The sequence below is a fragment of the Ectothiorhodospira mobilis genome (assembly GCF_016584115.1).
Lineage (GTDB): Bacteria > Pseudomonadota > Gammaproteobacteria > Ectothiorhodospirales > Ectothiorhodospiraceae > Ectothiorhodospira > Ectothiorhodospira mobilis.
On record NZ_NRSK01000017.1, the window covers coordinates 1 to 56,104 of the forward strand.

Sequence of the window (56,104 nt, forward strand, 5' to 3'; positions counted from 1 at the left end):
GCTGCCTGTAGTGCCTCATCGGTACCCCTGAATGGGTTTGGGGTGAGAGCCACCCATTCTACGGCGGCAGCTGACCCACCCTCTATCCGTTCAGGCGTTGCGCTTATTCTGTGAATTCAGGCGATGAGCCCCGCAGCGGCCTCCACCACGCGCGTGGCGTTGTGGTCCCAGGTCAGTTTTTTCTCATGGATGGTGTTTCGGGCCTGGATGCTGAGACGTTCACGCAGCGGGGCGTCATCACATAGCCGTTCCACTGTCTGTTTGAAGGCATCGAGGTTTTCGCTTTCGAAAAGCAGGCCGTTGTGTTCATGGGCCAGGATCTCCCGGATGTTCGCCTTGTCCGGTGCCACGATGGCGCGGCCCAGGGCCAGGTATTCGAACAGTTTGAGGGGGGAGGCGTAGTCCACCACATCCGGCTGCAGGGCGATATCGAAGGCGGCCACGTACCTTGCCACCTGGTCGCGCGGGATGATGCCGGTGATGGTGACCCGATCCTCGACTCGCAAGACCTTGGCACGTTCCAGGATGGATGCACAGGCGGGACCGTCCCCCACGATGAGCAGGTGGCGATGGCCTGGGTCATCCCTCAGCAGGTCCACAACCCGCTCGAGGCCGTGCCACTCGCGCACGAAGCCGGTAAAGCCCAATACCAGCCGATCCGATAGATTCAGAATGGCTTTGGCCTCTTGTGTATCAGGAAAAGATTGGAATTTTTCGGTGTCGATGCCGTTGGGAATCACGCGGATGCGTTCGGGGTCCACGCCCCTGGCGATCATTCGTTCGGCCAGGACCTGCGTCACCGGAAGGGCCAGATGGGCCCGTCTCCAGACATGGTCTTCGCTCCAGCGCGCCAATCGTGGCAGTGCGATCCCGTTGAACCGCTGGCGCTCCTCGAACAGGGGGGCGTTGACCTCCAGCAGCAGCGGAATCTTAAGCAAACGGCTGGCCCAGGCGCCTGCGGGCAGGTAGAGGTTATAACGCTCGTAGATGAAATCGGGACGGTGGCGAAGGCCTTGGATCAGGATCTGCATGAAGGCCACCAGGGCATACGCCAGTTCCAGTGATTCGTAGATGCCTGCCGGGATATGCCTCTTCAATCGGGCGACCATTGGACTGCCCCGCCCGAATTCATGCTCCTCCATCAGGGTCGGCGCCACCATGATGATCTCATGGCCCTGGCGCTTGAGGGCTTGGGTCAATTCTTCCACGTGGACGTACTGCCCATCCTTGGAGGCAATCCGGTGGTGATAGAGGATGCGCATCAATCTGTGGTCTCAACGGAGAGTTTGTGCGTCTCCAGCCACAGGTCCAGCATCATCAGGATCCACACCATCTCCCCGTAGTAGACGGCGTGCTGCTGCCGATGCATCTGGATGAGCCGGTCGATGAAGGCGGGCTGCAGGATTCCCCGGTTCTTGAAGCGCAGCAGCCCGTCGTAGGCCATCTCCTGCAGGGGAGGGTGTTCCTGCATCCACAGGCCGAAGGGCAGACCGAAGCCGTGCTTTTTCTTGTGGATGATGCGCTCGGGCAGGAAGCCGGTCATGGCTTCTTTGTAGAAATGCCGCAGGCGCCCTCTTGAGGCCTTCAGGGCCGAGGGCACGCGGCAGGAGAACGCCACCAGGTCCTCGTCCAGCATGGGATACACCACGTCCACCCCGGCCAGCTGGCACATGCGGCTCACCTTGCGCAGGTCGTTGTCTGCCAGGGTCTGTTGCCAGTCCAGGTACATCATGCGGTTCAGGGGCGATGCCCCGGCGGGGCGATGGTAGAGATCCCGCATGAGGGACCAGGGGGCCTCCGGGTCCACCTGTGCGAGAAAGTCCGGCTCGAACACCGTTTCCGCATCCAGGCGATACAGGTGGTTGTAGGTCTGCAGGCGGTCGGGCAGGGGGATGCGCGCCTGCTCCACGTAGCTGCGGGCCTTGCCCAGCAGCGGCATGTCCCGGGGCAGCCGGGTGAACCACGGTTCCAGCAGGGTCCGGCGCAGGGGGGCGGGCAGGCGTCCCCAGTGTTCGAACACCTGCTGTTTCACGTAACGGGCGTTGCCGGCGAAGAGTTCGTCGCCGCCGTCTCCGGCCAGCATGCGCCGGATGCCGGTATCGGCGGCCATGCGGGCACAGAAGTAGGCCGGCAGGGCGGAGGAGTTGCCAAAGGGCTCATCATAGGCCGCGGCGATCAGGGGAACCGCCGCCACCACGTCCTCCGGGGTGACGTAGTATTCGTGGCTGTGGGTGCCAAAGTGGCGGGCGGCGTCCCGGGCGTAGTCCATCTCGTCATAGCCCGGGGCATGGAAACCGATGCTGAAGGTGTCGGCCTCGCCGGGGCGCAGGGTGGCCAGGTAACCGCTCACGGTGGAACTGTCCAGGCCGCCGCTGAGGAAGGCCCCGGTGCGGGGTTCATCGTTCAGGCGCCGTACGGCCGTCTCCAGCCGCTGGTGGAGCTCCTGGCCCAGGGCCTTGGCATCGGCCCCGGCCGGTTCCTGGAACGGGGGAACCCAGTAGGCCTCCACCCGTGCCGGACCGTCCCCCTCCAGGATCAGGCACTGCCCCCCCTGGAGCTTTTCCAGCCCGGCATAGAGGCTCACCGGGGCCGGGAGCATGTGGAAGAAGAGGTAGTGGAAGAGGCCTTCGGGGGTGACCTGCCGCCCGAGGCCGGGGTGGGCCAGTACGCTGGCGGCCGAGGTGCCGAAGGCCACTGCCCCCGGGAGGCGGGCGAAATAGAGGGGGAACTGGCCGATGCGGTCGATGGCCGCCAGCAGGCGCCGGTGGTCCGGGTCCAGCACGCACAGGGTAAAATCCCCCGCCAGCCGTTCCAGCACCCCCCGGCCGTGACGCCGGTAGCCCTCCCACAGGGCCCGGGCCGGGTCGCCGTCGCGGGCCAGGGCGGCCAGTTCCGCGTCCTGCCAGCGGGGATGTCCGGCCAGGGCGACCACCACGCCCCCGGCCTCTCCCGCCACCCAGCCATCCCGGGCCCGGCAGGCCCCGCCACGGGTTTCACGGTGCTGCGTCGCGGCCCCCGGCCGGGCGGGGAGTTCCCCGGCGCAGGATGGAACGGTGTGTGCGGGCCCGTCCCCGCCCGGGGTAAACCAACCGCAGAGTCCTGCCATATGCCTGTTCGCCCCTGGGGGTGGGGTTATATACTTTATGCCCGATAGGCATCCCTTCAGTGGGTCATCATAATCCCAGCGGTCATCTCCGGGCCAGCCACGCGCCCTTTTCGCGGTGGCCCCGACCGCGAAAAGACACGGGGAACAGAATGTCGAGCATGGAACAGATCAAGGGGGTCCTGGATACCGTCCTGGGCCTGAACGGGCGTTCGGCCGCGTTCGAGGCCTCCACCCCGTTGCTGGGGCATCTTCCCGAGCTGGATTCCATGGCGGTGGTGGGGATCCTCACCGCCCTGGAGGAGCAGTTCGGCATCGCGGTGGATGATGATGAGATCAGCGCGGAGACGTTCGAGACACTGGGTTCACTCACGACCTTTGTCGATCAGAAGCTGGCAGGGGCCTGATCCCGAGGGGGCCGGGAGGACGTGCCGATGGATGTGGGCTTCTTCGAGGGCGGGCGGGGTCCCCTGTTCCGGGTGATCCATCGCCCCCCCGCTGGTGTCCCCGCACGCGGCACCGTCCTGTATGTCCACCCCTTCCTGGAGGAGCACAACAAATCCCGGCGCATGGCGGCCCTGCAGGCCCGCCGTCTGGCGGCCGGGGGGTGGACGGTGGTCCAGCCGGATCTGTATGGATGCGGCGACAGCGACGGGGATTTCGAGCAGGCCCGCTGGGCCGTATGGCTGGAGGACCTGCACACCTGTGTACAGGATCTGCCCCAGGCCGATCAGGAACCCCTGATCCTGTGGGGCCTGAGGGCAGGATGCCTGCTCATCAGTGACCTGCTTTCCTCCCATGCCTGCCTGCCTGCCCTGACGATCCTCTGGCAACCGGTCACCCAGGGGGATGTCCATCTGAATCAGATCCTGCGTCTGCGCGTGGCCTCGGGGATGATGTCGGGGAACCAGGGAGAGACCACCAAGGCCCTGCGTGAACGACTGCGAAATGGTGAGACCCTGGAGGTGGCGGGCTACGCCTTGCATCCGGAATGGGTGGCAGGTCTTTCGGCGGCAACACTGCGGTCCCCTCCCTCGGGTGAGGTGGCCTGGTTCGAAGTATCGGGCACCGCCGATGCGCCGCTTTCACCGTCTGCCCAGCGTCAGGTTCAGACCTGGAGGGCGTCCGGTATGGCCGTACATGCTGAAGTGTTGACGGGCGAGCCCTTCTGGGCGACGCAGGAGATCCGCGAGGTGCCGGAGCTGATTGAGGCCACCACCCGGCGCGTCCAAGAGGTCATCCCCCCATGAGCCCCGATGCCTTTCTTTTTTACGTGGACGAGATGCCCCTGGTGGGTATGATCCACCCGGGTGCGCAGGAAGCCCGTACCGGGGTCTTGATCATCGTGGGTGGCCCCCAGTACCGGGTAGGGAGTCACCGGCAATTTTTGCTGCTGGCCCGGCATCTTTCCGCCCACGGTATCCCCGTGATGCGCTTCGATTACCGGGGGATGGGGGATTCCGGGGGGGAGCCGCGGGATTTCGAGCACATCCATGAGGACATCGCGGCCGCCGTGGATGCCTTCCTGAGCCGGGTTCCCCAGTTGGAGCGGGTGGTCCTCTGGGGCCTGTGCGATGCGGCCTCGGCGGCCCTCCTGTATGCCTGGCGGGATCCCCGGGTGGCCGGGCTGGTGCTGCTCAATCCCTGGGTGCGTACCGAGGCCGGACTGGCCCGGGCCTATCTCAGGGGATACTACCGCCAGCGGCTGCTGAGCCGGGCCTTCTGGGGCGATCTGCTGCGGGGGCGGGTGGATCTGAGGCACTCCCTGGTTTCCCTGGGGGGGATGCTGCGCCGCGCTGTCCTCCGCGGGCGCGCGAAAGGAGGAACCCCGGGGGAGGGCGGGCTCGCCCACGATGCCCCATTGCCCCGGCGTATGGCCGAGGGATGGCGGCGCTTTCCCGGCTCCATCCTGCTGATCCTCAGCGGGGAGGACCTCACCGCCGCCGAGTTCCGGGAATGCGCCACCGGCGATCCCGCCTGGCGTGGCCTGCTGGAGGCATCCCGGGTGACGCTGCGGGAGCTGCCCGGGGCCAACCACACCTTCTCACGGCGGGAATGGCGGGAGCCGGTGGCGCAGTGGACCCGGGAATGGCTCTCCCGGTGGCCGGATGTCCCGCGGCCATGAAACGGCCATGACCAGAGGCTGAAGAGGAAACGGCCCATGTTCAAGGCGTTGGTGTATCGCCTGTCCTCCCCCCTGCACACCCTGGGGCGTCGCAATGGCCTGTGGTATCTCCTTTCCCGGGCCCTGGAACAGGGCAGCTGCGGGCGGGTGCGGCTGATCCGCTATCTCCTGGTGGCCCAGCCCCTGCCGGAGGGACCTCCCGCCCGGGCCTTGCGGGATTCCGGGGTGACAGTGCGCGAGGCCGGTCCCGGGGATCCCCTGCTGCAGCACCTGCCCCATCCGGCGGCCGTGATCCGGGGCCGTTTCGCCCAGGGGGCCCGATGCCTGGCAGTGGTCCGCGGCGCCGACCCCATGGCCTTCCTCTGGTGGACCGAGGGCGTCTACGAAGAGGATGAGGTGCGTTGCCTTTTCGAACCGGCGCCGGAAGGGGAGGCGGTGTGGGACTTCGATGTCTACGTCTTCCCCCGTCATCGCTTCGGCACCGCCTTCGCCCGCCTCTGGGGCGAGGCCGGGGCGCGTCTCCGGGATCGGGGCTACCACACCAGCTGCAGCCGCATCTCCGCCTTCAATGCTGCCTCCATGGCCTCCCACCGGCGTCTGGGGGCCCGCGTCACGGGCATGCGGACCTTTCTCGTCCTGGGACCGTTGCAGGTGAGCTGGGGCCGGGGGCGGCCCGGATTCCATGTCTCCCTGCGGGATGCCTCCCGGCCGCGGGTGCGGGTACCTTCCGGTACCGTCTAGGTGTTGCTATGTTCCAATGGAATACGATCCGGGCCTGCGGGACAGGCGGGGGGCAGCATGCGGGTTCTACAGCGAATGGTTTGGATCACCGCCCTCGTGGCGCTCCTCCCTTCCATGGCCATGGCGGCGGGGTGGTGCGGTGATCCACCGGGACAGAATCTGGATTACCTCAATCCCGAGCACCGCAAGCGCTTAGGTTTGGTGGAGCGCTTCCATTTCACCGAGGAGGTGCGCACCCTCCGACGGGGGTCTAGCGGTTATCTCATTAATGATCTGGAATACGTCCTCAATTATTACCCTAATCACCATGCCGCGCTGGATGCCCTGAGCCGTCTCGCCGTCCGGGAGGGGCGATCCCAACCCCATCGCGCGGAATGGCCCATCGAGTGCCGTTTCCACTGGGCCCGGCAGGTGAACCCGGAGGACGCCATGGTGCCCCTGATCCAGGGGCTGCACGCCTTCCGTACGAAGAAGATGGACGCGGCCCGCAAATACCTGGAGGAGTCCGCCTCCATGGCCCCGGAGAATCCGGAGGTCCACTACAACCTGGGGCTGGTCCTGCTGGATCTGGGGGAATACGAGGCGGCCCGGGAGCATGCCCGGCAGGCCTATGCCCGGGGGTATCCCCTGCCGGGTCTGAGGGATATGCTGCGGCGGAAAGGGTACTCCGTGGATGTCCCTGAAGGAGAGGATGGGTGACGCGAAAGCCGATTTTTCGTGCTCTTTCCGTCGGCCGTGTACCGGTGAACCATGGCGCTGCGTGATCTCGCCCTCTTCGGCATTGTCATGGGGCTGGTGCCCGTCATCCTCATGCGCCCCTGGGTGGGCATCCTGGGCTGGTATTGGGTGGGGCTCATGTCGCCCCATGGGCTGACCTGGGGTTTCATGCGCACCTTTCCCCTGGCCATGGTCATCGGTGGCACCACCCTGGTGGCCGTGTTCCTGGCAAAGGACCGGCGGCCCCTGCCCATGACCCGGGAGATGCTCCTGCTCTGCCTCTTCCTGGCCTGGGTCACCGTGACCAGTGTCTTTGCCGTGAATCCCGACGGGGCCTGGGAGCAGTGGATCAAGCTGGTGAAGATCCTGGCCATCACCTTCGTCGCCCCCATGCTCATCTTCGGCGAGCGGCGGGTGGTCCCGCTGCTGCTGGTGATGACGGGCTCCATCGCCTTCTACGGCTTCAAGGGGGGGATCTTCGCCATCCTCACCGGCGGACAGCACCAGGTGCTGGGTCCACCCCGTTCCTTCCTGGAAGGGAACACCTACATCGGCATGGCCATGGTGATGATCCTGCCCATGATCCTGGCCACCGCGCGCATGTTCCACCATCGCTGGCTGGACTGGGGGATGCCCCGGCTGCAGCGCTGGATGCGGCCCCTGGGGTGGGGGGCCTATGCCACCTTCTGGCTCACCGCCATCGCCATCCTGGCCACCTATTCCCGGGGGGCCTTCCTGGGGATCCTGGCGGTGGCCCCCTTCCTCTTCCTGCGCATGCGCCGCAAAGGACTGCTGGTGGCCATGGCCTTTGTCCTGGTGTCCGTGGTGGGGGTCACCGTGCCGGACAAGCTGATGGACCGCTGGGAGACCATCCGCAATTACCAGGAAGATACCTCGGCCATGCAGCGCATCCAGTCCTGGGGGGTGAACTGGAACATGGCCCTGGAGCGCCCCCTGACGGGGATGGGATTCAATCACGAGGGGATGGGCTACAACTGGTGGATCCAGTATGCCGAGTTCGAGGGGACCTGGCGTTTCGCCCTCTCCCCCCACAGTACCTATTTCCAGCTCATGGGGCAGCACGGTTTCACCGGGCTGGGGATCTATCTGCTCCTGATGGGGGCCATGCTGCTCACCCTGCACCGTATCCAGATGACCGCCCGAAGGCGTACCGGCCAGGCCTGGCTGGAGGAGTATGCCTGGGCCGTCAAGGTGGGGCTTATCGGCTTCCTGGTGGCCGGGGCCTTCCTGGACATGGCCTACTTCGAACTGGTCTATGCCCTCGTCGCCCTCACCGTGATCCTGCGGAGGGAACTGGATGAGGCCGTGGTTTCGGATCGGGTCGAAGCGGTTACCCACTCGAGGGATGCTGAGCAGGTATCCGGGGTTCCCAGGCCCCGGTTCCCGGATTTTGTCGCCGGATCACGGGCAAGTCCGGGCGTGGACCGGGACGGTTGAGCCATGCAGGAGACCGGAGTGGCTCCTCCCCTGCCGGACCGGGAACAGAATCTTTCAGGAGGCTCCCCTGCTGCAGAGATGGAGGCGCTCCTGGCCAAAACCCTGGACGGACTTCGTCTCGCGTTACGCAAGCATCTCAGTGGGGGATCCGGTCTGCAGGATCCTGTGGACGGGGCCCCGACCCCGGCGGATCACTATGGTCAGATCGCCGCGGCCCTGGCGCTGCGTTTGCTGGAGAAGGACGGGGAGCCACCATGGCAGGGGCCGTTCAACGCCTGGCAGGCGCTGCCCCGCAATGCCCTGGGCCATGCCCCTTTCAATCGGTTTTTGCTGGACCTGCTGGACGGGGTATTGCTGGAGGATGGCGCCTCAAAGGCCGATCGGCATCCTGTGGCGCGGGCGCGCCGGCGTTGTCCCTTGGCAAAAGGCTACCCCTCCAACAACTGGACCCTGCTGGCCTGTGCCTGCCAGATCCTGGAGGCCGGGAAGGAGAGCCGGCGGGGCCGGAGGGCACAGGCCCGGTTTGCAAGGATGCTGCAGGGCTGGATGACTCCGGCCGGAGGGTTCATCGACTACCCCGCACATCCCTCCGACCGCACGGGGGGAGCCACCCCCATCGCCTATCACCACAAGGCCTGGTTCCTCACCCGCCTGGTGGCCGTGCACACCGGTAACGAAGCACTCCATGACCTTGCGCATCGCCTGGAGCGGTGGGCCCTGGGACTCTGGGATGGCGGGGGCCATGTGGGCGGTTTCGGGCGTACCACCCATGGCCTGTTCGGGGATGCCTGCATGGCCGGCGCCCTCATCCTCTCGGCCCATCCCCGGAGGGATGAGGGGGATATGCGCCTGCAGCTCCTGTGGGCGTTGCTACAACGCTGGCGTCGCCAGCGCCGGGTGGATGGTTTCCTGGAACTCACTCCCTCGGGGAAGGGATGGGATAATTACATGCACCTGTCCGTTTACAATGCCTGGACGGCCGCCATCCTGGCATGGGCCCGATGGAAGGCATGGCAACAGGGGCCTGATGCCATGCCTGTGATCTCCCCCGTAGATCCTGCAGGGGTGCCAAGGGGGGATGAGGCGGCCGGTCTCATGCGTCTGGGGGATCCCGGGGGGATGCTGGCCTTGTGGTCCTCCCGCGGGCAGCCGCCGCAATCCTTCAGTTCATCCTGGGCCGAGTTGCGCTACGGCGGTGGTCTGCCATTCCATCTGACCTGGCGCGGTACCCCGCTGTGCCCCCCGCCCACACGGGTGGCGGTGGACGTGTTGCTCCGCCAGCCGGCCCTGGCGGGGTGGACGCCGGTCCTGCGCGTGGGCCGGGATCTGTACGCCCTCAACCAATGGACATGCATGGAAAGGCGGGATCGGGAAGACGAGGTGACCTGGGTGCTGCGGGGGCACCCGATGCCGCTGGTTCGACCTCAGCCAGCGGGCTTCGGGGATCGGATCCTCTTCGCCCTGGACTGGCGGCTGCTCCAGGGGAGATGGGGACGGCGGGCGGCCCTGCATCGCCGTCCCCTTGAGGCCGTCGGGGCCGAGATGCATCTTTCCATGGCCGTGCACCGCCCCGTGCTCCGCATGGAGATGATCCTGCACAATCGACTCCACCGGCCGGTGACGTTGCTCAATCCCTGCGGTCACGCCACATTACAGGATCCCCGGCCCGGCCATCGCTGGGGGGCGTGGTCTCTGGAGAACGGGGCGTCCCGGAAAGTGGAGGCCTTGGAGGGTTGGCAGGTCGCCGCCCAGGAGGCCGCGTTGCCCGGAGCCCAGGGCCATTGCCTGGCCCCTCAGGAGATCCCGGCCGGTTCCGCCTTCACCCAGAAGATCGGCCTTGCCTGGCCGCCCGCTCCAGCTCGAGGATGAACAGGCTGGGCTGCAGGTACCAGGTCTGTTCGCAGTGGGGTTTGAGCAGGTCCCGCATGAGCATGAGCCACACCCGCTCGGAACGGATCAGCCCGGAGCGGAGGGTCTCCGGATGGCGCAGGAAATGGCCCAGGAACTCGCGTACCGATCGCCGGTAATAGGCGCTGTAGTCCTGCCCCTTGTCACGGGGGATGTCCTTGTTTTCGTACGGGAGATGGGCGTATTCGGGGTAGGATCGGCGGATGGTCTCGTCATGCAGGGCATTGCCCAGGGAATAGGAGGCATCCAGATTCATCAGGAAGTTGAAGACATCATGATCCAGGTAGGGGCAAAAAACGTGCTCCACGTCTCCCATGATGGAGTAGGGGATCAGGCTGATCCCGCGCCGGGTGCGGTTCCAGAAGATGTACGAGACCAGGGGGTGGCGGGCCTCCATATGTCCTTCCAGTTCCTCGGCGAGTCGCTCGATCGCCAGACCTTCGCGCATGCGCCTGGCCATCTGCGGGCGCAGGGTGGAATGCAGGAACGGCTCGATGGCGTTCTCCCTCAGCAGATGGGTGGCCAGATCCCGGGTGTTGCCCGCCTCGACCAGGGCCAGTTTTTTCTCATTGACCTGGAAGCCGCCGGAAATGACGCTGCCCGCCAGCCCGTCATACAGGGTATGGGTCTTTCCCTTCAGATAGGCGGCCACGGGCAGCAGCCAGGTATGGCCGCTGCCGCAAAAGTGGGTGAGCTCGATGTCCTTGAGATTGGCCTGGAAATAGGAGGCGGGCCGATCGATCTCCACATGTCTCAGTTCCAGCGTATCCGCCAGGATACGGGCGATGCGGATGTCTTCATTGGGGGAGGGGGGCCGGGATCGGACGGTCACGGTCAGGTCCGGCTTGTGGCCCTGTTGCAACAGTTCAAAGAGGATGTGGCGCGAATCCCGCCCCCCGCTGATGGGGACCGTGAACCCGGAGCCATCGGGGGCGCGGCGTTTTATGGCCTGGCGGAATAATGCCGCGTATGCCTCCACCGCTTCATCAAAGGAACCCACCGGATGGGTCGGCATGGGGGCATCCCGCGGGCCGCGATGTAGGTGCAGCTTTCCGTTCTGCCAGCGGAGTTGACTGCCGGGTGGCAGCACATGCACATGTTCGAAGGGGGTGTCTTCCCGGATGAAGAAGCCGAGGCGGAGGAAGACCGCCAGTCCGGGCTCGTTGAGGGTCTTGGGGAAAGGGCCCTCCAGGACATGCAGGATGCTGGGAGAGATGCGGATCTCACCGCCGTGACAGGCATAGAACAGGGGGTAGATCCCGTATCGGTCGTTGCGCACCGTCAGCGTGGTGCCATCCCAGTGCCATTCCACGAAGATCCCGTCCGGGGTCGGGCCGGTACGGTTTTCCAGTTGGTGGCCGAGCTGGCAGGAAGGGATGCCCTCGGTGTGGACCCCGCCCCCATGATACCGGGCGGCAAACCAGGGGCGTTCACGGGCGCTGAGGGTATCCAGTGCGATGTTCTGCATGGGCGGATCTCCCCGGGATCGGTTGGCTGCTGTTGCTGGACTGAGGGGTCATGCCCGGTTGCGGGCGCGCAGGATGCGCCAGAACTGCACCGGAAGGAGGGCGGCGGAAGTGGGATCCTCCCGGAATGCCGATAGCACCCAGGCCCAGTTCACCGACCTGCGCCGCTTGAGCAGGTGCACGACGTTGGCCACCAGGGTGTGACGCGCATCGGCCAGTTGCCCCTGAATGAAGATGCGCTGCTCCGGATTCAGACGGATGGTGGCCAGCACGGTCCGGGCCAGGCGGATATAGCTGGCGGAGAGCCGGATCGAGTCCACGGAACCCCATTGGGAACGGTCGAAGATATTCACCCCTTCGCCCTCGTAGGCATAGATCCGGGGTGAAAAGGCCACGCGCTCCAGATCCTGCCCCAGGGTGAGCTTGAACAGCCGGTCCTGTCCGTTGTAAATGCCCGGGTCGAAACGTACCTGGGGGAATTTCTCGAAACGGTAGGCGAAGGTGGTGGGGCCGATCAGGCTGGTGCGCCTCACCATCAGATCGAAGAAGTCCCCATGATATTCATGGATCCCCCGTTCGGGATCGAGGATGGGATGCCGGGCGGCCTGCAGGTCCAGCCCCTGGTCCGCCTCCCATTCGAAGCGGCTCTTGTCCTGTCCGGTGCGGGTGCTGTTGCCGATGAACAGGTCGTAATCACGTCCCAGGGCGGTGACGGCATCCTCCAGGAAGGGGCCGGTCCACTGGTCGTCGGAGTCCAGGAAGGTGACCCATGGCGTGCCGGCGGGCACGTGGTCCAGGCCGGTGTTGCGCGCCGCTCCGGGACCCGCATTGGGCTGGAGCACCACCTGGATCCGGTCCCCGGCCCGGGACAGCAGGGGGGCCACCTCGGCGGCGGCGGGGACCGGTGAACCGTCGTCCACGATCAGGATCCGGAAGCGGATCTCCCCGGGCTGTTCCAGCACGGAGTGCACGCACTGGCGCAGCAGGCCCGCCCGGCGCTGGTAATAGGGGATGACAATGGCGATCTGCGGGGGCGTCTGGGGCATGATCCGTGCGTTCCTTGATTGATCTACCGCCGCGGAGCGGTCCTCGGGGCATCGCCCCTGGAAGGGATGCTAGCGGAAAAACGGCGGGGTGTCCCCGCAGCCGCCCGGAGTATGCCCATCCCCGGGGATGGGCTACACTCGGATCGAACACAAGGCCCGCCACAGTGGCGGCCTGCGGGAGGATGCCATGGCGGTCGCGATCCGGGGCAGGAGATGCTGAAGCTCATCGGGAAACTGAACGCCCTGCTGGACCCGAGGGACCGTCCCAGGGTCATCCTCCTGATCCTGCTCATGGTGGTGACCGCTTTCATGCAGACGGGGGGCGTGGCCTCCATCATGCCCTTTCTCTCCGTCCTGTCCGATCCCGGCGTCATCCAGCGCAACGAATGGCTCCAGGGGATCTATCAGGCCCTGGGTTTTGAGAACCAGCAGGCGTTTCTCTATTTCCTCGGGGTGGTTTCCTTCGGGGTGTTTGTGACCGGCACCGCCCTGCAGGCCCTTACCTTCTGGGCCATCACCCGCTACTCCCACATGCAGCAGTATGAGCTCTCCCGCCGGCTCATGGCGGACTACCTGCGCCGCCCCTTCAGCTTCTACCTCACGCGCAACTCCGGCGATCTGTCCAAGACCATCCTGAACGAGACCGCGCAGGTGGTGAACGGGGCCCTGATGCCGGCGCTGCGGCTGCTGAGCCACGTGCTGCTGGCCCTGGCCCTGGTGATCCTGCTGGTGGCGGTCCAGCCCTGGCTGGCCCTGACGGTGTCCCTGGTGCTGGGCGGGATCTACGGGGGCATCTATGCCCTTTCCCGGACCTGGCTCGGGCGCATCGGGCAGGAACGGGTGGCGGCCAACCGGGCCCGTTTCACCGCCGCCGCCGAGGCCTTCGCCGGGGCCAAGGAGATCCGCCTGCTGGGGCGCGAGCGGGCCTATCTGCAGCGCTACCGAGAACCCTCCAGGCAGTTCGCCCGGCACCAGGCCAACGCCGCCCTGCTGAACAGCCTGCCCATGTACGCCATCGAGGCGGTGGCCTTCGGCGGGGTTCTGCTGCTGGTGCTGGTCCTCATGGCCGGCGAGGGGGGGCTGGGGGCGGCCCTGCCGCTCATCGGCCTGTACGGCCTGGCGGGGCGGCAGCTGATCCCCGCCTTCCAGAAGATCTTTTCCGGGATGGCGGCCATCCGCTTCAACCTGGCGGCGGTGGATGACGTGCTGGCGGACCTGGGGGACCGGGAGGATTCCCAGCCCTTTACCCGGGAGGTTCCCCGCGAGGCGCGTCTCGTCCCCCACCAGACCATCCTACTGGAGCAGGTCTCCTACACCTATCCGGGTACGGATGAGCCCGCTCTGCGGGATCTCTCCCTGGAGATCCCGGCCCGGACCACCGTGGGCCTGGTGGGGTCCTCCGGGGCAGGCAAGAGCACCCTGGTGGATCTCCTGTTGGGCCTCCTGAAGCCCGACGAGGGCCATATCCGCATCGACGACACCCCCCTGGATGCGACCACGGTGCGCCGCTGGCAGGCAGCGGTGGGGTATGTGCCCCAGCATATCTTCCTGGCGGACCAGAGCGTGGCCGCCAACATCGCCCTGGGCGTGCCGGAATCGGCCATCGATCGGGAGGTCGTCCTGCGGGCGGCGCGCCTGGCCAATCTCCATGAATTCGTGACCCGGGAGCTGCCCCAGGGCTATGACACCCTCATCGGGGAGCGCGGCGTGCGCCTTTCGGGGGGGCAGCGACAGCGCATCGGCATCGCCCGGGCCCTCTACCGCGACCCCGACGTGCTCTTCTTCGACGAGGCCACCAGTGCCCTGGACAACGCCACCGAGCGCGCCGTGATGGAGGCCATCCATAACCTGAGCGGACAAAAGACCATCATCCTGGTGGCTCATCGACTGACCACGGTCAAACCCTGTGATCGGATCTTCGTTCTGCATCATGGGGCGCTTGTGGAGGAGGGGGATTGGGAGGCCCTGAACCTGGCAGGTCGGCAGTTCCAGCGACTGGTGGCTGGGGTGTGAGCAGGAGGGGGCAGCTCAAGCGTTCTTCAACCCCTGGCTATGGCGATTATTGGACATGAGTGATTGATCAATGACCCGCCCGGAAATCACGATCCTGATGTCTGTACATAACGGGCGCCCCTATCTCTCGGAGGCCATCCGGAGCATCCTGGCTCAGACCTTCGATGACTTTGAATTCATTATTGTGGATGACGGTTCCACTGACGGCAGTGGTGAGGATCTGGAGCAATGGGAAAGTCTGGACGCCAGGATTCGACTCATCCGGCAGGAGAATCAGGGTCTTCCGGTGGCTCTCAACCGGGGCTTGCGGGATGCCAGGGGGTGGTTTGTGGCCCGCATGGACGCAGATGACATCAGCCTTCCTGAACGCCTTGAAATGCAATTGAATTTTATGCGCAGGCATCCGGGGACCGGTGTCCTGGGTACTGGGATTGCCAGACTGGACGCCTGGGGCAACCTCTCTACCGAGACCTGGCCGCTGCCTTCCTCTCCAGGCCTGACCTTATGGCGTACCCTCTTTGACAGTGCCCTGGCGCATCCCACCGTCATGTTCCGGCGCGATGTGCTGGAGCGTTTCGGGGGATACGATGAGTCCTTGCGACGGGCGCAGGACTTTGAGCTCTGGATGCGCTTGGCCCTTCATACCCGAATGCAAAGCCTGCCAGAGGTATTGTTGCACCGGCGGGTGAATGGACAAGGAAAGGTGCGGCCACCCCCCGAGGTGGATGCCCTGCTCCTTCAAAGCATGGCCCTCTTCCACAGCAGGGTTTTAGGACGAGCCCCGAATGAGGAGGATGTATCCTTTTGTCGGCGCATCTATGGGCAACCTGCCCAAAGGGAAACGGTACGGGCGCTGCTAACCCGAATCCGCTATCTCAAAGATCTGTATAGAGGGATCCTGGTGCGCAGCGAGGATGCCCGGGCAGATCGCTTGGCGATCAGGGAGGATCTTCACCATAAGATCCTGAAGGTGGCCTATGAGGTCCAGAGGAGTCGACCGTTCCTTGGGCAGAGTCTGAAGGCCTTTTCTCCGGAGCGAGGACGGATCCTTCTCCGGTATCTCAGGATCGGCTTGCACAGGGATTGGAAGAGTGATCAGGTATGAACGATCTGGATGCCCTGAAAATCCTGGTAAGAATTCCCCAACTAATAAAACCTGCTGGGCATCTTCTTCTGTTGAGTCACATGCGAGCGAAGACCAGCCTGCTGTCGCATCTTCTGGGTAGTCATCCCGAGATATCGGGCTACTATGAAATGCATGTCGGATATTACAGCCGCAGGAGCCTGCTTAAAGCCAGACTGCTGTTTCATGAGCTGCATCTGGAGGCGCCTGTCACAAGGCTTTATTTTGATAAGATTCTTCATAATCGCCATGAGCTGGCTCAGCGTGTTCTGAATTCTTCCCGGGTGCGTCCGATCTTTATGCTGCGCTCCCCGGAGGAAACTTTGTCCAGTATCATGCGATTATATAAAGGGCGTACTCATGATGCCCACCTTGGGACAGAGGAGGGGGCTCTCAAATATTACTTGGATCGGATTGATGGCCTCAGACGGATAGCCGATGATTTGCGTAGGGAGGATGTGATCTATATTGATGCGGAAGTGCTTTCCGGGGATATCGAGGGCGTCACTCATTTACTTACTGAAGTGCTTGGTCTCTCCATGGAGATACCCACCGAATACCAAGTCATGAAGCTCTCCGGTCAGGTTGGCCGCGGTGATTCCTCGTCACGCATCCTTGTAGGCAGGGTGCTTCCTGATTCTGATTTTGCCCGTGATATTGATCTTTCGGCTGAGGCCGTCTCTATGGCTACGCAGCATTATGACTCGCTCCGTGAGGCTTTGCTGTCCCAGGCTGCGGTGGTGTTGAGTCGTGATTTTTTTTGAGAATGTGATGCGGGTCTTGCGTCGCAATAAGTTGGCGTATTTTATTTTTGGCTGATTGTTATGATTATTATGGAAGGGTTGGTTATAAAAAGATGAAAATAAAAGAAGCGTTAAGGAAGGGTCTCAATAGTATCGGTTACGATGTGCGGCGTGTTCGAAGTGTCGATATTGATGTAATACATTACCTTCATATCGGTAAATGTGCAGGAACCCAAATTGGGAATATTATCAGGCAGATTAATGAGGGGTGTGGCAGGTCAGTTATAGTTAAAAATGGTCATGATGTCTCTCTCAGGGATATTCCGAAAGGTTCTGACTTTTTCTTTAGTATACGTGATCCTTTGTCGCGTTTTGTGAGTGGGTTTTACTCAAGGAAGAGAAAAGGGCGCCCGAGGATTTACTCGGGTTGGTCTTCATATGAGGAGTTCTCTTTTGGTGAATTTGAAGAAGCGAATGATTTGGCGGAGTCTCTGTTTGAATGTGGTTTGCGTGGGCGACAAGCTGCGGCTGCAATCAAGTCAATGAGGCACACGGCGCAAGATCAGTTTGATTGGTTTTGCTGTTGTGGCTCTTTTTTATTTGTTCGTCCGCCAGTGTGGATTATTCGCCAAGAGTATTTTGAGGGTGATCTTCGTGAATTTCTGTATCGCGCCGGCTTTTCAGGTTTTTCTGATGCGCTAAAAATTGAAAAGGATAGTGTGGGGTCACATGTTAACGACTACAGGGGTGTGCCTCCTCTATCGAAAAAGGCTGAGCAAAATCTTCGGTATTGGTATGCTCAAGATATTCAGTTTTACCAAATGTGTGAGGATTGGATGAGGGAGGCTATGGGGTAAATATTTTTTCGGCATGACGGCGGAGTATGGATTGCACGCGGGTCCTCGTCTATTTGCTTATTTCTGCCGGGCGGGTTAATAGTCAGTGGTGTCGATGCATATGAGTTGATTGACGGAAGGTGGGTAAATGGATAAGACGGTTGTGCTCGGTCTGGGTGGGCAGAAATGTGGCACAACCTGGGTTCACCGGTATATCAGTGCCGATCGTTCTTTTGTTGATGGCCTTGTCAAAGAGTACCATGTATGGGATCGGCGGGAGATCAAGTTGTTTAAGGGGATGCGCCGAAATCTATCCGGCATCCGATGTAGGGAAGATGCCTGGATGTGGGCGTTGGAGAGATTCCCGGGGCTGTATTTTAAGCATTTCTCACGGCTCCTGGAGGATGGTGGTATTGCAGCGGATATTACGCCTTCCTACAGTGGGTTGACTGCTTCTTGCTTGGCGCGAATCAGGGATGAATTTGAATCCAAGGGAGTGAAGGTGAAAGTCATTTTCCTTATGCGGGATCCGGTGCAGCGCTGTATCAGCGCCGTCAAGCATAATCGTGCGCGTGGGGGTAACCGAGAAGGAGTCCCTCGTGCTGTTGGGTTTACGGAAGCGCTTGATGTTTATTATCAATCTGAGCACGCAATGCTTCGTACAAAATACGAAAACACGGTAAATAATATTGATCGCGTGTTTGGTGATGATCAGGTTTTTTTATGGCATTTACGAAGGTCTTTTTACCCGACATGAGGTTGCCAGGCTTTCAGCTTTTCTTGATATACCTGTAAGGTTTGAATATGTCGATGTTCGGGTCAATGTTGCCAGAGTCGAGGGGGAGAGCGATCCGGATGTTGAGAGAAAGATCCGTATTTTCTATTCCAATACATATGGTTTTTGCAGGGATAGGTTTCCGGATTGTGAGCATAGTTGGCATGGGTTCAAGGTGATTCCTTAGTTGGTGGTGATTATTTGCGCAGTAATATGCCGCAAGGGTTGTGTTGAGGGTTTTCTGTAAGGGGGGTATGTGCACCAATTCGATTATCGCAGAGTCCCCGTGCGTCTGCATGATAAAGCATTGACCTTTTTGGGTAAGCCCCGTGGTTTGGGCGAGAATCACTATGTGTTTGAAGTCAAGGGGTGCCGGGTGGCGTATTGTTATATCCGAAAGAATGCCAGTACGGCCTTCAAGCGGTTGATCGTCGACTCTTCTCCCCATCGGGATATCCTGCAAGAGTGCGGTAGTCGGATTCAATTCATGAATCGTTATCATCGGGAAGACCGTATCGAGCGCCTGGAGTCCTGTGATTACCGTATCTTCGTCTATCGCGATGTGCTGCGCCGTGTGGCCAGTCTATTCATTAACAAGTTTGTGCTTGCAGAAGGGGCCGCCGATATCTCCAAAGATGTCGCCCACCGTCTGGATCGGTCTATCAAAACGCTCTCTTTTGCAGATTTTGTGGAAGACTATCTGGGCCAGGCGCGGGATGTGAATGAACTGGACCCCCATGTGTGGGAGCAAATCAGCCATCTGCGGCCGATCCGTTATACCCATGCAATTCCCCTTGAACGACTGGAAGAGGGCATTGCTTCGGTCCTGGGGCGGGAGCGGGCGGCCGAGTACTTCGGGCGCAGGGTAAACGTTGCCGGTGCTGGCAAGGGAATCGATGCTGAGGATGTGGCTTCTTGGGATGCGGCCTCCCTTCGTGTTCGGTGGGAGGCCGATGGCAGCTTGCCCAGCTATGAGCAACTGCTCCGTCCCGATCTCGCATCGCGTCTTCTACGGATCTACCGCAGGGATGAATGGATGATCCGGCAGATACGGCAGCACTGATCCCAGCGCCAGTTCGTTGGTGTAGGGGGTTTAGATGATCGTTCGGGATGGAGGCCGAAATGAAAGAAAACCTGCCGTATTGGTACCGCCCCCCACCTTCGTTGGTTTGGCGGTGGGTTTTGTATGCGCGTGAGCCGGATTTGAGATGCCTGCGCCGGTGGCTGTTCTGGGTCTGGTGGTCCAAACCCCGCACCCCACGACAGCGTCTGGGGGCGATGTGGGATCTAATGTTGCGACCTGTGACCCGCGGCAAGGCGGCTCTCCTCACAGTGAGGACTTATGGGGGACGGGTGCGGCGGATCCACGGCGTCGGGATGCCGCGTCAGATGCTCGATGTCCTGGGCCTGGTGTTTGGTGCCGGGCTGGATCCCATCAGCTATTACCAGTATCAACTCTTCCTGCCATCCCGTCGGGTACGCCGGCGCGACTACCTGGATGTATCGGGCAAGCTGTTGCAGGTGCTGGTCCAGCGTCTCCCCAAGGGTCCCGAAGATGGGATCTTTACGGACAAGGCGGCCTTCGCTGCCTGGTGCCGTGCAAGGGGATTCCCGGTGGTGGGGGACCATGCCTTGGTCGGTCCGGTGACCGCTGATCCTGAGCCCGGGGGCATCCCGTTTCCGGCTGAGGATCTGGTGGTCAAGCCCACCAACTGGCGTGCCGGGGAGGGGGTCTTTTTCTGGCGCTGCAGCCTGCAGGGAAACGAGCCCGTCTGGGAAGATGGCAACGGAGGAAAGCGCCTCGATGCCCGGGCATTGTGGGCGCACCTGCAGCAGTCTGCAGTGGCCATGAGGCGCCCCCTGTTGGTGCAGCCCCGGTTGGTGAATCATCCGGCAATCCGTGAACTGGGCAACGGGTGTCTTTGCTCGGTCCGGGTCATGACTGTGCGGGAGGGAAGGCAACGGCCCCAGGTCATTGCCACCGCTTTGCGCATCCCCATGGGGCAATGCGCCGCGGACAATTTTGATCGGGGGGGGTTGGGTGTGGGGGTGGATCCCCGGACCGGACGATGCGGCCGGGCTGTGCAGAAGACGGGGGAATATCCCTTGCCCCTCTTGGAGTGCAATCCACACACGGGGATCGTTATCGAGGGGCAGGTGCTGCCGCATTGGCGCGCAACCCTGGACCTGGTCCTGACCGCCCACGAACGGGTGCGTTCCGCGCTGCCCATCATCGGCTGGGATGTGGCCATCCTCGCCGATGGGCCCGTGCTCCTCGAGGCCAATCATCTGCCCGGGGAGCATATCGTGCAGATGCCCTCGGGTATCCCGCTGGGTGCCACACCCTATCCCCGTGTGCTCTGCAGGGCCCTGCGCCGGGCCTTTGCCGAATCAGATGATTGAAAGAAGGATCCCTTCGTGCAGAGTAACTACTCAGGCCACCCCCCGCTGATGGGGTAGCGCCCCCACCCCCGGTATGGCTATGCTCCCCTCATGAAGTGGCAACGCCCCACCCAGGAAGAGCTCAACCGCATGACTTCGGAGCAGAAGGATCAGCTGATCATGCAGCTGTTCGATGCCCTGGAGGCACTCACGGCCCGGGTGGCGGAGTTGGAGAAGCAGGTGACCAAGACCAGCCGGAACTCCAGCAAGCCGCCGTCCTCGGATGGTCTGCGCAAGGGTCCGGCGCAGCCGCGGCAGAAAGGCAAGCGGTCCAGTGGCGGACAGAAGGGGCACAAGGGGTCCACCCGGCAGATAGTGGATCAACCGGACCGGGTGGAGGTGCTGCATCCCCAGGGCACCTGCCTCTGTGGCGGCGCCCTGGAAGCCCTGCCGGCTCGGGTGAAGGAACGTCGTCAGCAGATCGAGATTCCAATGCCCCGTCGGGTGGTGACCGAATACCGGCAGATGCAGGTGACCTGTCGCTGTGGCCGGCGCCATGCGGGGACGTTTCCCGCGGGTGTGACGCCCAACGTGAGCCATGGTCCGCGCCTGAAGGCCTATGCCGTGGGTCTGAACCAGGGGCACTTCGTGGCCCTGGAGCGGACCTGCCAGATCCTGAGGGACCAGTACGGCGTGGCGCCTTCGGTGGGCACACTGCAGCACTGGATCCAGGAGATGGCCACGGCCCTGACCCCGGCCTATGAAGCGGCAGGGGAACAGATCCGCCGGGCCGACGTGGCCCACTTCGACGAGAGCGGCCTGCGGGTTCGGGGCCGGCTGCACTGGCTGCACGTGGCCGCCACGACGGAGGCGGTGCACTACACCGTCCATGCCCGGCGCGGGCACGAGGCCATGGAGGCAGCCGGCATCCTGCCGCACTTCCAGGGCATTGCGGTCCATGACCACTGGTCCCCCTATTGGCGCTACACAAAGTGCCAGCATGTCCTATGCAATGCCCATCACCTGCGCGAACTGAACTACAGCGAAGCGCTGACCGGATATGACTGGCCCCGCCAGTTGCGTGAGACCCTGATCTCGGCCCAGCAGGCCGTGGATCAAGCCCGCGCCCAGGGGAAGACCCGTTTGCCACAAGACCAGATCGCCACCTTCCTGCACGCCTATGACCGCCACCTGCACCAGGGACTGAAGGCCCACCCGGTCAAACTCCCAAAACCCGGCAGTCATCGACGAAGCCGACAACACCCCTCCACCAACCTGCTCATGCGACTGCGGGACCACCGCACGGCCATCTGGCGTTTCCTCACAGACTGGCGCGTCCCCTTTAGCAACAACCACGCCGAACGCATGGTCCGGCCCATCAAGGTCAAGCTCAAGGTCATCGGCAGCTTCCGGGCCATGGGCGGAAGCCAGGCCTTCTGCGTCATCCGCTCCGTCTGGGAAACCAGCAAGCTGCAAGGTCAAAACCCCTTCGAGGTACTGCGAATGGCTGGGGCGGGGACTGAGTAGTTACCGTGCAGATTGCCATCCTGTCCCATCTCTTCCCCGTGCAGTCGGAGACCTTTGTGCGCGCGCATGTCCTGGGTATGGCCGCACGTGGCCATGGGGTGCATGTGGTGGCGCGGGAGCCCGGCGGAGACGGGATACCGGAGGTGAAGGGGGAGCGTATGCGGGTGTCCTATGCCGGTCTGCCATCTTTTCGGGGTAGTGGGCTGCTGAATCCTGCCCGCATGATCCTCCGCCATGGTCCCTGGGTGCTCCCGTTTTCCCGGCGGGCCCCCTGGCCTACCCGGCGCATGCTGGAGGCGGTGCGCTATCACGCGGCGGCCCTGGAGGATGGACCCGACGTGGTGCACGTCCATTTTGGCGACCTGGGGGCACGCATGGCTTGCCTTGGCCGTGATCGGGGAATCGCATTCCCGGACGTAGTCACCTGGCATGGGTATGAAGCGACGGCATTGCCTTCCCTACGTGGCCCGGAGATGTTCCGGGTACTCTTTCAGAGCGATTGCCTGCATACGGTGGGCTCCGCCTTCATGCGGCAGCGGCTTCTCGAGTTGGGGGCCAGGCCGGAGGCGATCCGGGTGATCCCCATGGGGGTCGATCTGCAGCGGTTTTCGGGCCCTCGGGAGGGGGCTTCCGGGGCTGCTTCGCTGCGGATCCTCTCGGTGGGGCGGCTTGTGGAGGTGAAAGGGCACCGCGATCTACTGGAGGCCATTGGGCGCCTGGCGGCGGCTGGTCGTCGGGTGGAGCTCGGTCTGGTGGGGGATGGTCCTCTGCGGGAGTCCTTGGAAGCCCAGGCGGCGGCCCTGGGGATCACCGATCGGGTTACCTTTGTTGGCGGTCTGGATCAGGATCGGGTGATCGAGGAGATGCGAAGCGCCGATGTGTTTGCCCTGACAGGTGTGGTGGAGGCCTCGGGGCGGGCGGAAGGGCAGGGCCTGGTCTATGCCGAGGCCCAGGCCATGGGGCTGCCGGTGATCGCCAGTGATGTGGGGGGTGTACGGGACAGTCTGCTGGAAGGGGAGACCGGTTTCCTCTGCCCGCAGCGGGACGTGGAGGCGATTGCCGGCAGGATCGCCTATTTCGATGACCACCGCGAGGAAATCCTCCGCTTCGGTGCCCGCGGTCGTGCCTTCGTGGCTTCCCGCTTTTCCATAGAGGCGATGTTGGATGCCTTTCAGGGGCTCTACGATCAGGTGGTTGCGGCACGGCGGGCCGGGACACCGCTGGTGCCCGGAATGGGGCCCTGATGGGCTGGCTCTATCCGGAAACGGCCCGATTCCCGTCGTCTATCTTCCCTAAAGATCTTCCCTGAAGGGGCTTTCCCATGCCGTCCAGTCCGGAACAACACTGGCAGACCCGTACCCACCAGGCCTTCGTGGACTATTACGCGCGCCAGAGCCTGTCGGCGGCGGCCTTCGATCGCTCGCGGCGCCTGCGGGACAAGCTGCTGCGCTTTGCCCCGGCCCGGGAGGGCCCCCTGCATGTGGCGGATATCGGTTCCAATGCCGGGACCCAGGCCCGGGTCTGGGCGGAGTTGGGACACCGGGTGTACGGGGTGGAGATCAACGCGGATCTGGTGCGCATCGCCCAGGAACGCATGGCCGGGGAGGGGCTGCCGGTGTGGTTTCACCTGGGGTCGGCCACGGCCCTGCCGTTCAGGGACGCCTCCATGGATGTCTGCATCGCGCCGGAACTGCTGGAGCACGTGCCTCCCTGGGAGACCTGTCTGGATGAGTTCGTTCGCGTCCTGCGCCCCGGGGGTGTGCTGTTTCTCAGCACCACCAACCGCCTGTGCCCCGTGCAGGATGAGTTCAACCTGCCCCTGTACAGTTGGTATCCGGCGCCGCTGAAGCGTCGCTTCGAGCATCTGGCGGTGACCTCCCGGCCGGAGCTGGCCAATCACGCCGCCTACCCGGCGGTGAACTGGTTCACCCCGGGACAGTTGCGCCGGGCACTGGCCGAGCGGGGGATGCGGGGGCTGGACCGCTTTGATGCCCTGGCGGCGGACGGTGGCCTGCGGGGGGCCGTGGCGCGCGCCGTGCGCCTGTTGCCCCCCCTGCGCTGGATGGGCTATCTGCTCACCCCCGGAACCACCCTGATCGCCCTCAAGGAGCCGGTATGAGCACGCCCTGGATCTCGGTGGTGATCCCCGCCTTCAATGCCGCCGGGTATATCGGCCAGGCTCTGGAGAGCGTGGCGACCCAGGAGATGGCGGATCTAGAGGTGATCGTGGTGGATGATGGTTCCACCGATGGGACTGCGGAGGTGGTGGCGGAAGGGTTCCCGTGGGTGACCCTTCTGCGCAAGGAGAATGGCGGCGCCGGCTCGGCCCGCAATCTGGGCGTGGCCCATGCCCGGGGTGGTCATGTGGCCTTTCTGGACGCGGATGACGTCTGGTTGCCGGGCAAGCTCCAGGCCCAGTGGTCCTGCCTGCAGGGAGAACCGCACTGCCGCTTCTGCTGCACGGCCTTCGAGCACTGGTTTCCTGAAGGCGGGGAGACCGATGTGGCCCAGCCCGGCACAGGGGAAATGGTTCTGGACCCGGAGCGTTCCGGATGGGTCTACCACCTGCTGTTGTTGGATTGTTTTGTCTGGACCTCCACCGTGCTGGTGGAGCGTCGTCTGCTGGAGCAGGTGGGGGGGTTTGACGAGTCCCTGCGCTTGGGCCAGGACTATGACCTCTGGCTGCGGATCTCCCGGCAGGTCCCCGTCCACTTTTTGGCCACCCCCTTCGCTCACTATCGCCATCACTCGCGTAGCGCCACGGCCCGTGGGGCGCAGGCCAACTACGGTGCGCGTGTGCTGGAGGATGCCCTGCGGCGCTGGGGGGTGTGCAGTCCTGACGGGCGGTGCGCCGATCCGGGCGCGGTGCGCCGGCGCATCGCGGATCTGCATTTTGCCCAGGGTTACCGTCACGAGGCCGCGGGCCGTCGCCTGTGGGCCTGGCGGGAGTATCTGGCCTGCCTGCGTCACCAAGCAGGGCGCAGGGAGGCCTGGCTGCATCTGGTGTCCACGGGGCTGCCCCGGTCGGTGCGGCAGCGGCTGGGGGTGGCGATTCCCCGCTGAGGGGGGAGTGGGGTCCTTCAGCAGTTGGGGCACTGGAGCATCGGGTGCCCGATTCCGGGTGCGCGCCCCGGATTGCGTGTTGATGCGCCATCGAAGGCCCCCCAGGTGGACCGTTTGCGGGGTCGGTGGTTGTAGTCCCGATCCAGATGGGGTAGGGGCCCCGTGGCGGACGAGTTATTGTCGCGCCCCAGGCGATTGGGGCGGGGGTACAGGTCCAGATGGTCCAGGTGTGGGTCGGGGGCGTGAAGGTGGTGTTCGGCGGCTTCCAGGGGGGCGGTGAAGTTCTCCCCCGTGGGGATGGCGTCCACGACCTGCAGCGGTTCCGGCGAGAAGAGGGCATTTCCGGAGACCTGCTGGGGGTGATCGGGGTGGACCCCCGTGATCCGGATCCCGGTACCCGCGGTGACCAGGGTGTTCTGCAGGATGTGAATGGCTTTGGGCACGTCGTTGTGGGGCATGATGAGGATCCCCGGGCCGCGGCTGTTGAAGAACAGGTTGTTGTACAGCGCCACGTTGCCTTCGCCCTGGAACAGGCGTTCGTGGGGGTTTTCGTGAAACAGGTTGCCGTAGATCAGGTAGCGGTCATGGCGCCCGGGTCCCTCGGGTGGCCAGTGGCCCACCAGCAGGTTGGGGCGTGCCGAGGCGCCGTTGCTGGCCCGTTCGGCCTTGCTGAACAGGTTATGGCGGATCACGGTCTGCCCGGGTTCGGTGGGGATGCCGGGTGCGGGAGCCCGTATCTCCTGGTGCTTGATCTGCAGGTTGTAGCCCAGGGTTCGCCGGATGGCGTTGTTTTCGATGAGCCCTGCGATGAACGGTGCGCTGCCGTCGGGTTGGCCCAGGTAGAGACCGGTGCCGATGTCGTGGATGTCGTTATCCCGGATGATCCAGCCCCATGCAGGGGCCCGGGTGGTGATGCCGGTATGACCCTGTGAGGCGTCGTAGTTCTGGATGGTGAGGTGTTCGAGGGTGATGTGATGGGCGTAACGGCCATCGCGTTCCAGAACCACGCCGGCGGCATTGCGGCCGCGTCCATCCAGGGTGAGGTGGCGCAGGGTCACATGGGCCGTGCGCGCCAGGCTGATGGTGTTCTCCCCATCGCGGCCAAGCAGGACCGCCGGCTCCCCCGATTCGGGTCCGCTGATCACGATGGGGGCCTCGGGGGTGCCCTGGAGATCGTGCAGGCGCAGGCTGCGCGGGTAGAGGCCGGCGGTCAGATGGAGGCGCTCGCCGGGTTGCAGCCTGCGGACCTTGTCGCGGTAGTTGTCCGGGGTGGCCACCACGGGATGAGCCGGGACGGACATCCCGGTGGGAGGGCCATGTGCGGCGTCGTTGGAGGCGGGTGCGGCTTCCGAAAGGGCCAGTGCAAGGGCCAGAAGCAGGTGCGTCCTCCATCGGGCGCGGGGCGCGCGTGGGCGGTGACGCGGGCACGCCATGGGCATGGCGTGCCCGCACGGGTGTGTTCCATGGCATGAGGGGGCGTGCATGGCTGGATTCGTCCTCGTTTTCATGCTGCTTCTTACAGGCGCGTTCTGCGAGCGCCTCGATGCGCTTTGCCTGATCCTTGCGCAGGATCACCGTTCGTTCATGCATTCGCACGGGGTCGTTCGCCGGTTGGGGTGTGGCACGGCTTCCCTGCTATCCTGTGATAGTTGGATTTCCAAAAAGTGCTGGCAGGGGTTTTTCACCCGTCGTCTTCACGATCTGTCGGATTTCTTGACGCTTTAATGGGGAGGGATCCGGGAACTCCGTTGCCCCTTGGGTTATCTGAGAATGGATCCAATGACGCTTCATTCCGGGGGGGAGCCTAGAATGACGGAAAATCCTTGTCCATGAAGTGTCGATTTATTTAACGCTATCCAGTCCGCCCATGTGATGTGGATCACATGTGGAGTGGCTGAGTGGTTCATAATCATGGGGTTGTATTGGCCGGACCACTTCTTGCATTGTACAGCTCAACGTTGAGCGGGAGGTGGGCGCGCCCATGGATCGTCCACGGATTGCAGCTATTCCATGTCCCCACCCCGGTTGTCGAGGCCGAAGACACATGACTGATTCCCAGCATTCCGAGCAGTCCAGGGTGCCATCCCCGCAGGGGGGTGATCCGAAGTCCGTCAATGAGCAGCGACCCAGCCGTAATCGCCGCAAAATCGCGCTGGCTACGGGGGCGACGCCTGTACTCTTCGCCCTGATGAACCGGCCCCTGATGGCACAGGGCAGTTGCATCGCCGATACCCCTTCAGGCCATGACTCGGCCAATGCAAGCGGAAGGCGGGGGGATCGCGAGGACCTGGTTTGCGGCAGGTCGCCAGGGTACTGGGGGAATTCCGCGGGTGTTAAGGGGGCGGGCTCCGGTGAGCTGGAACGTCTTTTTGTGAAGGTTTTTGGCACGATCAACCATATTCAAATGCAATCGACAATCCCTGACGGTAAGATTTCTGCAGTAGATCCCACGCGCACCAAGGATGATTTGACGCTTGGAGATGTTGTCTCGGGCCAGCGTGATAAAACCTTTAAAGATAAATATCAGCTCGCGCGGGCTTTCGTTGCTGCCTATATGAACGCTAAAACAATTGATGGCTATCCTCTAACTGAATCCTTGGTTCTTGAGATGTGGAACGAGGTGGATACAAAGGGTTATCTGATGGTTTCCGGCAGCGAATGGTCCAAGGTGGATGTAAAGCAGTATCTCGAATCCACGTATGAAGGGTCTGCGGATGATGATTGAGGTGAGTGGCTTCGATGCCTGCAGACAGTGATCCTGCCCGTACATGAATTGGAAGCGTCCCTCCATGGGCTGTTCCCTGGCGTAGGCCCGGTTGACTGAGTTGCATGCAATGCAATGGCGTCTTCACCCCGATGGGGTCCTGTTGCGGAGCTGGCAGGACGGTGCTGCAGCCTTCCACGGGGGGGCGGGGGATATCTATGTGCTTTCCCCCCTGTGTGGTGCGATCCTGGAACGGATGCAATCCTCCCGGGCCTGGTGCCTTGAATCCCTCGCCGATCGCCTGCTTGCGGAATGTGACGCGCCCCCGCCGGGGGAGGACTGGTGCGATCTCGTGCGCCGGGCCCTGGAGAGCATGGAACGGCTCCGGCTGATCGAGAGACAGGAATAGGGATCGGCCCTGCGTGTCGTGTCGTGTCGGAGAGATTTCCCGGAGCGAATTCCGGGCATGGATGGCCGGTCCGGGGGTGGTGATCGGGGCCGGGAGGCTCTCCTTTCGCCTGCGCAGCGCCTTAGATTTCGTTGCGGATGGAGTCCATCATCTCTATGGCCATCACCCCCTGCTCTCCCGGGGCTTTGCGGATTTCTCCGTAGAGGTGAACCCACCCCGGTCCCTTCGCCGTTGGTTCGCCCGACAGGCGTGCTTCCGTCACGACGGCGCTTCGACCTTCCTGCCCCTGCCCCGGGATCAGGCCCTGCCTCTGCTGGAATGGGGACTCAACTGGTGTGTCTATGCGCATGTGCAGGACCGGTTGGTGCTGCATGCGGCCGTTGTGGAGAGGGACGACCGGGCCCTGATCATCCCGGCACCCCCGGGGTCGGGAAAGAGTACCCTGGTGGCGGGCCTGTCTTGCGCGGGGTGGCGGCTGCTTTCCGATGAGTTGGCGTTGCTGACGCTGACGGGGCAGGAGGTGGAGGGGCTGTGTCGTCCCGTCAGTCTCAAGAATGCCTCCATCGGGATCCTGCGAGGCATCGCCGGGGCGGAGCCTTTCAGCCCCACGGTGACCGATACCCTGAAGGGGGATGTGGCGCTGATGCGCCCCCCCAGGGCGAGTGTGGAACAGGCCGGCCGACCGGCGAGACCCTTTGCGATCGTGTTTCCCTCCTTCCGTGCCGGATCCTCCCCCTCGGTGACATCCCTGGGGCCTGCCATGGCCTTTGGCGGGCTGCTGGAGAGCGCGTTCAATGTCTCGGCCCTGCGTGAGGAGGGGTTCAGTGTCCTGGGGGATCTGGTGGAGTGTTGCCGGTGTTTCCGGATCGAGTACGGTTCCCTGGCCGACGGCATGGCCTTGGTGCAGGAGATCCATGGGACGGGTGAGGCATGAGGGTCCGGGAGGGGATTCCGCTGCTGCTGGAGGTACTCAAGTACCCGGAGCGGGCAGGGGGGCTGGAGCTTACCCGCTGGGATGCCCTCGTTCGGCAGGCCCGGGTGAACCGGATGTTGGGCACCCTGGCCCACAGCGTGCGCGATACCGGGGGGTGGTCGCGGATCCCGCCTGCACCCCGCCGTCATCTGGAGTGGGCGCTGAGGCTTTCCCGAACCCACTGCGCGGAACTGGAGTGGGAGCTGTCTTGCATCGCAGAGGCGTTACGCCCGTTGGATACCCCGGTGGTTCTGCTCAAGGGGGCCGCCTATCACGTGGCGGGCCTGAAGGCCTCCGCCGGGCGGTTGTTCGGGGATGTGGATCTCCTGGTGGAACGCAGGGCCCTGGGGGCCGTAGAGGGGGCGCTGATGCGCCATGGCTGGATGAATGCCCATCATGATCCATATGACCAGCGCTATTACCGTCAGTGGATGCACGAGCTTCCCCCGATGCAGCATATCCAGCGGGGGACGATCGTGGATGTGCACCACGCCATACTCCCCCCCACGGCCCGCCTGAAGACGGATTCCCGTCCTTTGTTCGATGCGTCGGTGGCGGTGGAGGGGCGTCCCTTCCGGGTGCTGGCCCGGGAGGATATGGTCCTGCATGGTGCGACGCATCTGTTCTTCTCCGAGGGGGAGATGCCCCACGGCTGCCGGGACCTGGTGGATCTGTATCACCTGGTCGGTACGGCAGCGGACGGGGAGTTCTGGCGACGGTTGCAGGCGCGGGCCGCTGAACTGGGTCTTGAGGAACCGCTGATGCTGGCCGCGTATTTCCTGGACCGGGTCATGGGTGCGTCATTGCCCCGGGAGGTTCAGGCCTGGGCGGCGGATGCATTTCCCGGTGGGATGCGGGGAGCAGTGCTGCGCGGCGCCCTGGATTCGGCGCTGGCGGTTCGGGAAAGTCATCACAGGACGCTTTCGGGGGCACTGAAGGAGGGATACCTGATCGTCCGGGGGCACCGGCAGAAGATGCCCCTTCCCCTCCTGGTGCGGCATCTCGGTCGCAAGGCCTGGATCGGCGTTTTCCCTGAAAAGCCTCGCGGGGGGGTGGACCGGTAGCGGTCGGGCCTTTCCCCTAGAACGATCGCATGACCAGAATCTGCACCTTGAACAGGATCGCTGCTGCGATCAGGGCAATCCCGCCTGTGAGGGTGACCAGGAGTTCGAGGCCCAGCAGGTGATATTCCCCCATCAGCCAGGTGGCGCCGGTGGCCGCGCAGACGATGAGTCCGGCCAGGCCGGTGAGGGTGCCCAGGATATTCATGAATGGGTCCATAATCCGTTCCTTTGGGTTACTTCGTTCATGGGTTTGCCTGGGCCCGATCGGACCAGGAGGGCCGGTCAGGACAGCGGGATGGGTTGCCGGGCCTTTCTGGGGATCTGAGCGCGTGCATCGGTTTCGTGGGTGAGCGCATCAGACATGAAAAAACGGGGGCTATCCCAGACAACCCATCGGCGGAAGGATCCGAACGATGTCTTGCCGGGGCGCCCCCGTTTTCAACCACACCTTACTGGTGTGCGGAGAAAGTCCTTCTTAGTAGAAGGGTCTCCACAGGTACACCAGGAAGTGGGCAGCGGCAGCCAGGACCATGAACACCGTGAAGGTGGTCTTGAACTGTTCGTGGAATTCCTTGGCTTGTTCTTCGGTCAGACCGGAGATGCTGTCATTCATGATCTAATCCTCCTTACTCGGCTTCGGTTTCAGCAGCGGCCGCGGACGCGTCATAGGTCAGCGGGTTGTAGTTGTCGTTGCTGTACACAAAGGCGTGCACGGCCAGGGCGACAACCAGCACGGCCATCAGGATGGGCATCAGCCAAGTGCCGGGGTTGACAACCAGCCACAGCTTCCAGTCGTCCCTGGGGTTGCTCGGCTTGCTCGGTCTGTACTCACTCATCGATAGTACCCTCTTGCGTTGAAGGCAGGCCCTCACGGGCCCGTGGGATATCTGATCGTTGACCTTGCGGGCCGTATCGCTTGGATACGTACAACCACGTCTTCAGTCAGGGTGTAAGTCTACGTTGACAAGGTTGGATGTCAAGCTGGGTGAACCGCAGAGGAAGCCCCTTTGGGCCGAAACGCGAAAATGCTTGAGCGAGGTCAGTTGAGCGTTCATTTTCAGGGGGGATCGGTTGTCTCCGGGGCCGGGAATGGGGCAAGCAATAGAAATTGACCAATATCAATGGAGGGCATGATCATGATCCGTCTGCACGTGGAGGGGATGAGCTGTGGGCACTGCGAGGCCGCGGTGCGTGAGGCCCTGAACGCCGTGCCCGGCGTGGATCGGGTGGTCTCCGTGGACCGCTCCACCCAGGAGGCCCTGGTGGAGGGGGAGGCCTCCGCCGGGTCGTTGCGCCAGGCCGTGGAGGCGCTGGGCTATCGTGCCCGCGTCATGGATTGAAGCGCATATCGCGCCGGGGGGAGCCGCATGCCCAAAACCGATCCCTTTGATCGCCACATGGAACGCTATGAGCGCTGGTTTGAGCGCCATGGCGGGGAATACGCCGCGGAACTGGAGGCGGTGAGGGCCCTGATGCCCCCCGATCCCGGCCGTATGCTGGAGGTGGGGGTGGGTTCGGGCCGGTTTGCCGCGCCCCTGGGGGTGGGTTTTGGCGTGGAACCCTCTGTCGTCATGGCCCGTCGCGCCCGGGATCTGGGGGTGACGGTGGTGCAGGGGATCGGCGAGGCCCTGCCGTTCGTCGATGCGGCCTTCGGCGGGGTGCTGATGGTGACCACACTCTGTTTTGTGGACGACCTGGATCGCACCTGCCGGGAGGCCTTCAGAGTCCTGCAACCCGGCGGGTGTATCCTGACCGGGTTTGTGGATCTGGACAGCGACCTGGGCCGGCGATACGACGCTCACAAGGCCGGGAGTGTCTTCTACCGCGATGCCCGGTTCTATACCACTGCGCAGGTGCTGGCCCATCTGGCGGCGGCCGGGTTCGTTGCACCTGAACTGCGCCAGACCCTCATCCCCGGGGCCCCGGCAGGCACGGTGGCGGAGGGTCACGGGCGCGGGGCCTTCGTGGTGATCCGGGCCGAACGGCCGGGGGCGGCGGCACGGGTCTAGTCCGCCGCTCCGGATTTGTACCGGATACCGGCCCCTGGCCGGAGACATACAACCTCAAGGAGCGCCGATGGACAGCGCGCGGAACATGGATTCCCTCCGGGGCCCCCTGATCGGGGTCATCCTCATCCCGGTAGCGGCCCTGCTGCTGTTGACCGGGACCCTGCTTGTGGACCGGGGGCTGGAGGTGCGGCGTATGGATCGCCTCATGGAGCACGTGACCCTGGCCGCAGGGGTGCGCAATCTGGTGGAGGCCCTGCAGATGGAGCGGGGGGCTTCTGTCGGTTTTCTCAGCGGGCAGGATCAGGCGTTCCGGCGGATTCTGGGGGATGCCCGGGGCACCACCGATGCCCAGGTGGAGGCCTTCCTGCAACAAACCCGGGGCCTGGAGTTCGCCGTGGGTACGGATCGGGCCGATTGGCTGGATGCGATCCGGGACGACCTGAAGGGGCTGGCACAGCACCGGGAGGAGGTGGATCGCCTGGCCCTGCATCCCCTGGAGATCCTGCCGCCCTATACCCGAATGGTGCGCCGTCTGGTGCTGCTGGCCTCCACCGTGCCGGAGATGGATGCTGGGGGCGGTCTGTTTGCGCGGCTGGATGCCTACCGCACGTTCCTGCTCATGCGGGAATACGCCGGTCTGGAGCGGGCCCTGGGCAGTGCCTGGCTCAGGGGGGAGGTGCCCGATCCGCTGGTGTTCCGGCGCTACGTGGAGGCGGTGTCCGTGCAGGAGTTCCTGCGCACACAGTTCCTTGCCATGACCCCGGACTCGCGGCGCCGGGATCTGGAGGCCGTGGAGGGGACACCGGCCCATCAGGAGCTCCTGGCGGCACGTGCGGCCATTCTCAACCAGGGGGCTGCGGGTCCGCCTGCCCATCTCAGCCCTGTGCGCTGGTTCCGCGTCAGCAGCGAGCGCCTGCGGCATCTATCCGGCATCGAGACGGGGTTGACCCGAGGCCTGATGGAGGAGGCCCGTGCCATCCGGGAACGGGTACAGCTCCAGTGGTGGCTCCTGGCGGGGGCGGTCCTGATGCTGCTGGCGCTGACCACGGCACTGTCCGCGCTGATCGCCCGGCGCCTGCTGTGTCGTGAGCGGGAGCGCTGGGACCATGCCCGGCGCATCGAGTACCTGGCCCACCACGATGCCCTCACCGATCTGCCCAACCGCCGCCACTTCGCCCGCATCCTCCAGGGGCACCTGGAGGCGGCCCGTGCCTCGGGGGGCGGGCTCGCCCTCTGCCTGCTGGACCTGGAGGGGTTTTCCGAAGTGAACCGGATCTGGGGGGAGGAGACCGCGGACCAGGTTTTGAAGGAAGTGGCGGATCGCCTCGTGGCCCTGGCCGGCCCCGCCGTGCCGGTGGCGAGGGTCTATGGCGATCAGTTCGCCCTCTGTCTGGCCGGGGATGCGCAGCGGGTGGATGTCCAGGACTTTACCGCGCGGGTGCTGGAGGTGCTGGACGACCCGATCCGGGTGGGGCAGCGGCTCATCGAGCTGCGGGGGAATCTGGGGGTGGTGATCTGTCCGCCCCTCCCCGGGACGGTCTCGGATCTGATGGCCGATGCGGTCTTCGCCGTGGAGCAGGCCAAGGCCGAGCCGGTACAGCGCCGGCAGGTGTTCGATCCGGAGCGCATGCGCAGGCACGCCGAGCGGGCGCACCTGGACCAGGATCTGGAACGGGCCCTGGAGCGGGGGGAGTTGGAGGTGCACTACCAGCCCCAGGTGGAACTGGCGACCGGCCGGATGACCCGTCTGGAGGCCCTGCTGCGCTGGCATCACCCCCGGCGGGGTTCGGTCTCCCCCGCGGTCTTCATCCCCCGGGCGGAGGCCACCGGTGCCATCATCGCCATCGGTGACTTCGTGCTCCAAAGCGCCTGCCGGCAGCTCCGCCGCTGGCGGGACCGGGGCCTGGGGGACCTGAGCGTGGCCGTCAACCTGTCCACGGTGCAACTCTACCAGGCGGATCTGGTGGCGCGGGTGCGCTGTGCCCTGGAGGAGGCTGGGTTGCCCGCCCCGGCCCTGGAGCTGGAGATCACGGAGACGGGGATCATGCAGGATCTGGAGACGGCCCGGGCGGTGATGCAGGACCTGCGCGCCCTCGGGGTGCGGCTCTCCGTGGACGACTTCGGCACGGGATATTCCTCCCTGGCCTATCTCACCCGGTTGCCGGTGCAGACCCTCAAGCTGGACCGCAGTTTCGTGGCGGATCTGGAGGGGAGCGGGGAGGGTCGTAAGGTGGCCGAGGCCGTCCTCGGCCTGGCCGACAGCCTGTCCCTGGAGGTGGTGGCCGAAGGCATCGAGACCTCCGCCCAGGCGGCCTGGCTCCGCCAGCGGGCCTGTGCCTTTGGTCAGGGTTTCCTGTACGCCCGGCCGTTACCCCCCGAGGCCTGCATGTCCCTGCTCGCGGGGGCGGCCCGGGGGCATCCACAGGAGGAGGCCCCCTTCGGTTGATTCCCTGCTGCGACAGGGGCCGTCGCCCGTTATCCTGTGCAGGATACAGACATGGGCCATGCGGCACCCCCGGAGGACGGCGTGGACAGACTGGGTATACGCATCACCCTGGCGATCGGGATCCCCCTGCTGGCGTTCCTGATGATGGCCCTGGTGGCACTTCAGGACCGCTTCGATGCCGCCCGCCACATGGAGCAGGTGCAGACCCACACTGCCCTGGGGCACCGGGTGCAGGCCCTGGTGCATGCCCTGCAGGCGGAGCGGGACAGTTCCGCCGGGTATCTCAGCGGGCAGGACAACGAGTTCTTCTCCATCCTGGAACGGGCGCGGCAGCACACGGATGAAGCCATGGCCGACTTCCGGCAGCGCGCCGACCAGGTGCCCCCCGCCCTGAAGGGGCTGGTGGCGGGGATCCGCGGCGATCTTACGGAGCTGGACGCCCACCGCGACCGGGTGGACCGCCTGCAACTGCCCCCGCTGGAGGTGTTGCCGGTCTACGATCGTCTCATTCAGCGGCTGATCCTGGTCGCCGCCCATCTTACGGGGGAGGGGGGCGGGGGTGACCTGTCGGGGCTGCTCAACGCCTACCGGCCCCTGCTCCTGCTCAAGGAGCACGCCGCCCTGGAACGGGCCCTGGGCAGTGCCTGGCTCAGCGGCGCCAGTGAGGATCCGGATGTCTTCTACCGCTATCTCAGCAACCTGGCCATCCAGGAGCAGCAACGCAGTCAGTTCCTCTCCCTGGCCCCCCCGGCATTCGGCAATGCGCTCCTGATGCTGGAATCGGAGACCGCCTACCAATCCCTGCGGGCGGCCCGTGCCGCCATCATCAATCACGGTGTCGCCAGCCGTCCGCCCCATCTGAGTGCCGTGGAATGGTTCGGTCTCACCCGGGAGCGTCTGGAACGCCTGCGGTCTCTGGAACAGACTGTGGCAACGCGCATCCTGGAACGGGCCCGGGCCGCCCGCAGCGAGGCCTGGCGGGGCTTTGCCTGGATGCTGGTGGTGGGTGGCGTGCTCCTGCTCCTGGTGTTGGGCCTGTCCGCCGCCATCGTGCAGGATCTGATGCGGCGCCACCGCAGCCATCAGCAGGCCCTGGACCGGGCGGAATACCTGGTGCGCCACGATGCCCTCACCGGACTGCCCAACCGGCATCACTTCACCGAAATGCTGGATATGGAGCTGGGGCGTGCGCGGGAGGCGCGGCGTCCCATGGGGCTGTGCCTGGTGGATCTGGCGGGGTTTTCCGACATCAACCGCATCTGGGGCGATGCCGTGGCCGATGAGATCCTCAACCAGGTGGCGGCGCGCCTGGCCGCGCAGGTGGGTCATGACGGCCTGCTGGCGCGGATCTACGGCGACCAGTTCGGTGTGATCCTGCGGGAGGGGTTCTCCGTGGCCCAGCGGGAGGGGCGGGTGATGGAACTTCTGGCGGTGCTGGATGCCCCCTTCCAGGTGGGGGCACGGCGTATCGAGGTGGATGGCCACGTGGGCCTGGTGGCCTGTCCGCCCTATGCCGAGCATGGCTCGCAATTGCTGGCCCACGCGGGCATCGCCGTGGAGGGGGCCAAGGGCACGCCGGGGTCGCGCTGGCTGCAATTCGAGCCCGGGATGCTCTCCCGCCACACCCGCATGGTGGAGATGGACCACGATCTGGAGCGTGCCCTGGATCAGGGGCAGTTCCATGTGGTGTATCAGCCCCGGGTGGACCTGGCGGATGGGCGCATCGTCAGCCTGGAGGCCCTGCTGCGCTGGCATCATCCGCAACGGGGGTGGATCCCGCCGGATGTCTTCATCCCCCGGGCGGAGGCCAACGGCACCATCATCGCCATCGGCGATTTCGTCCTCAATGCCGCCTGTCGCCAGGCCCACTACTGGCGTCAGGCCGGTCTGGGGGAGTTCTCCGTGGCGGTGAACCTGTCCACGGTGCAGCTCTATCAGGCGGATCTGGTGGAGCGGGTCCGGGCTGCCCTGGAGGCCTCCGGCCTGCCCGCCTCGGCCCTGGAGCTGGAACTCACCGAGACCGGGCTCATGGAAGACATGGATGCCGCCCGTCAGGTGCTGGCCCAACTGCGGGCCATGGGGGTGGGGCTTTCGGTGGATGACTTCGGCACCGGTCATTCCTCCCTGGCCTACCTGCGGCGGTTCCCCGTGAACTGTCTCAAGCTGGACAAGCGCTTCGTCGGCGATCTGGAAGCCGGCGGGGATGCGGAGGTGATCGCCGGGGCCGTCCTCGCCCTGGCACAGAGCCTGGGTCTCACCTGTGTCGCCGAGGGGGTGGAGACCCGTGCCCAGGCGGACTGGCTGCTCGCCCGCGGATGCCGTCAGGCCCAGGGCTATCTCTACGCCCGCCCCCAGCCCGCCGAGACCTGTGAGCCCTTGCTGGCAGCGGGCACTTTGCCGGCCAGGGAGGCCGTGCCGGAAGCATGAAACGGAGTTTGCAAGGCATGATTCCCGCAATGATCCTCGATCCCCTGGTTCGTCTGCTGCGGCGCCTGCGCGCCGCCGGGCACGGCCTGCGTCGTGCCCGGGTCCGGCGGGCGGTCGCCCGGCGCCACGGCGGGCGCATCGTGCGCCTGCAGACCAAGACCCAGCTGGCCCTGCTGGTGGTGATGCTGATCATGACCCTGGTCATCGGCATCTCCAGCATGGCCCTGCTGCGGGATTTCTCCATGCGCTCCGCGGCAGAACATACGCGCACCGCCGCGGAGATGATCCGGGTCGCCCTCACCGAGGCCATGCTCAACGGCACCATCGACCGCCGGACCTCCCTCCTGCAGCGGCTGGGGGAGGTGCACAGCCTGGAGGAAGTGCGCGTGGTGCGCGGTCCTCTGGTGATCCAGCAGTACGGTGAGGGGTTGCCCCTGGAGACCCGTGTGGACCGCATCGACCGTCGCGTGCTGGCCACGGGCACGCCCTATTTCGGGGTGACCGGCGGGCTTTGGGGCAGCGAGTTCCGCGCCACCATCCCCTACGTGGCCGAGGAGCAGGGGGACGTGAACTGCATGGCCTGTCACGTGGCCCCGGAGGGTGCGGCCCTGGGGGCGGTGACCCTGACCGCCTCCATGGATCACATGAAGGCCCTGGGGATCGCCACCGCCCTGTTGCTGGTGCTCATCGTGGGGTTCTTCGCGGCCCTCTCCATGTACTTCCTGGGCCGCCTGCTGCGCCCCCTGGTGGAGACCACCGCCGAGATCCAGGAGGCCGCCAGCCGGGCCGCGGAAGGCGATTTCAGTCAGCGGGTGAAGCGGCGCGGCAACGACGAGATCGGCCTGATCGCCACGGACTTCAACCACATGAGCCGCAGCATCACCGCAAAGCTCAGTGAGATCCGTGGGCATGTGGCGCAGCTGGTGCAGGCCCTGCCCGATCCCCGGGGCAATCTCCTGAACGACACCGCCGACACCGTCTCCGGCCTGGTGCGGGTGGCCCAGTTCAAGCAGGCCATCGAGGAGGACCAGTCCACCGAGGAGGTGGTGTTGCGCATCGGTGAGGTGCTGCGCCAGGAGTTCGCCCTGGAACATTTCTCCATCTATGCGGTGGACCGGGAGCGCAAGACCATGCGGGTGGCGCTGGTGGACGGGGTCCCGGCGGAGACGGTGCGCTGGTGCAGCCCGGATATCCTGGAGACCTGCACCACCTGCCGCGTGGTGCGCACCGGCCATCTCATCGACGGACTGGAGCAGCCGGGCCTGTGCCGGGCCTTCGACGGCCAGGCCTTGGAGGCGGGGATGCGTTACCTGTGCATCCCCGTCATCCAGTCCGGCGGGGTGGGCAACGTGGTGCAACTGGTGATCCCCGCCGGGGAGGTGCACCGTCTCCGGGCCGCCCGGCCCCTGGTGGGGGCCTACCTGCGCGAGGCGGCCCCGCTGCTTCAGGCCAAGGCCCTGATGGCCAGCCTGCGGGAATCCAGCCTCAACGATGCCCTGACCGGACTGCGCAACCGCCGTTTCCTGGAGGAGTATTCCGCCACCCTGGTGGCCCAGAGCCGGCGCCGGCAGCGGCCCATGACCCTGATGATGCTGGATCTGGACTACTTCAAGACCGTCAATGACACCCATGGCCACGACGTGGGCGATCAGATCCTGCGGGAACTGGCCGGGATCCTGCGCGCCCATCTGCGGGAATCGGACCTGGTGCTGCGCTACGGCGGCGAGGAGTTCCTCGTCATCCTCGTGGACACGGGGGCCGATGCCGCCATGGAGGTGGCGGAGAAGATCCGCGGCGCCGTGGAGCAGACCGTGTTCAAGGTGTCCGGCGGGGAGCTGCGCAAGACCCTGTCCGTGGGTCTGGCGGAGTACCCGGGGGATGCCCAGGCCTTCTGGCAGGTGCTCAAGTATGCCGATGTGGCCCTGTATGCCGCCAAGGAGCGGGGACGCAACCGGGTGGTGCGCTTCGAGGCGCAGATGTGGCCCTCCGGGGGCGAATACTGAAGCGGGGCGGCAGGCATGGCCGGCCGCATGGGGTATCATGGAGGCCGGTCCCGGCCCGGCGGGATCCGGATCCATTGCAGCCGCAGGAGGCCCCCTTGCCCCATCCCCCCGACACCCTGGCCCTGGCCCTGACGGGCGCCTCCGGGGCCCGCTACGGCCTGCGCCTCCTGCATTGCCTGTTGCAGGCGGGGGTGCGGGTGCATCTGATGGTCTCCGAGCCCGGACGTCTGGTGGCCGGCCTGGAGACGGACCTGACGCTCCCCGGGGCCCCCGCCGACATGGAGCGGATGCTGGCGGGACGTTTCGGGGCCGGGCCGGGGCAGCTGCGGGTCTTCGGCCGCGAGCAGTGGACCGCCCCCGTGGCCAGCGGCTCCTCGGCGCCGGACGCCATGGCCATCTGCCCCTGCACCACGGCCACCCTGGCGGCGGTGGCCACCGGGGCCAGCCGCTCTCTCATCGAACGCGCCGCCGACGTGGTGCTGAAGGAGCGCCGCCGCCTTGTCCTGGTGGTGCGCGAGACGCCGCTCTCGGAGATCCACCTGGAGCATATGCTGCGCCTGACCCGCATGGGGGCGGTCATCCTGCCGGCGTCCCCGGCCTTTTACCACCGACCGGAAGGCATCGAAGACCTGGTGGACTTCGTGGTGGCCCGCACCCTGGACCACCTGGGCATTCACAACGATCTCATCCCCCGCTGGGGGGAGGCACCGGGAGGGATGGACTGATGCAACTGCCCCTGTTTCCCCTGAACACGGTCCTTTTTCCCGGCGGGGTGCTGCCCCTGCGCATCTTCGAGACCCGCTACATCGATATGGTGCGCCGCTGCATGCGCGACGGCACCCCCTTTGGCATCTGCCTGATCCGGGAAGGGGAGGAGGCCGGGGAGGCGGCCCAGGTCCACCCGGTGGGCACCTGGGGCCGGATCGTGGACTGGGACCGCCGCCCCGACGGGCTCCTGGGGATCACGTTCCTGGGGGAGCAGCGCTTTTGCGTAAAGAGCACCTGGGTGCAGAAGGACCGGCTGCTCATGGCCGAGGTCACCCCCCGGGAATGGCCCGAGGACGTGCCCCTTCCGGAGGAGTTCCTGTCCCTGTCGGCCCTGTTGCAACGGGTACTGAGCGAATTGCCGGCGCCGTATCACCTGCTGCAGGGGGGGTATGATCGCGCCGGCTGGGTGGGCGCGCGCCTGACGGAGCTGATGCCCCTGCCCCTGGAGGAGAAGCAGGCCCTGCTGGAGATGGACGATCACCTGGCGCGCCTGTTCCGGCTGCGGGACGCCATGCTGGCCGCCGGCAGCTGATGCCCCCGGTTTTTGCGTGTTGACACCCTACCGGAGTGGACTGCTAAGGTATTGTATTAGTCCATTCTCATATACGGGAGCCCGGCCATGGCCGCCACCGAAATCACCCAGGACAACCTGGAATCCACCATCAACGACAACGACATCGTGGTCCTGGACTTCTGGGCCCCCTGGTGCGGTCCCTGCCGCGCCTTCGCCCCCATCTTCGAGGAGGCCTCGGAGCGTTTCCCCGATGTGGTCTTCGGCAAGGTGAACACCGAGGAACAGCAGGAACTGGCCGCCATGTTCCAGGTCCGCTCCATCCCCACCCTGACCATCTTCCGCGAGCGCATCATTGTCTTCAACCAGCCGGGCATGCTCTCCGCCGGCCAGCTGGACGAGGTGCTGGGCAAGGTGTCCGAGCTGGACATGAACGAAGTGCGCCGCCAGGTGGAACAGCAGCAGGAGGGCTGAGCCTGCGGGACTGCGTCATGCCCAGAGCATGCGGACCCCCAGCAGGATGAGCATCCCCGCAAACAGGCGCCGCACCGTGACCACCGGCAGGCGGTGGGTGAGGGCGGCGCCGAAGCGGGCGGTGAAGAAGGCCGCCAGGGCGATGCCGGCAAAAGCCGGCCAGTAGACATAGCCCGTGGCCCCCGCGGGCAGGTCCGGAACCTCCAGACCGTGGACGATGAAGCCTGCCGTCCCCGCCAGGGCGATGGGCAGGCCGGTGGCGGCGGCGGTGGCGATGGCCTGGCGCATGGGCACGTTGAACCAGGCCAGCAGCGGCACCGTCAGGGTGCCGCCACCGATGCCCAGCAGGGAGGAGAAGCCCCCGATGAGCCCACCCCAGCCCCCCAGGATCGGGGTGGATGGACCGGTGCCCCCTGCACGGGGCGGCCGCCCCGCCAGGAGATAGCCCCCCATCAGGATCTCGAAGAGCCCGAAGACCCGGCCCAGGGCCTGGGTGCTCAGGGCCGCGGCCGCCGTGCTGCCCAGCAGGGCCCCCAGGGCCACCCCCGGCCCCAGGGCCCGCAGCAGGTCCCAGCGCACTGCCCCGTGGCGGTGATGGGCGCGGGTGGAGGCAATGGCCGTGGGTACGATGGTGGCCAGGGAGGTGCCGATGGCCAGGTGGGTGATGACCCCGGGGGGCATCCCCTGCAGCGAGAACAGCCCCACCAGCACGGGGACGATGATCAGTCCCCCGCCGATGCCCAGGAGCCCCGCCAGCACCCCGGTGCCGGCCCCCAGCAGCAGATAGCCCATCATATCCGGCATCACGCCGTCCTGAACCGTTGCAGGTGAAAGAAAACGCCCCCGCCGTGCAGGCAGCACGACAGGGGCGTCCAGGGAAACCGGGCACCGGAGGCCGGGGCCTCCGGTGCAGCGGATCACAGGCTCCGGAGCACCTCACCGGCGGCCTGGATGGTGGCCTCCACGTCGCCCGCGCTGTGGCTGCTGGACAGGAAGCCCGCCTCGAAGGCGGACGGGGCCAGGTAGACCCCCTTGTCCAGCATGGCGTGGAAGAAGCGGCCGAAGCGGTCGGTGTCGCACTGGCTCACCTGCTGGAAATTCCCCACCTGGGGCTGTTCGGTGAAGAACAGGCCGAACATGCCCCCCACCTGGTTGGCGGCCATGGGCACACCCGCCTTCTCCGCCTCCCCCAGGATGCCGGACACCAGGGTCTCGGCCTTGGCGGTGAGGTCGTCGTGGAAGCCGGGGGCTGCGAGGATCTCCAGGGTCTTGAGCCCGGCGGTCATGGCGATGGGATTCCCCGAGAGGGTGCCGGCCTGATAGACGGGCCCCAGGGGCGAGAGATGCTCCATCACCTGGCGGCGGCCGCCCAGGGCCCCCACCGGCATGCCGCCGCCGATGACCTTGCCCAGGGTGGTGAGGTCGGGCTTGACGTCATACAGCTCCTGGGCCCCGCCCCGGGCCACGCGGAAACCGGTCATCACCTCATCGAAGATCAGCAGGGCGCCGTGCTCATCGCACACGCTGCGCAGCCCCTCCAGGAAACCCGGGGCCGGGGGCACGCAGTTCATGTTGCCCGCCACCGGCTCGACGATGATGCAGGCGATCTGATCGCCGAAGCGGGAGAAGGTCTCCTTCACCTGCTCCAGGTCGTTGTAGGGCACGGTGAGGGTGTGTTCCGCCAGGGAGGCGGGCACCCCCGGGGAGCTGGGCACCCCCAGGGTCAGGGCCCCGGAGCCGGCCTTCACCAGCAGGGAGTCGCCGTGGCCGTGGTAGCAACCCTCGAACTTGACGATCTTGTCGCGTCCGGTGAAGCCCCGGGCCAGGCGGATGGCGCTCATGGTGGCCTCGGAACCGGAGCTGGTCATGCGCACCATGTCCATGGAGGGCACCAGTTCGCACACCCGCTCCGCCATCTCCGTCTCCAGGGACGTGGGTGCGCCGAAGGAGAGGCCGTTGAGGGCCGCTTCGCGCACCGCCTCAATCACCTCCGGATGGGCATGACCGACGATCATCGGACCCCAGGAGCCCACGTAGTCGATGTAGCGGTTGCCGTCCACGTCGTAGATATAGGCCCCCTGGGCCCGCTCCATGAAGATGGGTTCGCCGCCGACGCCCCGGAAGGCGCGCACCGGGGAGTTCACCCCGCCGGGGATGTGTTTCTGGGCTGCCTCGAAGCATTCATGGGTTTTCGTCATGGCCTGCTCTTTTCCTGGTTCACTGGGTGAAGGGCAAAGGCGAAAAGATACTCCATCTGCCCCGGGGCGCAAAACCGGGGCCGTCAATCCAGGATCGCCCTCGGGGGGATATCGGGGCAGGGCGTGCGTTTCAGCAGGGATCCATGGGTAGGCAGATGCGTTTTCGGGTGCCCCTCTGTGCCTCCCGCTCTGCCTCCTTTGGATCGGCGCTGGCGGGAGCGATACGCCGCAAGACCTGGCCGTTGCCCTCCACGGTCCCTTTCACTACCCGGGCCCGGGCGATGCGTTCGGTGACGTGGGTGATTTCCACCTCGGCGCACCAGGTTTCCCTATGGGCAAGATCCTCTCCATGATAGGGGTCGCTGTAGGCTCGCCCAACGTCGTAGACCGCCCACCGCTGTCCAGGCTGGACCAGGGTGCCCCCCTGGTTGAGTACGATGGTCTCTCCCCGGCTCTCCACCACCCGCAAGGGGTAGATGACATCCACGGCCTGGAAGACCAGCTCATTACCAAGGGCGTTGTAGACCCGTTGGGGTAGGGCACGATGGGCCTCCGGATCGATCCCCAGGTCTTCCAGATGGGTGTTCAGGGTATGGGCCCACATGATCTGTCCGGTGGCCGGGATCACGATCCGGGCCTCCAGGGTGGCCATGCCTTCTCCTTGGCGGGCGGTTTCCCCGGTGATGCGGTTGGTGACGGGGATGGTGCGCATGTCCATTCCGGTGAGGCGGGCGGTCAGCAGATAATCGGCGCCCAGCCTGCGCCCCAGCATGGCCTTTTCGGCCACCGGGACACGTCCTGTGGCCACAAAACGCTGTTCTTCCTCGATGGCCTGCTGCATATCCCGTTCCAATACAGAGAACCGCCGTGAGCTGACGAGTGCGCGTACGATGGCCTGGGTCAGGCGATGGGAGGCTTCCCGGGCGCTGGGGGTGTGTTCCCCCAGGCGAAGGTCGCTGGCCTCCACCTCCACGGGATAGACCGCGATACGTCGGCGGTTCCCTTGCGCGTCTTTTCCAGGGGTGCGGTAAACGGGAACCTGGACCTCAAGACGGACCCGTTGTCCGCCACCGGCGGCCGGGGAGACCTGGAGCACCCGGTAACCGCTGATCAGGCCCTGGCTTTGCACCTGCGTGCCGCTTTCCACCCGGGCTTCATGCTGGATGGAGGCCTCACGCCCCTGATCATCCCGGATGGACAGGCGCTGCATGTGACTGCGGATCTCCCGGCTGGCGTCCACCCGGGCACCATGGACCTGACGCACGGCATCCCCCAGGGCATTGAAGATGGCCTGTTCGCGATCGATTCCAGTAGCTTCGGCCTGTACGGTGCGTGTGCTCACCTCACCCCAGGCCGTTCCGTTCAACAGGATCAGTAGCAGCGTGAACAGTACGGTGTTCAGGCAGCGCATCACCATTCTCCGAAGGCGCCGGTGGAACGGGTCTGGACGGGGGTGGACTGGTCCTGAGGGGCTGTTTCAGGCGATGAAGGTGCGTCCGTGGTCTCCTCACGGGCCTGGGCGGCGGTGGCGGGGGACCAATACTTCACGTATCCGAGATAGGGGTGGCCGGTGGCGGGGTCCGTGGCACTCCACTGTCCGATGGTCTGCACCCCCTGCAGACGGGCATCGGCCTCTGAGCGCAGGACGGCGTTCACCATGCGGCCCACTCCGGCATGAGTGTGGATATGAGAACGTCCATCTCCCCGTGTTTCCCGGATCTTTTCCCGCAACTGGCGGCGTGTGCTCTCCTTTTGCCCCTCCACTGTCATGCTGGCGAACTGTGCCAGCCATCCATCGGCCATCATTTGGGCGCTTTCCCGGGCGGCTTCCATCTCGATGCTGATGTCAAATTCGTCCATGGTGCCCCGGACCAGTGCTGGCGCCGCCATACCGAAGGAAAGCAGTCCAAATCGGCCCTGAGCATCCACCACCGGTTGTACCCCGAAATACCCCAGCATGGGGACTCCGGCTTCCAGCTGAGGAGCAAGCCGGTCCTGGACCGCCTCCACCGGGAGGGCTTGGAGCGGAGCCCCTTTTCCTGTACGAAGCTGCCGTCCGAATTCACTGAAACGGTCGGATTTCACCACCACGACGCTCACTTGACCGTTGTTGCGCGGCCCCGGTCCGCCCGTGCGTTCAATGACGCCAAAGACCCCGATGCCTGAAAGTTCCCCCATGGCCCGCCAGGTGGTTTCGGAGACGAATTCATCCAGGACCATCTGCTTGCGTTCGGCGATGGTCATCTGTGGAAGACTCGATGGATCCCCTCCCAACTCCTTGATGACCTTGTTGAGGGTCTGCAATGAGGCTTCCGCCAGGCGCCCTGCCAGGGCTTCGCCCAGGGCCTGGAGGGTGGTGGCATCCCGTGCCTGTTCAGGCAGGTCATCCTGCAGGAACCGGTCGGTCATGCTCTTGCCGATGCGCACCGAGTCCTGGGAAACCAGTTCGCCCATGGCTTTCAGGAAGGCGGCCTCGGTGGCCTGCAGACGGGCCTGGCTGAACTCGATGCGGGTGGGGTCCATGATGATGTCTTCCGTGGCCACCACGAGGGTGCCGCCACCGGGGTTGTTGGGGGACTGACCCATCTGCCAGCCACGCTCTTCGAGGAACTGGCGCACAAGATCATCGCCCGGCGAGGCCTCGGAGACGGACATGAAGGGGGAAGGCGGGTTGGCTTCCTCCATCCGGGGCGCTCCATCCTCCGGGATGGTCTGCGCCATGCCCCATGTGGGGAGAAGAAGCGGAGGATGACGGGGGTGGAGCGGGCTATGCGCATGGGGCCTCCTTACCAGGTGACAGAATCTTTGGGTCCGCGTTTGATGACGCGGGTCTCGTTTTCCCAGATGGCCAGGCCCGAGGTCAGGTCGGTGAGGGAGAGTTGCAGGTAGTACTCCACCTGCTGTTCCCGGCCCACCCGGTGGTTGCGTTGCAGAATCTTGCCGGAGAGGCTCAGATCGGGTGCCTGCAGGGTCCCTTTACGCTCGACGCCGCGTTGATCGAATTCTTCGGAGTCCCGCAGTGTGCGGGCCAGCATGTTCATCTCATCCTCGGGACCATCAATGCCCACGGCCGTGGTCGTGGCCACCCGGCCGGAGTTGAGCAGTTCCGTGCGGATTCGTTTTACGAGCTGATCGGTATCAAGCCGCTGCATGGTGTCGTTGATGATGCGGCTGACCACCAGCACGTAGCGTCCGCCGTTGGGATTGTCCACGGCGCCGCTGGCGAGCAGGGAATCCACGGATTCGGCGGCGGCCTGTTCGAAGTCGCGGTAATCCAGAGTCATGGTAACGGGGCCTTCGTCCGTTTCCGGGTCCACATAGCGTGCCGGTCCGGCGCAGCCGGCCAGTAGCAGGATGGGGAGGATCAGCAGGAGAGTTGTTTTCATCGGTTTGTTCCAGGATGGTGTCTCAACGGGGTTGTGTCTCAACGGGGGCATGGGCTTCGGCAACGGCGGTGGCTGCACGGCTGGAGCCAGGGAACGATAGATGCCGGCCCGGGATGCGCCCCTGCAGATCCACCAGATCCACCTCGATGCCGCCCAGTGTGCTGGGGCGCTTGATGTAGACGAGGGTATAGGGCCAGTCGGGCAGATCCAGCGTACCCAGGGTTCCGGAGTGGTTGGCCAGGATCAGCTGGCCGGAGCTGGGGCGTGGCATGCGGGTGACCTGCCAGTGGTCGGGAAGGGCCTGCCAGCTGCGCAGGTCCGCCCGGGTTGTGGCCATAGACAGCATGGCCGAGCCATAGCGCCCTAAAACCCCGAGTTTTTCTGCGGCTACATCCTGCAGGGTGGTCTTGAGGACCGCCGAGGTGATGGCACGGGTGAGCACCGCCGGGAAACGGGCCTTCATTTCGGTCCGGATCACCTTCCCCATGGGAGAGAAGGGTTCCAGTGGAGGGATTTCCCCGCGGGGGGCTTCGATCCGGAAGCCATCCTCGACGGCCGTGCGTTCCCGGTACCGGGGCAGGGCGATGCCGGTATAGGCGGGATCGTCCCCCTCCCGGTTCAGGAGCAGGAGCGGGACATCGAAACGCACCTCCCGCGCTACCGGACCCAGCCCGTTTTCATAGATCACCCACACCAGGGGTTCGATGGATTCCCGTTGCACCGAACCCCTGGCCAGTGCCTCAGCCAGCCGAACGTCCGCCGCCAGTCGGGGGTGCTCCGGTTCCATTCCGGCCACACGTTTCAGGGACTGGAGGGCACGTTCCAGGTCACCGGAATCGCTGGCCAGGAAATACAGGCCGTGGAGATAGGTGGCTGCCGGTACCATGAATTCGGAGTAGATGCCCCATTCTGAAAAGCGGCCGTAATGGTTTTCCACCGTGCTTTGCAGTGCGTCGCTTTTCAGGCTATTGAGAATGGATGCCTTCCTGGGGTCCTCGCTGTTTTCACCCTCTTGCCGTTCCTGCAGCGCGGCCCGCTGGGCCTGGATCTCGTCCGAAAAGTGTTCGATTGCCCGCCGGGTGCGATCGTCCGCGCGGTTGAATTCGATGCGGGCATTTTCCGTATCCCCCTGCTGCAGAAAGGACAGTCCCTTATAGGTGTTGATCAGGATCCGTTCGGACAGCAACGGGGTGTAGTCGCGATGGGCGTCATTGAGTAGGACGGCCATCCCCGTTTCCAGCATTTTGGCTCCGCTTCCCCGGGTGTCGTTCATTTTGATACCTTGTTCCGCCTCGTCATACAGCGCGATGGCGGTTTCGGTGTCCCCGGAGATGCGATGGGCCTCGGCTTGGTGCAGCAGTTCCAGCAGCCGTTCATCTTCGGAGGCGTCCTGCCCGGTGAGGGAGGATGGCGCTTCCATGGCCCGGGAGGCGGCGGTGTAATCCCCCTGTTTCCATGCGGCATTGAAGGCCGTCATCTGGTCCTTTTGATGTTGTGCGGCGCAGCCCGACAAGATGGCGACCGCAAGGGCAAGCGTCAGGAGAAAGACATGACGTTTCTGCATGGGGGCATCCTTCTACTTTCTTGAATCTTCCCTTGGCGTGGCAAAACACTTTACATACGGCGAGAGGGCCTGGACGGTGTGGATCCCGCGAGCTCGGTGTCTAGGTGTGGGGATCCTGGAAGGGGCGCGGTGGGGCGCAGGGGCGTCGTGGACCATCGCCCTGAGATCGGAAAAACGGGACTAAAAACTGGGGGGTGCGGGGTTGCAAAGGTGGACTTCTCCCTGAATGCGAACGGTGGTCTTGCCACCGTCGGATTCCATGCCGGTGACTGTAATGTACCCTTGCAGGGGGAGGAGATTCAATGCATGTGGGGTGCGCCACCTTGCGGTGGATCAGCCGGGAGCGGGGAAGGCGAGTCGGATGCGTGTGGCGGCGGCACGGATGTCCGGTGCGGCGAACACCCCCTGGATCACCGCCACCATATGGGCGCCGGCCTGGATCACCTGTGCAGCGTTATCCGGGGTGATGCCGCCGATGGCGGCGATGGGCAGGTGCAGGCGTGTCCGGGCTTCGCGGATGAGCGCCAGGGGGGCGTGCACGGCCCCGGGTTTGGTGGTGGAGGGGAAGACGGCGCCGAAGGCCACGTAGCCGGCGCCGCGGGCGGCGGCGTCCTCGGCCCGCTCCAGGCGGTCGTAGCAGGAGACGCCGATGAGGGCCCCGGGCCCCAGGGCCGCCCGGGCCTCTTCTAGGGCGGCATCCTCGCGTCCCACATGGACGCCGTCCGCCGCCACCGCGGCCGCTAGGTCCAGGTCGTCGTTGACGAGAAACAGGGCGCCGTGTCGGGTGCACAGGGCCTTCAGGGCCCGGGCGGTCTCCAGACGGCGGGCGGCGTCGCCGGATTTGTCCCGATATTGCAGGATACGGGCGCCCCCCTGCAGGGCCTGCTCCACCCGGGGCAGCAGGGTGTGGGGCGCCTCTTCGGGGGTGATGAGGTAGAGGCCGCTCAGGGCTTTAGTGGGGTGTGCGCAGGTCATCGCCGCTGTCGTCCTCGTCGTCTGCGTCTTCCCGGGCCCAGAACAGGCGGTTGGGGAGCATCTGTCCCATGCCCAGGCGACGGCCGGCCCGCAGGCTGTGCCAGGTGTAGCTCACGGCCTCGTGCACCGCCACGGGCACCGCCGTGCCCTGGGCCAGCAGGGCGGCGATGGCGGCGGAGAGGGTGCAGCCGGAGCCGTGGAATTCCCCTTCCAGACGCGGCACGGGGAAGGCCTCCAGGCGGCGGTGATTGCCGTAGAGGGTGTTGTATACCTCGCTGGTGCGCTCATGGGTGCCGGTGATGAGGACATATTCCGCGCCCTGGTCCAGAAGGGCCATGGCACAGGCATCCAGGGTATCGGAACCCCGGGCCAGGGCCCGGGCCTCCAGGGTGTTGGGGGTGAGGACGGTGGTGCGGGGCACCAGCAGTTGCAGGATGCCGTCCACCATCTCCTCGTCCGCCAGGGCGGCGCCGCCGCCGGCGGCCAGCACCGGGTCCAGGACCAGCGGCAGTTCGGGGTAGTCGTTGAGCAGGGCGTGCAGGGCCTCCACCGCCTCCATGGACCCCAGCAGGCCCACCTTGAGGGCGGCCACGGGCATGTCCTCCAGTATCGTCCGGGCCTGCTGGATGATCAGCTCCCCGTCCATGGGGGCCAGCCCCACCACGTCGCGGGTGTCCTGTACGGTGACGGCGGTGATCACGGGAACGGCGTGCCCCCCCATGCTGAGGATGGACTCGATATCCGCCTGGATGCCGGCCCCGCCGGTGGGGTCGCTGCCGGCCAGGGTCATGACGATGGGAACCGACGGCTGCATGATCATGGTAAGCTCCCGCTGTGTGTCTGCACCGAGTGTATCATCCGCTTCCCCCGGGGACCGGGGCATGGCAATGGCAGGAGGTTCGCCGTGAAGAAGTACCAGTGCGTGATCTGCGGTTACATCTACGATGAGGCCCAGGGTCTGCCGGACGAGGGCTATCCCCCGGGGACACCCTGGGAGGATCTCCCCGAGGACTGGGTGTGCCCGGAGTGCGGGGCCAGCAAGGAGGATTTCGAGCTGATGGCCGAATGAGGACCGTGCGCCCCGGGCCGGGAAGAGCTCAGCCCCGCAGGCTGATGCGGGGCCAGTCCCGGGCCTGGGCCGTGGCCGCCAGGGTCTCGTCCGGGTCCACCGCCACCGGACGGGCGACCCGCTCCAGCAGGGGCAGGTCGTTGTGGGAGTCGCTGTAGAACCAGCTGTCCTTAAGGTCCGCTTCGGGATGGGCCTGGAGCCACTGCTCCAGACGCTGCACCTTGCCGTGCTGGAAGCAGGGGATGCCGGCGAGTTCGCCGGTGTAGGTGCCGTCGCGGAATTCCGGCTCCGTGGCCAGCAGGTGCTCCACCTCCAGCAGATGGGCGATGGGCTCGGTGACGAAGCGGTTGGTGGCGGTGATGATCGCCAGGGTGTCCCCCCGGGCACGGTGGTGTTGCAGCAGGTCCCGGGCGCCGGGGGCCAGCAGGGGGCGGATGCGCTCGTCGATGAAGCGTGCCCGCCAGTCCTGGAGGGATTCCAGGGGGTGACTGGCCAGGGGGGCGAAGGAGAAGCGGCAGAAGGCGTGGATGTCCAGGGTGCCGTTGCGGTACTGATCGAAGAACTCCTGGTTCTTCTGCCGGTAGGTCTCCGGGTCCACCACCCCCAGTTCCACCAGGAAGCGGCCCCATTCATAGTCGCTGTCTCCCGCCAGCAGGGTGTTGTCCAGGTCGAACAGGGCCAGGCTCACGCCAATCCTCCAGGGTCATCGCGGATGGATCCCCATGATACCCGCCTGCGGCCCGTATGTGCCACGCAGGCCGTCGGGCATTTGCCGCGCCGCCCGGCTTATGGAAAAATGCGGCGTAGGAAACGGCATCCGGATGGCAATGTAAGTGATTGATTGCGATGGTTATAGGCCCAATGTAGGGATCATCCTCAGCAACGCGGAGCGCCGTCTGTTCTGGGCCAAGCGGATCGGCCAGCAGGCCTGGCAGTTCCCCCAGGGGGGGATCCGGCAGGAGGAGACCCCCGAGCAGGCCCTGTACCGCGAGCTGGAGGAGGAGACCGGCCTGCAGCCCCGGCATGTGGAAGTGGTGGGCTGCACCCGGGACTGGCTGCGCTATCGCCTGCCCAAGCATCTCATCCGGCGGCGCTCCGATCCCGTATGCATCGGCCAGAAGCAGATCTGGTTCCTGCTGCGCCTGGTGGGAGACGAATCCTGCGTGCGCCTGGATGCCATGTCCAACCCCGAGTTCGATGCCTGGCGCTGGGTGGATTACTGGCAGCCCACCCGTGAGGTGGTCTTTTTCAAGCGCCAGGTCTATCGCCGTGCCCTGAAGGAGCTGGCGCCGTTGCTGTTCGACGGCGGCCTGCCCTCCGATACCGCCGAACGGCGCAGCCGCCGCCGGCTTTGATCCATTGCCGCCGAGGCGGCCCGCACCCCGACCCCGCGCCCATGTTGCATGTACTCAGACGGATCGTCCTGGAGGTGGGTGCCGCCGGCAACCTGACGGAGGCACTGGAGATCATCGTCCGTCGGGTGAAGCAGGAACTGGCCATCGATGTCTGCTCCGTCTATCTGCGGGATCCGGACGGGGACGACCGGCGCCTCCTGCTCATGGCCTCGGAGGGGCTCAACCCGGAGGCGGTGGGACACGTCATCATGAATGCCGGGGAGGGCCTGGTGGGCCTGGTGGCGGAACGGGCCGAGCCCGTGAACCTGGAGAACGCCCCGGACCATCCCCGTTTCAAGTATTTCCCCGAGACCGGCGAGGAGCGCTATCACGCCTTTCTGGGGGTGCCCATCGTGCACCACCGCCGTCTGCTGGGGGTGTTGGTGGCGCAGCAGCGGGAGCGGCGCCGCTTCGATGACGAGCACGTGGCCTTTCTCATCACCCTGGCGGCCCAGCTGGCGGGGGCCATCAGCCACGCGGAACTCATCGGCGAGGTGGACAACCGCCGCGAGGTCCTCCAGCAGGAGAACGTGCTGATCCGGGGTATCCCGGGGGCCGCCGGTGTGGCCGTGGGGCAGGGGGTGGTGGCCTATGCCCTGGCGGACCTGGATTCGGTGCCCGACCGGGCCGCCGCCTCGGTGGAGGAGGAGGAACGGGCCTTCCGGCAGGCGGTGAAGGCCGTCCAGGACGAGCTGGCCGAGATCCGCGACCGCATGGAGTCGGTGCTGCCCCCCGAGGAGCGCCTGCTGTTCGATGCCTACGTGATGATGCTGGGCAGCGACAGCCTGGTAAACGGTACGGTGGAGCGCATCCGCGGTGGCAGCTGGGCCCCGGCGGCCCTGCGCGACACCGTGCGGGAGAGCACGCGCAACTTCGAGGACATGGACGATCCCTACCTGCGGGAGCGGGCCTCGGACGTGCGCGACATCGGCCGGCGCATCCTCATGCGTCTGCAGTCCCATGTGCGCGATCCCGAGGAGTTCCCCGGCCGTACCATCCTGGTGGGGGAGGACGTCACCGCGACACAGCTGGCGGAGGTGCCCTCGGAGCGGCTGGCGGGGGTGGTCTCCTCCCGCGGCACCGGCTCCTCCCACGTGGCCATCCTGGCCCGGGCCATGGGGATCCCTGCGGTCATGGGGGTTTCGGACCTGCCGGTGGGGCGTCTGGAGGGGCGAGAGATCGTGGTGGACGGCTACCGCGGCAGCCTCTACATCCAGCCCAGCCCGGAATTGCTGGAGGAGTTCCGCCACCTGCAGGAGGAGGAACGGGAACTGGCGGACGGCCTGCGGGCCCTGGCCCAGGAGCCGGCGGTGACCAAGGACGGCCACGAGGTCCCCGTCTATGCCAACAGCGGGCTGCTGGCGGACATCGCCCCGTCCATCCAGTCGGGGGCCGACGGCATCGGGCTCTACCGCACCGAGGTGCCGTTCATGATCCGGGAGCGTTTCCCCGGTGAGGATGAGCAGACGGAGATCTACCGGGAGATCCTGCAGTCCTTCGACCCGCGTCCGGTGACCCTGCGTACCCTGGACGTGGGCGGGGACAAGTCGCTGCCCTATTTCCCCGTCTCCGAGGACAACCCCTTCCTGGGCTGGCGCGGCATCCGCATCACCCTGGATCACCCCGAGATCTTCCTCACCCAGTTGCGGGCCATGCTGCGGGCCAGTCAGGGGCTCAGCAATCTGAACATCCTGTTCCCCATGATCAGCTCCCTGGGGGAGCTCAAGGGGGCCCTGCAGCTGCTGCAGCGGGCCCGGGACGAACTGCTGGACGAGCACTACGTCATCCCGGTGCCCCGGGTGGGGGTGATGGTGGAGGTGCCTTCGGCGGTCTACCTGGCGGAGACCCTGGCGCGGCGGGTGGACTTCCTCTCCGTGGGCACCAACGACCTGGTGCAGTACCTGCTGGCGGTGGACCGCAACAACGCCCGCGTGGCGGATCTCTACAACGCCCTGCACCCGGCGGTGCTGCATGCCCTGGTGCAGACCGCCGAGGGGGCGCATCGTGCGGGCAAGCAGATCAGCGTCTGCGGCGAGATGGCCGCCGATCCCGCCTCCGTCATCCTGCTCCTGGGTATGGAGATCGATGCCCTGAGCGTGAACGTGGCGGCCCTGGCGCGGGTGAAATGGGTGGTGCGCAGCTTCTCCAGGGCCCGGGCCCGGCATCTGCTGGAGCAGTGCCTGACCATGGAGGAGCCCGCCGCCATCCGTGCCCTGCTGGACAACGCCCTGGTGCAGGCGGGCCTGGGGGGACTGGTGCGGGGGGCCGGGCGGGCCTGAGGCGTGCCGGTCCGGCTCAGGCCCGTCCGGCGAGCCAGTCCTCCAGGCGCCCCTGCACCCGCTCCCAGTCCGGTGGCCCCATCTTCTGGTAGACGATGCGCCCCCCGGGGGAGATCAGGAAGGTGGTGGGGGTGAGCTGGACATTGCCGAAGGCCTCGGCGGCCTCTCCCCGGCGGTCCAGGGCCACGGTGTAGCCGATCCCGCGGCGCTCGGCGGTCCGGGCCACCTCCGCCGGGGGATCGTAGTGCATGGCGATGCCGATCACCTCGAGGCCGCGCTGGCCGTATTCCCGTTGCAGGGCGTTCAGGTGTGGGATCTCCTCCAAGCAGCCACTGCAATCGCTGGCCCAGAAGGTGACCACCAGGGGGCGTCCCTGGTGGCCTTCCAGGTCCAGGGTCCCCCCCTCCAGGGTGGGCAGCGTGACGGCGGGTACGGCGCGGCCGCCGCCGGGGGCCAGCCACAGGAGGGTGGCCCCCGCCATGAGTACGAGGAGGAACAGCCCGGCCAGCAGGTCTCGCTTCTTCACGTTTCTAGCCTTTGTGATCGGATTCGTTGGCGTGCATGTTACGCTCCCGACTCCCCGGGCGGCTGCTGGGGGGCGGCCAGGCGATTGTCGGAGTTCCCCTCTGGGGCGCCGGCCTCGATCCAGGCCTCGAAGCTCCGGATCTGGGCCTCGGTGAGCCCCGGCCCCACCAGCGGCATACGCGGCTGGGTGGTCCCGTTGATGCGTTGGATGAGCGCGCTCTTTGCGGGATCGCCGGGGATGATGATCGGGCCGTTCTCGCTGCCCGCCATCGTCCCTTCATACGAACTGAGATCCAGGCCCCGCAGGGGGTTGTCCTCATTATGGCATTGCACGCAGCGGCTCTGGAGGATCCCCTCCAGGTCGGAGTAGAGGATGGGGCCCGTTTCCCCGGACGCCGCGGTGCTTTTCTCCGCAACCGGCTCCTGCGGGGCGTGGGAGGCGAAGACCAGCTCGCCCCCGAAATACCCCAGCCCCGTCACGGCCGAGAGGGCGAAGAGGTAGATCGTAATGATCACGCGGGAGCGGCTGGTGAATTTGACATGGAGCAGAACCGCGAGCAGGAGCAGCATGCCCAGGCCACTGGCCAGGAAGATCTTCATCTTGATCGGATAGATCAGACTCCCGCCGTAGTAGTGGAACCAGTCCATCACCCCCAGCAACACCGTGGGGAAGACGGAGAAGAACGCCAGCGTGGCGCAATGTTGGGCGGTGACTGCAAACCTGCTGTAGCGGGGGATCCTGGACAGCAGCGAGAAGATCAGCGCCGCGATGACCAGGCCGATGGTCAGATGGACCAGGATGGGGTGAATCGGATGGGTGTACCCCAGGGACTCCAAGAAGCGGTAGATCGAATCGATACCCATCTCTTAACTCTTTGATTGGTAGACAAAAGGAAGTCGTGACTACCCGTTGCGGGGCAACGATCTGCCTCTGGCTCCCGCGAGCCGTCCGGTCCTGGCCTGCAGCGCCAGGATGCAGGGTTGAGTCACCGCAAATGCAGGATGTGCAATCTTACCGGCTTCGGCATCCGGCCCTCAACGCCACATCCGGTGCGCTCTTTGTGGACGATCGGTACATGCCCTTCGATGCCGGGCCAGCGGGCGTGGTCTGCCCGCTCGGGTTCGCCGGGAAGGGGGTGCCCTGCGCTCCAGTCCATCGCGGCGGGTGGCATCTGTTATGCTAGCGGTTTGAGGGTGGCCCCGGCGAAGGGCCGTTGGGTCGGATCGATTCGGCAACAGAACAGGGTGGAAATACGTGTCAGAGGTTTCGGTCATCAGGGCGGGTATCGTCGGCGCCACCGGCTATACCGGGGTGGAACTGCTGCGGCTGCTGTTGGGACATCCCCGGGTACAGCCGGCGGTGGTCACCTCCCGGGGGCAGGCCGGCACGCCGCTGTCCGCGCTGTTCCCCAACCTGCGTGGCCAGGGGGATCTGCGCTTCCAGGTGCCGGACGCCGGTGCCCTGGGGGAATGCGACGTGGTGTTCTTCGCCACCCCCCACGGCGTGGCTCACACCCTGGCGGGGGATCTGCTGCAGCGGGGCACACGGGTGATCGACCTGTCCGCGGATTTCCGGCTGCGCGATGCGCAGCTCTGGGCCCGCTGGTACGGCCAGCCCCATGGGGCGCCGGAGCTGCTGGACGAGGCGGTCTATGGTCTGCCGGAACTGAATCGCGCCCGCATCCCGGCGGCCCGATTGATCGCCGTGCCGGGGTGCTATCCCACGGCGGTGACCCTGGGGCTTCTGCCCCTGCTGGAGGCGGGCGTGGTGGATCCGGCCCAGCTGGTGGCGGATGCCAAATCCGGGGTCAGCGGTTCCGGGCGCAAGGCCCAGGTGGGCTCCCTGTTCTGCGAGGCGGCGGAGAACTTCCGCGCCTACGCCCTGGGGGGGCATCGCCAT

General features: G+C 65.3%; 53 protein-coding genes (1 of these 53 cut by a window edge). 34 read left to right on the top strand and 19 right to left on the bottom strand.

Translation table 11 applies throughout. The features are described from left to right. Positions 1–116: 116 nt before the first annotated feature. Positions 117–1,262 (bottom strand): glycosyltransferase family 4 protein, encoded by a 1,146-nt coding sequence (locus CKO33_RS08165; RefSeq protein WP_200181315.1) that lies wholly within the window; start codon positions 1,260–1,262, stop codon positions 117–119. Beyond that, a complete protein-coding gene (locus CKO33_RS08170) occupies positions 1,262–3,106 on the bottom strand; it encodes an asparagine synthetase B family protein (RefSeq protein WP_200181317.1) in 1,845 nt (614 codons plus the stop codon). The genes CKO33_RS08165 and CKO33_RS08170 overlap by 1 nt, the downstream gene beginning before the upstream one ends. Positions 3,107–3,255: 149 nt before the next feature. On the opposite strand from CKO33_RS08170, the gene CKO33_RS08175 reads away from it, so the two are divergent. The 7 genes from CKO33_RS08175 (at position 3,256) to CKO33_RS08205 (ending at position 10,013) form a co-directional block, all read left to right on the top strand. Then, a complete protein-coding gene (locus tag CKO33_RS08175; RefSeq protein ID WP_200181318.1) occupies positions 3,256–3,510 on the top strand; it encodes an acyl carrier protein in 255 nt (84 codons plus the stop codon). A 27-nt stretch (positions 3,511–3,537) separates the two neighbouring features. Next, the gene (locus CKO33_RS08180; protein WP_200181427.1) at positions 3,538–4,353 is read left to right on the top strand and encodes a hydrolase 2, exosortase A system-associated; all 816 of its coding nucleotides are present in this window, start codon (positions 3,538–3,540) and stop codon (positions 4,351–4,353) included. Then, a complete protein-coding gene (locus tag CKO33_RS08185) occupies positions 4,350–5,228 on the top strand; it encodes a hydrolase 1, exosortase A system-associated (RefSeq protein ID WP_200181320.1) in 879 nt (292 codons plus the stop codon). Before CKO33_RS08180 ends, CKO33_RS08185 begins: the two co-directional genes overlap by 4 nt. Positions 5,229–5,264: 36 nt before the next feature. Beyond that, positions 5,265–5,969 (top strand): GNAT family N-acetyltransferase, encoded by a 705-nt coding sequence (locus tag CKO33_RS08190; RefSeq protein WP_200181323.1) that lies wholly within the window; start codon positions 5,265–5,267, stop codon positions 5,967–5,969. Positions 5,970–6,065: 96 nt separating this feature from the next. After that, positions 6,066–6,668 carry a tetratricopeptide repeat protein gene (locus CKO33_RS13945; protein WP_200181325.1) on the top strand — a complete coding sequence of 201 codons (603 nt, stop codon included), beginning with the start codon at positions 6,066–6,068 and terminating at the stop codon, positions 6,666–6,668. Between the two features lie 57 nt (positions 6,669–6,725). Further along, the gene (locus tag CKO33_RS08200; protein WP_200181429.1) at positions 6,726–8,144 is read left to right on the top strand and encodes a putative O-glycosylation ligase, exosortase A system-associated; all 1,419 of its coding nucleotides are present in this window, start codon (positions 6,726–6,728) and stop codon (positions 8,142–8,144) included. A gap of 3 nt (positions 8,145–8,147) precedes the next feature. Then, positions 8,148–10,013, top strand: coding sequence for a hypothetical protein (locus tag CKO33_RS08205; RefSeq protein WP_200181327.1), 1,866 nt, complete (start codon positions 8,148–8,150; stop codon positions 10,011–10,013). Here the strand turns inward: CKO33_RS08205 and CKO33_RS08210 are convergent. Together CKO33_RS08210 and CKO33_RS08215 are read right to left on the bottom strand one after the other, a co-directional pair. Beyond that, complete coding sequence (locus CKO33_RS08210) at positions 9,964–11,520, bottom strand: asparagine synthetase B family protein (protein ID WP_200181329.1); 1,557 nt, start codon at positions 11,518–11,520, stop codon at positions 9,964–9,966. The two genes, CKO33_RS08205 and CKO33_RS08210, sit on opposite strands and share 50 nt — an antisense overlap. 48 nt (positions 11,521–11,568) lie before the next feature. Further along, positions 11,569–12,564 (bottom strand): glycosyltransferase family 2 protein, encoded by a 996-nt coding sequence (locus CKO33_RS08215; RefSeq protein ID WP_200181331.1) that lies wholly within the window; start codon positions 12,562–12,564, stop codon positions 11,569–11,571. Positions 12,565–12,777: 213 nt separating this feature from the next. On the opposite strand from CKO33_RS08215, the gene CKO33_RS08220 reads away from it, so the two are divergent. From CKO33_RS08220 to CKO33_RS08270, 11 genes are all read left to right on the top strand, one after another. Then, positions 12,778–14,577, top strand: coding sequence for an ABC transporter ATP-binding protein (locus CKO33_RS08220; protein WP_200181333.1), 1,800 nt, complete (start codon positions 12,778–12,780; stop codon positions 14,575–14,577). Between the two features lie 70 nt (positions 14,578–14,647). Beyond that, positions 14,648–15,682, top strand: a complete 1,035-nt coding sequence (locus CKO33_RS08225; protein WP_200181335.1) for a glycosyltransferase family 2 protein — start codon at positions 14,648–14,650, stop codon at positions 15,680–15,682. Then, complete coding sequence (locus CKO33_RS08230; protein WP_200181336.1) at positions 15,679–16,464, top strand: sulfotransferase family protein; 786 nt, start codon at positions 15,679–15,681, stop codon at positions 16,462–16,464. Before CKO33_RS08225 ends, CKO33_RS08230 begins: the two co-directional genes overlap by 4 nt. A gap of 92 nt (positions 16,465–16,556) precedes the next feature. After that, positions 16,557–17,300: a sulfotransferase family 2 domain-containing protein gene (locus CKO33_RS08235; RefSeq protein ID WP_200181338.1), complete on the top strand. Its 744-nt coding sequence runs from the start codon at positions 16,557–16,559 to the stop codon at positions 17,298–17,300. A 127-nt stretch (positions 17,301–17,427) separates the two neighbouring features. Continuing rightward, the gene (locus CKO33_RS08240) at positions 17,428–18,036 is read left to right on the top strand and encodes a sulfotransferase domain-containing protein (RefSeq protein WP_200181340.1); all 609 of its coding nucleotides are present in this window, start codon (positions 17,428–17,430) and stop codon (positions 18,034–18,036) included. Positions 18,037–18,340: 304 nt separating this feature from the next. Then, positions 18,341–19,117: a sulfotransferase family 2 domain-containing protein gene (locus CKO33_RS08245; protein WP_200181348.1), complete on the top strand. Its 777-nt coding sequence runs from the start codon at positions 18,341–18,343 to the stop codon at positions 19,115–19,117. Positions 19,118–19,176: 59 nt separating this feature from the next. Continuing rightward, positions 19,177–20,457 carry a sugar-transfer associated ATP-grasp domain-containing protein gene (locus tag CKO33_RS08250; protein WP_200181351.1) on the top strand — a complete coding sequence of 427 codons (1,281 nt, stop codon included), beginning with the start codon at positions 19,177–19,179 and terminating at the stop codon, positions 20,455–20,457. Between the two features lie 90 nt (positions 20,458–20,547). Continuing rightward, on the top strand, positions 20,548–21,963 hold the full coding sequence (gene tnpC, locus CKO33_RS08255; RefSeq protein ID WP_200181353.1) for an IS66 family transposase: 1,416 nt from the start codon (positions 20,548–20,550) through the stop codon (positions 21,961–21,963). A gap of 5 nt (positions 21,964–21,968) precedes the next feature. Next, a complete protein-coding gene (locus CKO33_RS08260; protein ID WP_200181355.1) occupies positions 21,969–23,207 on the top strand; it encodes a glycosyltransferase in 1,239 nt (412 codons plus the stop codon). Between the two features lie 77 nt (positions 23,208–23,284). Beyond that, entirely contained in the window at positions 23,285–24,082 is a 798-nt protein-coding gene (locus CKO33_RS08265; RefSeq protein WP_200181357.1) for a class I SAM-dependent methyltransferase, read from the top strand. Beyond that, complete coding sequence (locus CKO33_RS08270) at positions 24,079–25,026, top strand: glycosyltransferase family 2 protein (RefSeq protein ID WP_200181359.1); 948 nt, start codon at positions 24,079–24,081, stop codon at positions 25,024–25,026. The genes CKO33_RS08265 and CKO33_RS08270 overlap by 4 nt, the downstream gene beginning before the upstream one ends. A gap of 17 nt (positions 25,027–25,043) precedes the next feature. On the opposite strand, the gene CKO33_RS08275 is transcribed toward CKO33_RS08270, so the two are convergent. Further along, on the bottom strand, positions 25,044–26,459 hold the full coding sequence (locus tag CKO33_RS08275) for a right-handed parallel beta-helix repeat-containing protein (RefSeq protein ID WP_439099429.1): 1,416 nt from the start codon (positions 26,457–26,459) through the stop codon (positions 25,044–25,046). Positions 26,460–27,070: 611 nt separating this feature from the next. On the opposite strand from CKO33_RS08275, the gene CKO33_RS08280 reads away from it, so the two are divergent. From CKO33_RS08280 to CKO33_RS08295, 4 genes are all read left to right on the top strand, one after another. Next, positions 27,071–27,751, top strand: coding sequence for a hypothetical protein (locus tag CKO33_RS08280; RefSeq protein WP_200181363.1), 681 nt, complete (start codon positions 27,071–27,073; stop codon positions 27,749–27,751). Positions 27,752–27,860: 109 nt separating this feature from the next. Further along, positions 27,861–28,139 (top strand): HPr-rel-A system PqqD family peptide chaperone, encoded by a 279-nt coding sequence (locus tag CKO33_RS08285; RefSeq protein ID WP_200181365.1) that lies wholly within the window; start codon positions 27,861–27,863, stop codon positions 28,137–28,139. Positions 28,140–28,200: 61 nt separating this feature from the next. Continuing rightward, positions 28,201–29,073: an HprK-related kinase A gene (locus CKO33_RS08290; protein WP_200181367.1), complete on the top strand. Its 873-nt coding sequence runs from the start codon at positions 28,201–28,203 to the stop codon at positions 29,071–29,073. Then, a complete protein-coding gene (locus CKO33_RS08295) occupies positions 29,070–30,176 on the top strand; it encodes a nucleotidyltransferase domain-containing protein (RefSeq protein WP_200181369.1) in 1,107 nt (368 codons plus the stop codon). The genes CKO33_RS08290 and CKO33_RS08295 overlap by 4 nt, the downstream gene beginning before the upstream one ends. Positions 30,177–30,192: 16 nt before the next feature. Here the strand turns inward: CKO33_RS08295 and CKO33_RS08300 are convergent, their stop codons facing one another. The 3 genes from CKO33_RS08300 to pufA all read right to left on the bottom strand — a co-directional run bounded on the left by CKO33_RS08300 (position 30,193) and on the right by pufA (position 31,012). Then, positions 30,193–30,393, bottom strand: a complete 201-nt coding sequence (locus CKO33_RS08300; RefSeq protein ID WP_200181371.1) for a hypothetical protein — start codon at positions 30,391–30,393, stop codon at positions 30,193–30,195. 258 nt (positions 30,394–30,651) lie between these two features. After that, on the bottom strand, positions 30,652–30,789 hold the full coding sequence (pufB, locus tag CKO33_RS08305) for a light-harvesting antenna LH1, beta subunit (RefSeq protein ID WP_025281777.1): 138 nt from the start codon (positions 30,787–30,789) through the stop codon (positions 30,652–30,654). A gap of 13 nt (positions 30,790–30,802) precedes the next feature. Further along, positions 30,803–31,012: a light-harvesting antenna LH1, alpha subunit gene (pufA, locus tag CKO33_RS08310; protein WP_200181373.1), complete on the bottom strand. Its 210-nt coding sequence runs from the start codon at positions 31,010–31,012 to the stop codon at positions 30,803–30,805. Between the two features lie 300 nt (positions 31,013–31,312). Between pufA and CKO33_RS08315 the strand changes: the two genes are divergently transcribed. The 8 genes from CKO33_RS08315 (at position 31,313) to trxA (ending at position 40,814) form a co-directional block, all read left to right on the top strand. Further along, positions 31,313–31,516 carry a heavy-metal-associated domain-containing protein gene (locus CKO33_RS08315; RefSeq protein ID WP_200181375.1) on the top strand — a complete coding sequence of 68 codons (204 nt, stop codon included), beginning with the start codon at positions 31,313–31,315 and terminating at the stop codon, positions 31,514–31,516. Between the two features lie 27 nt (positions 31,517–31,543). Continuing rightward, a complete protein-coding gene (locus CKO33_RS08320) occupies positions 31,544–32,185 on the top strand; it encodes a class I SAM-dependent methyltransferase (protein WP_200181377.1) in 642 nt (213 codons plus the stop codon). Between the two features lie 67 nt (positions 32,186–32,252). After that, on the top strand, positions 32,253–34,631 hold the full coding sequence (locus tag CKO33_RS08325) for a putative bifunctional diguanylate cyclase/phosphodiesterase (RefSeq protein WP_200181379.1): 2,379 nt from the start codon (positions 32,253–32,255) through the stop codon (positions 34,629–34,631). Between the two features lie 81 nt (positions 34,632–34,712). Continuing rightward, a complete protein-coding gene (locus tag CKO33_RS08330) occupies positions 34,713–37,058 on the top strand; it encodes an EAL domain-containing protein (RefSeq protein WP_200181381.1) in 2,346 nt (781 codons plus the stop codon). Positions 37,059–37,087: 29 nt separating this feature from the next. Further along, complete coding sequence (locus tag CKO33_RS08335; protein ID WP_200181388.1) at positions 37,088–39,061, top strand: diguanylate cyclase; 1,974 nt, start codon at positions 37,088–37,090, stop codon at positions 39,059–39,061. A gap of 95 nt (positions 39,062–39,156) precedes the next feature. Continuing rightward, positions 39,157–39,786, top strand: a complete 630-nt coding sequence (locus CKO33_RS08340) for a flavin prenyltransferase UbiX (protein ID WP_200181389.1) — start codon at positions 39,157–39,159, stop codon at positions 39,784–39,786. Further along, positions 39,786–40,361, top strand: a complete 576-nt coding sequence (locus tag CKO33_RS08345; protein ID WP_439099428.1) for an LON peptidase substrate-binding domain-containing protein — start codon at positions 39,786–39,788, stop codon at positions 40,359–40,361. The genes CKO33_RS08340 and CKO33_RS08345 overlap by 1 nt, the downstream gene beginning before the upstream one ends. Before the next feature lie 87 nt (positions 40,362–40,448). After that, positions 40,449–40,814 carry a thioredoxin gene (gene trxA / locus CKO33_RS08350; protein ID WP_200181391.1) on the top strand — a complete coding sequence of 122 codons (366 nt, stop codon included), beginning with the start codon at positions 40,449–40,451 and terminating at the stop codon, positions 40,812–40,814. Positions 40,815–40,829: 15 nt separating this feature from the next. On the opposite strand, the gene CKO33_RS08355 is transcribed toward trxA, so the two are convergent. The 8 genes from CKO33_RS08355 to thiD all read right to left on the bottom strand — a co-directional run bounded on the left by CKO33_RS08355 (position 40,830) and on the right by thiD (position 49,751). After that, a complete protein-coding gene (locus CKO33_RS08355) occupies positions 40,830–41,618 on the bottom strand; it encodes a sulfite exporter TauE/SafE family protein (RefSeq protein ID WP_200181393.1) in 789 nt (262 codons plus the stop codon). Positions 41,619–41,731: 113 nt separating this feature from the next. Then, the gene (gene hemL, locus CKO33_RS08360; protein WP_200181395.1) at positions 41,732–43,012 is read right to left on the bottom strand and encodes a glutamate-1-semialdehyde 2,1-aminomutase; all 1,281 of its coding nucleotides are present in this window, start codon (positions 43,010–43,012) and stop codon (positions 41,732–41,734) included. Between the two features lie 130 nt (positions 43,013–43,142). After that, positions 43,143–44,423, bottom strand: a complete 1,281-nt coding sequence (locus CKO33_RS08365) for a CsgG/HfaB family protein (RefSeq protein ID WP_200181396.1) — start codon at positions 44,421–44,423, stop codon at positions 43,143–43,145. Further along, positions 44,423–45,697, bottom strand: a complete 1,275-nt coding sequence (locus CKO33_RS08370) for a DUF6844 domain-containing protein (protein WP_200181398.1) — start codon at positions 45,695–45,697, stop codon at positions 44,423–44,425. The genes CKO33_RS08365 and CKO33_RS08370 overlap by 1 nt, the downstream gene beginning before the upstream one ends. 101 nt (positions 45,698–45,798) lie before the next feature. Next, entirely contained in the window at positions 45,799–46,398 is a 600-nt protein-coding gene (gene lpoB / locus CKO33_RS08375) for a penicillin-binding protein activator LpoB (RefSeq protein ID WP_200181400.1), read from the bottom strand. Positions 46,399–46,420: 22 nt separating this feature from the next. Beyond that, positions 46,421–47,962 carry a COG3014 family protein gene (locus CKO33_RS08380; RefSeq protein ID WP_200181402.1) on the bottom strand — a complete coding sequence of 514 codons (1,542 nt, stop codon included), beginning with the start codon at positions 47,960–47,962 and terminating at the stop codon, positions 46,421–46,423. A 333-nt stretch (positions 47,963–48,295) separates the two neighbouring features. Beyond that, positions 48,296–48,937 (bottom strand): thiamine phosphate synthase, encoded by a 642-nt coding sequence (gene thiE, locus CKO33_RS08385; protein WP_200181404.1) that lies wholly within the window; start codon positions 48,935–48,937, stop codon positions 48,296–48,298. After that, the gene (gene thiD / locus CKO33_RS08390) at positions 48,915–49,751 is read right to left on the bottom strand and encodes a bifunctional hydroxymethylpyrimidine kinase/phosphomethylpyrimidine kinase (RefSeq protein WP_242472545.1); all 837 of its coding nucleotides are present in this window, start codon (positions 49,749–49,751) and stop codon (positions 48,915–48,917) included. Before thiD ends, thiE begins: the two co-directional genes overlap by 23 nt. A 90-nt stretch (positions 49,752–49,841) precedes the next feature. Between thiD and rd the strand changes: the two genes are divergently transcribed. Then, positions 49,842–50,006 carry a rubredoxin gene (gene rd, locus CKO33_RS08395; RefSeq protein ID WP_090483167.1) on the top strand — a complete coding sequence of 55 codons (165 nt, stop codon included), beginning with the start codon at positions 49,842–49,844 and terminating at the stop codon, positions 50,004–50,006. A gap of 28 nt (positions 50,007–50,034) precedes the next feature. Here rd and CKO33_RS08400 read toward each other — a convergent pair whose 3' ends face one another. Further along, positions 50,035–50,694, bottom strand: coding sequence for a histidinol-phosphatase (locus CKO33_RS08400; protein WP_200181408.1), 660 nt, complete (start codon positions 50,692–50,694; stop codon positions 50,035–50,037). A 145-nt stretch (positions 50,695–50,839) separates the two neighbouring features. On the opposite strand from CKO33_RS08400, the gene CKO33_RS08405 reads away from it, so the two are divergent. Then, positions 50,840–51,361, top strand: a complete 522-nt coding sequence (locus CKO33_RS08405) for an RNA pyrophosphohydrolase (protein WP_200181410.1) — start codon at positions 50,840–50,842, stop codon at positions 51,359–51,361. Positions 51,362–51,402: 41 nt separating this feature from the next. After that, the gene (gene ptsP, locus CKO33_RS08410) at positions 51,403–53,679 is read left to right on the top strand and encodes a phosphoenolpyruvate--protein phosphotransferase (protein WP_200181412.1); all 2,277 of its coding nucleotides are present in this window, start codon (positions 51,403–51,405) and stop codon (positions 53,677–53,679) included. Positions 53,680–53,695: 16 nt separating this feature from the next. Here the strand turns inward: ptsP and CKO33_RS08415 are convergent, their stop codons facing one another. Together CKO33_RS08415 and CKO33_RS08420 are read right to left on the bottom strand one after the other, a co-directional pair. Then, positions 53,696–54,205, bottom strand: a complete 510-nt coding sequence (locus tag CKO33_RS08415; RefSeq protein ID WP_200181414.1) for a redoxin family protein — start codon at positions 54,203–54,205, stop codon at positions 53,696–53,698. A gap of 38 nt (positions 54,206–54,243) precedes the next feature. Beyond that, the gene (locus CKO33_RS08420) at positions 54,244–55,068 is read right to left on the bottom strand and encodes a c-type cytochrome domain-containing protein (protein ID WP_200181415.1); all 825 of its coding nucleotides are present in this window, start codon (positions 55,066–55,068) and stop codon (positions 54,244–54,246) included. 391 nt (positions 55,069–55,459) lie between these two features. Here CKO33_RS08420 and argC point away from each other — a divergent pair, with 391 nt between their 5' ends. Next, positions 55,460–56,104 carry the 5' portion of an N-acetyl-gamma-glutamyl-phosphate reductase gene (gene argC / locus CKO33_RS08425; RefSeq protein ID WP_200181417.1) on the top strand. Its footprint extends 402 nt past the window's final position, so the window shows 645 of its 1,047 coding nt (coding positions 1–645); it begins with the start codon at positions 55,460–55,462; the stop codon falls past the right edge of the window.

Excerpts from the sequence above, each read along its gene's own strand:
- CKO33_RS08165 (WP_200181315.1), bottom strand. The coding sequence starts at position 1,262 with ATGCGCATCCTCTATCACCACCGGATTGCCTCCAAGGATGGGCAGTAC.
- CKO33_RS08170 (WP_200181317.1), bottom strand. The coding sequence starts at position 3,106 with ATGGCAGGACTCTGCGGTTGGTTTACCCCGGGCGGGGACGGGCCCGCA.
- CKO33_RS08175 (WP_200181318.1), top strand. The coding sequence starts at position 3,256 with ATGTCGAGCATGGAACAGATCAAGGGGGTCCTGGATACCGTCCTGGGC.
- CKO33_RS08180 (WP_200181427.1), top strand. The coding sequence starts at position 3,538 with ATGGATGTGGGCTTCTTCGAGGGCGGGCGGGGTCCCCTGTTCCGGGTG.
- CKO33_RS08185 (WP_200181320.1), top strand. The coding sequence starts at position 4,350 with ATGAGCCCCGATGCCTTTCTTTTTTACGTGGACGAGATGCCCCTGGTG.
- CKO33_RS08190 (WP_200181323.1), top strand. The coding sequence starts at position 5,265 with ATGTTCAAGGCGTTGGTGTATCGCCTGTCCTCCCCCCTGCACACCCTG.
- CKO33_RS08205 (WP_200181327.1), top strand. The coding sequence starts at position 8,148 with ATGCAGGAGACCGGAGTGGCTCCTCCCCTGCCGGACCGGGAACAGAAT.
- CKO33_RS08210 (WP_200181329.1), bottom strand. The coding sequence starts at position 11,520 with ATGCAGAACATCGCACTGGATACCCTCAGCGCCCGTGAACGCCCCTGG.
- CKO33_RS08215 (WP_200181331.1), bottom strand. The coding sequence starts at position 12,564 with ATGCCCCAGACGCCCCCGCAGATCGCCATTGTCATCCCCTATTACCAG.
- CKO33_RS08220 (WP_200181333.1), top strand. The coding sequence starts at position 12,778 with ATGCTGAAGCTCATCGGGAAACTGAACGCCCTGCTGGACCCGAGGGAC.
- CKO33_RS08225 (WP_200181335.1), top strand. The coding sequence starts at position 14,648 with ATGACCCGCCCGGAAATCACGATCCTGATGTCTGTACATAACGGGCGC.
- CKO33_RS08230 (WP_200181336.1), top strand. The coding sequence starts at position 15,679 with ATGAACGATCTGGATGCCCTGAAAATCCTGGTAAGAATTCCCCAACTA.
- CKO33_RS08235 (WP_200181338.1), top strand. The coding sequence starts at position 16,557 with ATGAAAATAAAAGAAGCGTTAAGGAAGGGTCTCAATAGTATCGGTTAC.
- CKO33_RS08240 (WP_200181340.1), top strand. The coding sequence starts at position 17,428 with ATGGATAAGACGGTTGTGCTCGGTCTGGGTGGGCAGAAATGTGGCACA.
- CKO33_RS08250 (WP_200181351.1), top strand. The coding sequence starts at position 19,177 with ATGAAAGAAAACCTGCCGTATTGGTACCGCCCCCCACCTTCGTTGGTT.
- tnpC (WP_200181353.1), top strand. The coding sequence starts at position 20,548 with ATGAAGTGGCAACGCCCCACCCAGGAAGAGCTCAACCGCATGACTTCG.
- CKO33_RS08265 (WP_200181357.1), top strand. The coding sequence starts at position 23,285 with ATGCCGTCCAGTCCGGAACAACACTGGCAGACCCGTACCCACCAGGCC.
- CKO33_RS08270 (WP_200181359.1), top strand. The coding sequence starts at position 24,079 with ATGAGCACGCCCTGGATCTCGGTGGTGATCCCCGCCTTCAATGCCGCC.
- CKO33_RS08275 (WP_439099429.1), bottom strand. The coding sequence starts at position 26,459 with ATGGCGTGCCCGCGTCACCGCCCACGCGCGCCCCGCGCCCGATGGAGG.
- CKO33_RS08280 (WP_200181363.1), top strand. The coding sequence starts at position 27,071 with ATGACTGATTCCCAGCATTCCGAGCAGTCCAGGGTGCCATCCCCGCAG.
- CKO33_RS08285 (WP_200181365.1), top strand. The coding sequence starts at position 27,861 with ATGCAATGGCGTCTTCACCCCGATGGGGTCCTGTTGCGGAGCTGGCAG.
- CKO33_RS08290 (WP_200181367.1), top strand. The coding sequence starts at position 28,201 with ATGGCCGGTCCGGGGGTGGTGATCGGGGCCGGGAGGCTCTCCTTTCGC.
- CKO33_RS08295 (WP_200181369.1), top strand. The coding sequence starts at position 29,070 with ATGAGGGTCCGGGAGGGGATTCCGCTGCTGCTGGAGGTACTCAAGTAC.
- CKO33_RS08300 (WP_200181371.1), bottom strand. The coding sequence starts at position 30,393 with ATGGACCCATTCATGAATATCCTGGGCACCCTCACCGGCCTGGCCGGA.
- pufB (WP_025281777.1), bottom strand. The coding sequence starts at position 30,789 with ATGAATGACAGCATCTCCGGTCTGACCGAAGAACAAGCCAAGGAATTC.
- pufA (WP_200181373.1), bottom strand. The coding sequence starts at position 31,012 with ATGAGTGAGTACAGACCGAGCAAGCCGAGCAACCCCAGGGACGACTGG.
- CKO33_RS08315 (WP_200181375.1), top strand. The coding sequence starts at position 31,313 with ATGATCCGTCTGCACGTGGAGGGGATGAGCTGTGGGCACTGCGAGGCC.
- CKO33_RS08320 (WP_200181377.1), top strand. The coding sequence starts at position 31,544 with ATGCCCAAAACCGATCCCTTTGATCGCCACATGGAACGCTATGAGCGC.
- CKO33_RS08325 (WP_200181379.1), top strand. The coding sequence starts at position 32,253 with ATGGACAGCGCGCGGAACATGGATTCCCTCCGGGGCCCCCTGATCGGG.
- CKO33_RS08335 (WP_200181388.1), top strand. The coding sequence starts at position 37,088 with ATGATCCTCGATCCCCTGGTTCGTCTGCTGCGGCGCCTGCGCGCCGCC.
- CKO33_RS08345 (WP_439099428.1), top strand. The coding sequence starts at position 39,786 with ATGCAACTGCCCCTGTTTCCCCTGAACACGGTCCTTTTTCCCGGCGGG.
- trxA (WP_200181391.1), top strand. The coding sequence starts at position 40,449 with ATGGCCGCCACCGAAATCACCCAGGACAACCTGGAATCCACCATCAAC.
- CKO33_RS08355 (WP_200181393.1), bottom strand. The coding sequence starts at position 41,618 with ATGCCGGATATGATGGGCTATCTGCTGCTGGGGGCCGGCACCGGGGTG.
- hemL (WP_200181395.1), bottom strand. The coding sequence starts at position 43,012 with ATGACGAAAACCCATGAATGCTTCGAGGCAGCCCAGAAACACATCCCC.
- CKO33_RS08365 (WP_200181396.1), bottom strand. The coding sequence starts at position 44,423 with ATGCGCTGCCTGAACACCGTACTGTTCACGCTGCTACTGATCCTGTTG.
- CKO33_RS08370 (WP_200181398.1), bottom strand. The coding sequence starts at position 45,697 with ATGGAGGAAGCCAACCCGCCTTCCCCCTTCATGTCCGTCTCCGAGGCC.
- lpoB (WP_200181400.1), bottom strand. The coding sequence starts at position 46,398 with ATGAAAACAACTCTCCTGCTGATCCTCCCCATCCTGCTACTGGCCGGC.
- CKO33_RS08380 (WP_200181402.1), bottom strand. The coding sequence starts at position 47,962 with ATGCAGAAACGTCATGTCTTTCTCCTGACGCTTGCCCTTGCGGTCGCC.
- thiE (WP_200181404.1), bottom strand. The coding sequence starts at position 48,937 with ATGACCTGCGCACACCCCACTAAAGCCCTGAGCGGCCTCTACCTCATC.
- thiD (WP_242472545.1), bottom strand. The coding sequence starts at position 49,751 with ATGCAGCCGTCGGTTCCCATCGTCATGACCCTGGCCGGCAGCGACCCC.
- ptsP (WP_200181412.1), top strand. The coding sequence starts at position 51,403 with ATGTTGCATGTACTCAGACGGATCGTCCTGGAGGTGGGTGCCGCCGGC.
- CKO33_RS08420 (WP_200181415.1), bottom strand. The coding sequence starts at position 55,068 with ATGGGTATCGATTCGATCTACCGCTTCTTGGAGTCCCTGGGGTACACC.